Origin of the sequence: Escherichia sp. WS3227_2, assembly GCF_046486495.1 — a bacterium.
Taxonomy (GTDB): Bacteria; Pseudomonadota; Gammaproteobacteria; order Enterobacterales; family Enterobacteriaceae; genus Escherichia; species Escherichia coli.
Genome location: NZ_JBJQLG010000022.1, coordinates 1 through 52,346 on the forward strand (window position 1 = coordinate 1; position 52,346 = coordinate 52,346).

The following is a 52,346-nucleotide window of genomic DNA, read 5'->3' on the forward strand; positions in this document are numbered from 1 at the left end:
GCATGACCAGCCAGGTAATGATTTACAGCGGCAAGTTTTACTTCAAATGAATGTTTCATAAACTGCACCTTCAGATGTCAGATTATGTCCAACATTTGGGGTGCAGTTCAGTGAACGCCTTATCCGGCATTTTATAAATTACAGTAACGCAACCCGCAACGACATCTCTGAAGTTGTTGATTCCCCTGGTGCAAGCGCAATGAGATCCCCCCCTTCCGGGCGATGATGGTCATCCGGCGCATGGCTCATCGGTTCCAGACAGAAGAAATCAAACGCATATCCTTTATCAAACGCCGGGTCGGAAACAAAGATGAAATAACATGGTGCAGGTGGCGTCGTTTCCATGATGATGGCATAACCCTCCTGCGGCTGCTCGATGCGGGCCTGACCATTCCATCCGGCAAAGCCATTGTTCACCCACTGGTGCGGCAACGGCGCGAGCTGGTTGAAATCCAGCTCCTGCGGTAGCTGCTCGCAAAACTCACCCGCCAGCCACTGCTCCCGCTCCAGCCAATAACCGCTCGCCTGCGCCTGAATCCGCGTTTGTGGTGACAACGGAAAATAAGGATGCAAGCCGGTACCAAATGGCAGCGTCTCTGCCCCTTGATTGGTGACAGAGAGCGTCACCGTCAGCGTATCTGCCGTTAAATGAAACGCCTGACTTACCCGATAGTGATAAACACCGCTGCGATGTTCATACACCAGACACAAGCTATCTTCGCTGCGCGAGACACATTGCCACTGCCCCAGCCAGCCGTCGCCGTGCAGATAGTGCGCATCCCACTCAACATTCGGTTGCAGTTGATACTCACGCCCCTGCCAGACAAAACGATTGCCGCTCACCCGGTTTGCAAACGGCACCAGCGGAAAACAAGAGGCATCGGTTGCCACACCGCTTTTTTTACCGGGACGTAAGAGCGGCGTCGCGTCACGCCAGAAGCCCTCGATGACGCCGCCCCGGTCAGAAACGTCCAGCTTTAGCGGCCCGTGAGATAAGGTATAGATGGTCATCCGCTGACTCCTTAATCCGGGAAGTTAATCACAACTTTCCCGCATTTACCGCTCGCCATCAGCGCATAGGCATCTCCTGCCTGTTCCAGTGAGAAGCGATGGGTAATGGCATTACGCGGCCACAGTTTCCAGTCCGTTAAATCGTGGGCGCATTTTTCCATATGGAATAGACTGGTCACCCAGGAGCCAATAATCCGCCGTTGATGATGCATCAGATCAGCGCTAACCTCGAACTCCACTTTTCCGGTTTCCCCGATGTAAACCACCCGTCCCCAGTCATCAGTGGATTGCAACGCCAGTAAGCGACCTGCGGCATTACCGGAACAATCGAGCGCAACATCCGCGCCACCGTGGGTGAGTTCGGCGATAATCTGCGGCAGACCTTCGGTGGTTGCTAAATAGCCGTGATCCATCACCCCTAACTGTTTCGCCATCGCCAGACGTTCCGGCAGCATATCAACGCCGATGATCCTTTTTGCACCGCGACCTTTCGCCAGCATCATCGCCATCATGCCGACCGGCCCCAGACCGACCACCAGCACGTTATCACTGCCGGAAACTTCGCCGCGCAAAATCCCTTCATACGCTGTACCAACGCCGCAACTGATAAACGCACCATCTTCATAGCTCAGCGCGTCCGGGAGCAGGATCAGATCTTTTTCTTCCGCCAGCAGGTATTCAGCATGGCCGCCGTCACGCTGCCAGCCGTAAGCCGCTTTTCCTTCGCCAGTACAAGAGATAGGAAAACCACGACGGCAGTTCGGGCAAAAACCACAGCCAGAAATATGATACACCAGCACGCGGTCGCCCTCTTTAAAATGGCGGCAGCCTTGCCCCATCGCCACAATTTGCCCGCACGGTTCATGACCGTTGATAAATCCCTGGTATAACGGTTTATCGGGTGCCGCCGCCGTAGCGCGGTGCTGGTGGTAGATATAGTGGACATCGCTTCCGCAAATTCCGGAGGATTTCATTTTGATCAGTACCTGGTTAATACCCGGCGTCGGCACCGCAACTTCCCGCAGATCGACGGTCGAATTTCCTGGTAAATAAGCTGCCAGCATCGTTTTCATAAATCCCTCATTAACAATACGATTAATTTTCATCCCTGCCGCACCCGCGCCAGGGGCGTTAAGGTTTAGCGTTTCGCTTTACTGCTACGCTGGGTCAGCAAGATATTCGCCAGCACCGCCACCACGATGATGACGCCGCGCACCACCTGCTGGAAAAAGGAGTTAATCCCTAGCAGCACCAGACCGTTACCGATTAGCGTAATCACCAACACACCAAGCAATGTACCAAACAGGGAACCGCGACCGCCGGAAAGTGCCGTACCACCGACCACGACCGCGGCGATGACGTCAAACTCCAGACCGTTTGCGGCACCTGCGTTACCGGAACCGAGGCGCGCCGCCAACAAAATGCCGGTCACCGCCGCTAATAATCCCGAAAGGGTAAAGATAAGAATGCGCACCCGACGAACGTTAATACCGCACAACTGTGCTGCAGTGGCATTACCGCCAACAGCAAAAACCGAGCGCCCGAAGGCGGTTTTGCGGCTGATGAACACAAACAGCGCAAACAACACCATCATGATCAGCGCGGATACCGGCACACCGAGAAATTGTCCCCCCAGCCAGTCCAGCACTTCGTTTTCGTCAATCGGCACTGGCAAGGCGTTCGTCATAAACAGCCCCATTCCGCGCAGGGCGCTCCATAAACCCAGCGTGGCAACAAAACTTGGCACGTTAAACACGCCGCGCAGCACCCCGGCGAGCGTTCCCATCAGCGCGCCTAACAGCAACACCAGCAGACAAGCTATCGCCAGCGGAACTTCAAATTGCAGCAAAAATGCCAGGCACACCGAGACAAAAGCCACCATCGGCCCAACGCTGACATCAATTTCTCCGGAGATAATAATCAGCGTCATCGCCCAGGCGGCAATCCCAATGGTGGCGGCATCGCGCAGCACGTTCATCTGGTTATTCAATGAGATAAAACCCGGCGCGTTCAGAGAGAAGACCAGATAAAGAATGGCGATCACCACCAGCAAACCGATCTCATTAATATGGCGACTGACAAATTGTTTGAGCGAGACGCTCTTGCCCTGCGGCAATGGTAATGACGAAGCAGACATCTTCAGGTTCCTCGGTAAAATTCATCAGTGCACAGACAGAATGGCGGACATCAGCTCATCCACATTGACCGGCGAGTGAAACTCCTGCGAGAACGTACCGTGCTGTAATAACAGGATGCGGTCACACACCAGCGGCAACTCCTCCACTTCACTGGAGATAAACACCACGCTTTTTCCTTCGGCAGCCAGCTCGCGGACAATACGGTAAATCTGCTGTTTGGCTTCGATATCGACGCCACGCGTTGGCTCGTCGAGCAACAAAATCTGGCTGGCGGCATAGACCCAACGACCGATCACCACTTTTTGCTGATTGCCGCCAGAAAGCGTGCCGATGGGCGTTTCGCTACTGGCAGCCTTGACCGTCATCCGCTGCATCACCTCTTCGGTCAGGCGGCGGATGGTGGACCATTGCAGCACACCGTTGGCGCTGATTTTTTGCCGATTGGTCAGCACTGTATTTTCGTCAACGCCCAGCCAGGGAATGATCCCCGCTTCTTTGCGGTTTTCTGGCGTATAGCCAATGCCGCGTTTCAGCATGTCGCCGTAATCGGGGCGCGTGATTTTCTCGCCGTTGATAACAATTTCGCCCTGTTCATACGTCTCCAGCCCAACTATGGCTTTCAACAATTCACTGCGCCCTGCCCCCAGCAGGCCAGCAATGCCGAGTACTTCGCCACGACGGAGCGTAAAGCTGATATCCTCCAGCTTGGGCTTATGGCGTAACGCACGGACTTCCAGCACGGCCTGATCGACAATTTCCTGAGGGGAAACCGGCGCAATATCAACGTGATCGCGCCCGAGCATTAGCGACACAATATGATGCGTGGAGGTGTTTTCGAGCATCACATCGCCCGCCACCTGACCATCGCGCATAACGGTGGCACAGGAGGCAATGCGGCGAATTTCTTCCATCCGGTGGCTGACATAAATCACCGCCACGCCCAGTGCCGACATCTTTTTAACCGCGCTGATCACCAGTTCAACTTCCGCACTGGCAAGCGAACTGGTAGGTTCATCAAGAATGACCACGCGCGGCTCGCCTTTCATCACCCGCGCAATTTCCACCAGCTGCTTTTGCGCCGGGCTTAGTGTTGAAACAAGTTGTTCAGGACTAACGTCAACGCCCAGCGCCAGTAAGCAACGTTGGGCATCCTGCGCCATTTGCGGGTAATCAATCATGCCGTTGCGGCGGGGCCACTGACCGAGGCAGAGGTTTTCCGCCACAGTCAGTCCCTCCACCAGACTTAACTCCTGATAAACCGCACGAACCCCCAGTTCAGCGGCACGGCGAGTCAACGTAGCTTCGTCACCTTCCAGTCGCGTCTCGCCAATCCAGATATCACCGCTATCCGGACGTTCACTGCCGGTAAGCATTCGAATGAGGGTCGATTTGCCCGCGCCGTTTTTGCCTAACAGCGCACGAACTTCGCCTTTATTGAGCGTGAAGTTAACGTTATCCAACGCAACGACGCCGGGATAACGCTTATTTCCTGCCACCACTTTTGCTACCGGGACTGCCTCTGTTGCCGTGAACATAGGGACCTCTGCGAATCAGCGATTAGGGCAGACCATCAACGTGCGTTGCCAGCCACTGTTTACCGTCTTCCGTTTTGGTATAGAGATCGATAGGCACCTGAATCACTTTTTCACCGTCGGCTTGTTTATTGATAACCTTCAATGTTTGCGCGAAAACAGCATTGCCCATTTTCTTACCGGAAATATCCACTACCGCTTTCAGCACCTGGTTGTTTTCCAGCTCCTGAGCAATTTCAGTGGTCATATCCGAACCGAAAACGGCAATTTTTCCTGCCTGATTTTGATTACGTACCGCTTTTACCGCGCCGAGTGTCGCACCGCCCGATTCGCCCATAATGGCGTTGAGATCCGGCGTGGAGATAATTAGTTTTTCACCAACGGAAATCGCTTTATCTAAAACAGTCCCTTCCTGATTAGCGACAATTTGCGCGCCGGGAACGCGGGCTTTTAATACTTCTTCAAACCCTTTACGTCGTTGCACACAAACTTCAAAGGCTTCGCAATTGATGACGGCAATTTTCGGCTGGTCAATTTTGTTGGCAATAAAATAATCGGCGGCAGCGTTACCCAATTTTTTACCAAATTCTAGCGGATCGCCGACCAGATACGCCGAGACATATTTATCGACACCCTTTTGATTAATACAGGTGTTGTAGCAAATCACCGGAATACCCGCTTCACTGGCGCGACGAACAGTACGGCTACTGCCATTTTCAGACACTGCCGATAAAATAATGGCATCGACATTACGCGCCACGAGGGTATCAACAAAGGTACTTTCTTTCGAAATATCACCCTGGGCGTTAGTTTCAATTAACTGTACCTGTACTGAAGAATCTTTTGCCGCATCCTGAACGCCCTGACGCACGCCAGCGTAATATCCCTGAGTATCAAGGTATATTGCGCCAATGGTCATTTCTTTTTCCGCAGCCCTGGCAAATAAAGCGCTACCTAATAGCGTAGCCATTAATAATAGATTACGGGTTGTTCTCATTTTTTTAGGCATAGAGCCTCCTGTAGGGTTTTTATTAACAACGGCTTATTCTAATTATTTTGTGATGAGCGGCAGCGCGTGCCGCTCAAATATTACAGTTAATAGGGTTTAGTGAACGTAGTTAAAAATAAAAGGCATCACAGTGGTGAATAATGCCGCTTTCGGCCAGGCCGGATTAATCGCCGTCAATTCAGCGCGAGCAGACTCATATTGCGCAACCTCCCCGAGTCCCGCGGACGCCAGCATCGCCACCATCAGGCATTTTTCTTTATGCTGCTGTTGTAAATCGCCATACAGCGACAACAGGTCAGGTTGTGAAACAGCAAAGAAATCCGCCTCAATACTGGTTTTCGCCATCTCTTGCGCCCACTGTTTCATTTCACTAAACAGTTGCTGTGCAGTTTGCTGTTCACCCAGCAGTCGCAGCGCCATTCCTTGCCAGAAGAGATAATCAACCGGCTGATCATTGTAATAACTGTGAATGTTAATGGTGCGATCGCCAGTCGCCGCCAGACGTAAACAACGCATCGCTTCAGTTTGATCGCCCTGCGCGTTGGCGCATATCGCCTGCCAGAACCAGATGTCGTTATCAGTTTGCCCCGGTAAACGGCCTTCGCTTAAATTCTCCGGATAATGCAGCGCGGCATGAAGCAGTTCGCTGGCCTGCTGCGGCTCTCTGGCATCAAGATGCTGCCAGGCGCGTAATAACTGGTTGAGGATAAACTGACTGGTGATCTTCCCTTCCCCGCCTTCCCACGGGTGGAATTTGCGCGTGGCGAGAATGTCCGCCGCTTTGTCTGCGTGACCCGTGAGATGCCACAAATTGAGCAGTTCTGCGGTCATGTCGTCGCGTTTCAGCGCAATTTCCAGATTATTTTCCAGACGCGCCAGTCGTTTCTCCGGTGTGGCTCCACTTAACTTATCAAGCAAATCCCGTTCGAAAAGCAGACGTGCATCCTGCGGCGCAAGCTGATAAGCATTATCAAGATAACGCGCGGCCAGCTCATAATCGTGCTGCTTATTCCACGCATGGATCGCCAACCCGCGCCAGCCGTCGGCAAACTCCGGCGACATCTCTACGCAACGCTGCCATAAGGCAATGGCTTTGCCGTAGCTACGCTTGTTGTAGTAGAAGCAGGCCAGTAAATGCCGGGCAAACCAGCACTCTTCAATACTCTCCAGCGCCGCCACTTCTTCCAGCGTATTCGGGAAACGGACAAACTGTGGGAAGACATCAATGGCTTTTGTGACCAGTTCGCCGCGTTCGGCTTTCGGCATCAAGCTGGCTTGCAAGTAAAGCGGCAGCGTGCGCTGGCAGTCCAGTGCGTTCAGCATCTCTGACGCCAGGGTGGGCATTCCCCAGTTAATCAGTTGCCCGGCGGTCATCAGGGCGTTAACGTCGCGTCCCTGACACAGACCGCGCCACTGCGCGAGGGCTGATTCGCTACGACCATCGAACCAGTTCAGCCACCACAGAGTGGCGTTCAGCGGATAATCACGCAGCAGTTTCTCGCGCTGCAAACGCGCGTTGTCCTGACGACCACTTAACACCAGCAGCAGGTTATGCAGGCAAAGCACTTCCTGGTTGGTTGGGCAGGCGCGAAGACTTTGTTGGCAAAAATCCAGACCAGCATCGAAGTGACCATTACGCGCCGCCAGGCGTGCCAGACCATAATAGCCACCCGCTTTGCTGTTCCCGCTCCAGACCGCACGCCAGAAATCCTCTTCGGCTTGTTGATATTGTCCCTGACGTTCGTAAGCACTGGCGCGAATCAAACTGGCCTGTCCACACTGCGGGTTTTTGTTCAGCGCATGTGCGCGTTTCAGCGCCTGACTGGCATACACCACCGCTTGCGGGAAATCTGCGCGGTTATATTCCAGCATCGCCAGCGCCAGGTTACAGCGATAATCCAGCGGGTCCAGCGCCACACCGCGCAGGTAGTAATCGAACGGTGAACGACTGGCGTGATGATATTGCTCCAGATGCTGACCGATAAACCAGGCTTCATCTGTACTTGCAATGTCTTGTGCTGCCAGTGGCGCTTTGGCGACGTCCGGCAACGGCAACTCCTGCGGCTGATGTTCCTGATAACTCAGTACAATATTGCCGTCGGCATCGGAGAGTTCAATGGTCAGTCTGTCAGGATTGATACCGTGCAACACGCCCTGGATGGCGGTCGCTGGTGTCAGGGCCACGGCATCATCGAGTAACGCGTTGCATTTGCCGATTTCGCGGATCGCCAGACGGTATCCTTTCAACGGAGAGATGGCATACAGCCCCCACTCAATCCCCCGCTCACTACGCTGGAGTTTTATCACCGCATCGCGGGAGGCATTTTGCACCATGCCCAGAGAATGATAAGGCAGGAAATACTGCTCGAAACGCTTCTCTTCGTACGCATCAAGCCAGGTAAAATCAGGCTGGTTATCGGCAAAAATACCGGTCATCAGTTCGATATACGGGCCGTTATTGTCGGTCAGACTCTTATCCCACGCCTGGCCAAATTCACTGTGTCCCCAACTCCACTGTTTTTTACCTGGCGCAATATGGTGGTTGGCAACGTGCAGCAAACCGCCATCTTCATCGTGACACCACGCGCCAACAAAATCGTACTGTGATTTTTCAGCCATATATGAGGTTGGAACGGGCACATTTTTATAGCGAGAAATGTCCACTCCGGCGGAGTAGTCCACTTTGTAGTAAGTGCCGGTGGCGATGGGGAAAGCGGAGACGGCCCGTTTGCCGTGATCAAACACCGCCGTTACATCCGGCGGGAAGACGCTCTGATGCCCTTCACCCCCTTTCACTGCCGGGTTGGCCCACCACAAGAAATGACGCGGCGTGGCGTTGCCGTTATAGACGCGGCTGGCGATTTCCAGCGCCGCCCGGTCAGAACGCAAGGTGAAACCAGTCATCACCTGTAAACCGTGCATCGGCTCCGTTTCGCCGACCCACACGGTTTGTGCGCCGTCTTCATGGGCTTCGAGGGTGAAATCAACGGGCATAAAGGTGGTCGGGCGATGGTGTTGCGGCCAGTTAAACTCAATCCCGCCGGAGATCCACGGCCCCAGCAGCCCCACCAGCGCCGGTTTAATGACTTCATTATGATAGACAAAATCGCGCTGTTTCACTTTATCCCACGCGCGATGCACCCGACCACCCAGCTCCGGCAGGATCATCACTTTGATGTAGTCGTTTTCCAGCCACACCGCCTGCCAGGATTTCAGGGTTTTCTGCTCGCTCAGCGTATCGGTCACGCCGTAGGGATAAACCGCGCCGGACGATCCCTGATAAACGCGATTTTCCAGGAACATAGGATGTATATCCTGCGGCCCGGTTTCATAGGTCGGGATCTCAACGCGCTCTTGCCACACTTTTACTGGAGTCATGGTGCCCTCAATATTAACAAGACATACTGAATTAAAAGATTTGTGGCAGTGTATTGAACAATCTGGCAATGTTTTCGCGGAATAATCACGCAATTAACTAAACAAGGTTTAGTGAAGATGAGAGCCTGCATTAACAATCAACAGATTCGCCACCATAACAAATGCGTGATTCTGGAACTGCTGTACCGGCAAAAGCGCGCCAATAAATCAACCCTGGCCCGGCTGGCGCAAATTTCGATTCCGGCGGTCAGTAATATTTTGCAGGAACTGGAAAGCGAAAAACGGGTGGTGAATATCGACGATGAAAGCCATACGCGCGGGCATAGTAGCGGTACATGGCTGATTGCGCCGGAAGGTGACTGGACGCTGTGCCTGAACGTGACGCCCACCAGTATTGAGTGTCAGGTTGCTAATGCTTGTTTAAGTCCGAAAGGTGAATTTGAGTATTTACAGATTGATGCACCGACGCCGCAGGCGCTGCTGTCCGAAATCGAAAAATGCTGGCATCGCCACCGTAAATTGTGGCCGGACCGTACCATCAACCTGGCGCTGGCAATCCACGGTCAGGTTGATCCGGTGACTGGCGTGTCGCAAACCATGCCGCAAGCGCCGTGGACAACGCCGGTTGAGGTAAAGTATCTGCTGGAAGAGAAGCTCGGCATTCGGGTGATGGTCGATAATGACTGCGTGATGCTGGCGCTGGCGGAGAAATGGCAAAATAATTCGCAGGAACGGGATTTCTGCGTGATCAACGTTGATTACGGCATTGGCTCGTCGTTCGTGATTAACGAGCAAATTTATCGCGGCAGTTTGTATGGTAGCGGACAGATTGGTCACACCATCGTTAATCCGGATGGCGTCGTCTGCGACTGCGGGCGTTACGGCTGCCTGGAAACCGTCGCCTCGTTAAGCGCATTAAAAAAACAGGCGCGGGTATGGCTAAAATCACAACCGGTTAATACTCAGCTTGATCCTGAAAAACTGACTACCGCGCAGTTAATCGCTGCCTGGCAGAGTGGAGAACCGTGGATCACCAGTTGGGTTGATCGCTCTGCCAACGCCATTGGTTTGAGTCTGTATAACTTCCTCAACATCCTCAATATTAATCAGATTTGGTTGTACGGTCGCAGTTGTGCCTTTGGTGAGCACTGGCTTAATACCATTATTCGCCAGACGGGATTTAACCCGTTCGACCGCGACGAAGGACCGAGCGTGAAAGCGACAAAAATTGGCTTTGGGCAATTAAGCCGCGCACAACAGGTGCTGGGGATTGGCTATTTGTATGTTGAGGCGCAGTTACGGCAGATTTGATGGCGCAATAACGTAGAAAGGCTTCCCGAAGGAAGCCTTGATGATCACAAACCTAAGATTGCCTGATGCACTACGTTTATCAGGCCTACACGGATATTGCAATATATTGAATTTGCAAAGTTTTGTAGGCCGGATAAGGCGTTCACGCCGCTTCCGGCATGAACAACGAGCACATTGTCAGCAAATCACCGTTTCGCTTATGCGTAAACCGGGTAACGTGCGCAGATGTCGAGAACTTTACCTTTGATGCGCTCAATAACCGCTTCATCATTGATGCTGTCCAGCACGTCACACATCCAGCCAGCCAGTTCTTTCGCTTCGGCTTCTTTAAAGCCACGACGGGTAATCGCCGGAGTACCCACGCGAATACCGGAGGTCACAAACGGGCTCTTCGGATCGTTCGGTACGCTGTTTTTGTTAACGGTGATGTTAGCACGGCCCAGAGCGGCGTCTGCTTCTTTACCGGTCAGGTTTTTATCAACCAGATCAACCAGGAACAGGTGGTTATCAGTGCCGCCGGAAACCACTTTGTAGCCGCGTTCCAGGAACACTTCTACCATCGCTTTAGCGTTTTTCGCGACCTGCTGCTGGTAAGTTTTGAACTCAGGCTCCATCGCTTCTTTCAGAGCAACCGCTTTACCGGCGATTACGTGCATCAACGGACCGCCCTGACCACCAGGGAAAACGGCAGAGTTCAGTTTTTTGTACAGCTCTTCGCTACCACCTTTCGCCAGGATCAGGCCGCCGCGCGGACCCGCCAGGGTTTTGTGAGTGGTGGTAGTAACAACGTGAGCATGAGGAACCGGGTTCGGGTAGACGCCAGCTGCAACCAGGCCCGCAACGTGCGCCATATCAACGAACAGGTAAGCACCGATGCTGTCAGCGATTTCACGCATTTTCGCCCAGTCAACCACGCCGGAATATGCAGAGAAGCCACCGATAATCATTTTCGGTTTGTGTTCTTTGGCTTGTTTTTCCAGATCGGCGTAGTCGATATGACCGCTAGCATCGATACCGTAAGGAACGATGTTGTACAGTTTACCGGAGAAATTAACCGGAGAACCGTGAGTCAGGTGGCCGCCATGCGCCAGGTTCATACCCAGAACGGTATCACCTGGTTCCAGCAGCGCGGTGTATACCGCAAAGTTAGCCTGGGAGCCGGAGTGCGGCTGGACGTTAGCGTAGTCAGCACCGAACAGTTCTTTCGCACGATCGATCGCCAGTTGTTCAACGATATCAACATACTCGCAACCGCCGTAGTAGCGTTTGCCCGGATAACCTTCAGCATATTTGTTGGTCAGCTGAGAACCCTGCGCCTGCATTACGCGCGGGCTGGTGTAGTTTTCGGAGGCGATCAGTTCGATGTGCTCTTCCTGACGTACTTTTTCCTGCTCCATAGCCTGCCACAGTTCGGCATCATAATCGGCAATGTTCATTTCACGCTTTAACATCCGCATCTCCTGACTCAGCTAACAATAAAATTTTTGGCCTTTATAGGCGGTCCTGTTGGACAACGGCGAACAGTATAACCGAATCATTGTGCGATAACAGGTCTTGACAAAGGAATTTACGCAAACGATTACCTTCAGGCTGCGCAAGGCTTTGGAGAATAAAGAGCTTGCAACCGGAAACGGATTTCTTTTCAGGTTTGTGATGCAAATTTTTCACTTCATCACATTCTTTCTGAAAAACACCAAAGAACCATTTACATTGCAGGGCTATTTTTTATAAGATGCATTTGAGATACATCAATTAAGATGCAAAAAAAGGAAGACCATATGCTTGACGCTCAAACCATCGCTACAGTAAAAGCCACCATCCCTTTACTGGTGGAAACGGGGCCAAAGTTAACCGCCCATTTCTACGACCGTATGTTTACTCATAACCCAGAACTCAAAGAAATTTTTAACATGAGTAACCAGCGTAATGGCGATCAACGTGAAGCCCTGTTTAACGCCATTGCCGCCTACGCCAGTAATATTGAAAACCTGCCTGCGCTGCTGCCAGCGGTAGAAAAAATCGCGCAGAAGCACACCAGTTTCCAGATCAAACCGGAACAGTACAACATCGTCGGCGAACACCTGTTGGCGACGCTGGACGAAATGTTCAGCCCGGGCCAGGAAGTGCTGGACGCATGGGGTAAAGCCTATGGCGTACTGGCTAATGTATTTATCAATCGCGAGGCGGAAATCTATAACGAAAACGCCAGCAAAGCCGGTGGCTGGGAAGGTACTCGCGATTTCCGCATTGTGGCTAAAACACCGCGCAGCGCGCTTATCACCAGCTTCGAACTGGAGCCGGTCGACGGTGGCGCAGTGGCAGAATACCGTCCAGGGCAATATCTCGGCGTCTGGCTGAAGCCGGAAGGTTTCCCGCATCAGGAAATTCGTCAGTACTCTTTGACTCGCAAACCGGATGGCAAAGGCTATCGTATTGCGGTGAAACGCGAAGAGGGTGGGCAGGTATCCAACTGGCTGCACAATCACGCCAATGTTGGCGATATCGTGAAACTGGTTGCTCCAGCAGGTGATTTCTTTATGGCTGTCGCAGATGACACGCCGGTGACGTTAATCTCTGCTGGTGTCGGCCAAACGCCAATGCTGGCAATGCTCGACACACTGGCAAAAGCAGGCCACACAGCACAAGTGAACTGGTTCCATGCGGCAGAAAATGGCGATGTTCACGCCTTTGCCGATGAAGTTAAGGAACTGGGGCAAGCACTGCCGCGCTTTACCGCGCACACCTGGTATCGTCAGCCGAGCGAAGCCGATCGCGCTAAAGGTCAGTTTGATAGCGAAGGTCTGATGGATTTGAGCAAACTGGAAGGTGCGTTCAGCGATCCGACAATGCAGTTCTATCTCTGCGGCCCGGTTGGCTTCATGCAGTTTGCCGCGAAACAGTTAGTGGATCTGGGCGTGAAGCAGGAAAACATTCATTACGAATGCTTTGGCCCGCATAAGGTGCTGTGATTTGATGTTGCCGGATGGAAACATCCGGCAACCCTTGACGCGGTTTAAATTGCCGCGTCGTCTTCTTCACCGGTACGGATACGAATGACCCGTGCCACGTCAAAGACGAAGATTTTACCGTCACCGATTTTGCCGGTTTGCGCCGTGCGAATAATGGTATCAACACAGGTATCGACAATGTCGTCCGGTACGACAATCTCAATTTTCACTTTCGGCAGAAAATCCACCATATACTCCGCGCCGCGGTACAGCTCGGTATGGCCTTTCTGGCGGCCAAAACCTTTCACCTCAGTGACCGTCATGCCGGTAATGCCGACTTCAGCCAGTGCTTCGCGAACATCGTCCAGCTTGAAGGGTTTAATAATCGCATCAATCTTTTTCATGCTATTCCTTGAAAAGGTCGCCTGTCTTTTGATCTGCTAAACGTAACACATAACGCCAATTCATTCCTTGAAATCGTTTGCATCCAGCTCGTGTCGGGAAAGCAGTTTATAAAATTCTGTCCGGTTGCGCCCCGCCATTCTCGCCGCGTGGGTGACGTTGCCTTTGGTGATTTGCAGCAGCTTACGCAAATAGTTGAGTTCAAACTGATTACGTGCCTCAACAAAGGTTGGCAGCGCCGTATTTTCACCCTCCAGCGCCTGCTCCACCAGCGCATCACTAATCACCGGAGATGAGGTCAGCGCCACGCACTGTTCAATCACGTTGACCAACTGGCGTACATTACCCGGCCAGCTAGCGGTCATCAGGCGTTTCATCGCATCGGTGGAGAACGCGCGGACAAACGGTTTATGTCGCTCTGCCGCCTGGCGCAACAGGTGATTTGCCAGTAGCGGAATGTCTTCTGTGCGCTCTGCCAGAGCCGGAATTTTCAGGCTGACAACGTTGAGGCGGTAATAGAGATCTTCACGGAATTCCCCGCGCGCCATCGCTTTTGGCAGGTCGCGGTGAGTGGCGGAAATAATCCGCACGTCGATATCAATATCGCGGTTACTGCCCAGCGGGCGCACTTTACGCTCCTGCAACACGCGCAGCAGTTTAACCTGCAACGGTGCGGGCATATCGCCAATCTCATCGAGAAATAGCGTACCGCCTTCCGCCGCCTGGAATAAACCTTCGCGATTGCTGACAGCGCCAGTAAACGCGCCACGCGCATGACCAAACAGCTCCGACTCCAGCAATTGCTCGGGCAATGCACCACAGTTAATAGCAATAAATGGTTTGCTATTGCGCGGGCTGGCGTTGTGGATAGCCTGGGCGAAAATCTCTTTCCCGGTGCCGCTCTGGCCATTAATCAAAACGCTGACGTCTGATTGCGCCACCAGCCGCGCCTGTTCCAGCAAACGCAGCATCAGCGGGCTGCGGGTGACAATCGCCTCGCGCCAGCGTTCGTCGGTGGCTGGCGCGGATTGTTCCAGCGCATCATCAATTGCCTGATATAGCGCGTCTTTATCGACAGGCTTGGTGAGGAAACTGAACACTCCCTGCTGTGTTGCAGCAACGGCATCGGGAATAGAACCATGTGCGGTAAGAATAATTACCGGCATTCCCGGCTGCACTTTCTGGATTTCAGCAAACAGCTGCATACCATCCATTTCATCCATCCGCAGGTCGCTGATAACTAAATCTACTTTTTCGCGATTCAGTACCCGTAATCCTTCAGCACCACTTTCCGCCGTGACCACGCTGTAGCCTTCGCTGGTCAGGCGCAGGCCAAGCAGTTTCAGCAATCCCGGATCGTCATCGACCAATAATAAATGCGCAGGTTTATGGCTCATCAGGAGTGACCTCATGGGTGGATGGCGCGGGCTTTTCACTCTCGTGCGGCGTATCCGGCGAGAAATTTCCAGCCGGTTTGCGGGTCGAGAGCTGGCGTTCAATATCAGTCAGGTTTTCCAGCTTGCGGGTGGTGAGTTCCAGTTGCTGCTGTAGAACGTGATGTTGCTGGCGCAATGTATCCAGCTCGCTGTCGCTGGATTGCTGGAGTTTGCCGTAGCGTTGGCGCTCTTCCGCCAGTTGCAGTTGCAGCGCCTGACCGTCGCGCCAGAGTTGATACAGAGGGCGAACCTGTGCCGGGATCTCGGTACTTAGCGCATCAATGCGCGCGACCAGCTGGCGGCGCTCATACGGCGTAATTTTGGCGTCGGCGAGCAAAATCCCTTGTTTAAAGGTCTTTTGCCAGCTGCCGTCGTCATATTGGCGGGCTTGCTGACGCGACTGCGCAGGCATTAAACGATCAGCACAATCCATCACCCGCAGCCAGTAAAGCGGATTGGTTTCGGTTGATTTACCTTGCAGCGCCCAGATGTCGCTACATTCGGTAGAAAGATAGTCAGCCAGTTGATAAACCGGAATTTTTTCTTCTGCTGGCGTATCAATAGCTGGCTTATTGTGACTCTGCACGCAACCCAGCAATGCCAGACATGGCAGCCCTGCCAGCCATAGCCGTCGGGGCAATAATCGTTGAAAAATGTGTCGCATATTCACCAGACTTAAAGCCTATCCCAGCGGACGTAATTGTTGCAGACAGTCTGGACATGGACAGCACGGAGAAACCGGAGCGTACATGTCGTACGTGAGGATTTCGAGCACTGCCCGGGGCCGAACTGACAAATAAAATAGCCTGATAGGATAGGCTGTTAGCATTATTTCGTGTTTTTCGACGACGGCAATTCAATGCGGAAACAAACGTCTTGCCCGCTCTCGTCGACCAGATACAGTTCCCCTTGCATACGGCGAATACAATCCCTGGCAATGCTTAATCCCAGACCGCTGCCCTTCACCGCCCCTTTTCGCTGGTGGCTTCCCTGAAAAAAGGGTTCAAAGATCATGGCGCGTTCCTCTTGCGGAATGGGCGTGCCTGTATTGATGACATCAATATAAACCCGCGCACCATGTAAGCTGCTGCGAAGGCAAATGTTACCGGATTCAGCCCCGTAGTGCACCGCATTGGAGTAAAGATTATCCAGTACGCTCATCAGCAGCATTGGCTCCGCCAGGCAAGCTGTTGCTTTGAGATCGACGTCGGTATGCATCATTTTAGCCCGTGCGGGCAGGCTATGAGCAGAAACCACCATTTCCACCAGTGGCGCTAACTCAACATTCTCCAGTTCCACCGCACCGTCCGCCTGTTTACGGTTGTAATCAAGCAGTTGTTCGATCAACTTTTGCAAATTGCGGCTGCTGCTATCAAGAATGCTCACCACCTCTTTTTGCTCTGGCGTAAGCGGCCCGACAACCTGGTCAGCCAGTAATTCAGTGCCCTCGCGCATACTCGCCAGCGGCGTTTTTAATTCATGAGATAAATGTCTTAAGAATTGATGACGTTGGGATTCCAGCCATGACAGGCGCTCACTTAACCAAAGAATACGTTGCCCAACCGAGCGTAACTCACTCGGTCCACTGAACGAAACGCTATTGCCCAGAGAACGCCCTTCCCCCAACCGGTTGATCATCCTCTCGATATTTTTTACCGGACCGATAATCATCCGCGTGAAAAGCAGTACCATCACCAGACTCACCAGAAATAGCACCAGCGATTGCCAACCAAAATATTGCCCACGTTCGGCGATTTCACGCTGAAGCTGCTGCCCACGAGAGAACACCACTGTGCGCGTGGCCTGTACCATTTCGGTATTGGCACTGGCAAAGGCTTCAAGACGTGCGGCGGCGGCAGCATCGGGACCGCTGTTGTTACACTGAAGTTGAGCCAGATTGTTCAAATCCTGACGTAATGCCTGGTAGAGTTTATCGTCCGGCAGCACGCCTGCGTGGGCATCGAGCATTTCGCTGTAACGCTTGCGCTGGCTTTGATAAACCTTCGCCAGGGTTGGGTCGTCCAGCACGCAATACTGACGGTAGCTACGCTCCATCTCCAGTGCCGCGTTGGTCATCGCTTCACTGCGCCGGGCATCAATAAGCGTAGTGCGGTTAACCAGCGCCGCCTGATCGCTAAGCGCATTCAGGCTTTGCCAGGCTTGCCATGCCAGCACCAACAGGGGCAGCAGAATCAGCAAAAATGCCAGCATTACCAGTTGTCGTAATGAGCGGGGAAAAACGGGCCAGCGTTTCAAGGTGTTACTCTCGTCAGACGCGAATAGCCTGATGCTAACCGAGGGGAAGTTCAGATACAACAAAGCCGGGAATTACCCGGCTTTGTTATGGAATAAGGCGGTGCCTAACTCGACGTTTCGCCCGATGGTTGATATAGCTACGCTGATATCAGAAGTTGGACGGCAGGCACCTTGTTGTGCGTCATTCGTATTTTATGTAGCACGTCCCGAAGGGGCTGACATAAGTCGGTGAATGAGCCACTGGTTACTATTATGCAGTAACTGTGCCAATAAAGAAAATAGTTTGGTAACGTACTGATTATACGCTGCTTTGAGGGATTTATGGCTTCTTCGCTATTTGAATGTAAATCAGCCACTGTGTCGCTAAAAAGAGACAACTTAAGATAAATTTATTAGATAATATTAAAATCAATGAGTTAAATGTCGCCAGAAAGCGACACGGCAAACCACCCATTGTCGTGATTTACAGACACAAAAAAGCTCCCGAAGTTGGGAGCTTATAATAGTAGTTGGTGCTTAATGCCTCATCCGGCTGCAAAACCAATGGGTTGACGGCTTACCCCAACTGCTTACGTGCATTGCGGAAAATACGCATCCACGGCCCATCCTCGCCCCAGTTTTCCGGATGCCAGGAGTTGCTGACAGTACGGAAAACACGTTCCGGGTGCGGCATCATAATGGTGACTCGACCACTTTCAGTCGTGACTGCCGTAATACCATTCGGAGAACCGTTCGGGTTAGCCGGGTAGGTTTCAGTGACTTTGCCGAAGTTATCGACATAGCGCAGTGCCACCAGCCCTTTGCTTTCCAGTGCCGCCAGATGCGCCGCATCACGCACTTCCACGCGCCCTTCACCATGAGAGACAGCAATCGGCATTTGCGAGCCCACCATCCCCTGCAACAGCAGAGACGGGCTTTGGGTTACTTCAACCAGGCTGAAACGCGCTTCAAAGCGATCGGAGGTATTGCGCACAAAACGTGGCCACAACTCACTACCTGGGATCAGTTCGCGCAGATTAGACATCATCTGGCAACCGTTACATACCCCCAGCGCCAGCGTTTGCGGACGATGGAAGAAGGTTGCAAACTCATCGCGTACACGGTCATTGAACAGGATAGACTTCGCCCAACCTTCACCGGCACCCAGCACATCACCGTAGGAGAAACCACCGCACGCGACCAGGGCGTGGAAATCCTCCAGGCCCGTGCGTCCAGCCAGCAGGTCGCTCATATGCACGTCGATAGCATCGAAGCCTGCACGGTGGAAAGCTGCCGCCATTTCAACATGCGAGTTCACGCCCTGCTCACGCAGCACAGCAACTTTCGGACGTGCGCCAGTGGCAATATACGGTGCTGCCACATCTTCGTTGATATCGAACGACAGTTTTACATTCAGGCCCGGATCGGCGTCGTTTGATTTCGCCTGGTGCTCCTGGTCGGCACACTCCGGGTTGTCACGCAGGCGCTGCATCTGCCAGGTAGTTTCTGCCCACCAGACACGCAACGTGGTGCGGCTTTCGCTGAATACAGTCTGTCCGTTGGCGGTAATCACAAAACGGTCACCGGAAACCGCCTGCCCAACATAATGGACGCAATCAGCAAGCCCATGCTGTGCCAGTACCGCTTCAACTGCTTCACGGTCAGCGGCACGAACCTGAATCACCGCACCCAGTTCTTCGTTAAACAACGCCGCCAGGCGATCGTCACCCAGAGTGGCGATATCCGCGTCAATGCCGCAATGACCAGCAAAGGCCATTTCCGCCAGCGTTACCAGCAGGCCGCCATCAGAGCGGTCGTGGTACGCGAGCAGCTTACGCTGTGCTACCAGCGCCTGAACCGCGTCATAGAAGCCTTTCAGTTGCGCGACATCGCGTACATCTGCCGGTTTGTCGCCAAGCTGACGATAAACCTGCGCCAGCGCCGTTGCGCCCAGCGCGTTATTGCCTTTGCCCAAATCAATCAGCAGCAGTGCGTTATCTTCGGTAGAAAGCTGTGGCGTGATGGTGTGACGCACATCTTCCACGCGGGCAAATGCAGAAATCACCAGCGACAGCGGCGACGTCATTTCGCGCTCTTCGTTACCTTCCTGCCAGCGGGTTTTCATCGACATAGAGTCTTTACCCACCGGGATCGTCAGGCCCAGCGCCGGACAAAGTTCTTCGCCCACAGCTTTAACGGCTTCATACAGGCCCGCATCTTCACCAGGGTGGCCTGCCGCCGCCATCCAGTTGGCGGAAAGTTTAATGCGTTTGATATCGCCAATCTGTGTTGCGGCAATATTGGTTAACGCTTCACCGACCGCCAGACGGGCAGAGGCAGCGAAATCCAGCAGCGCAACCGGCGCACGCTCGCCAATCGCCATCGCTTCGCCGTAGTAGCTATCGAGGCTGGCGGTAGTGACCGCGCAGTTAGCGACCGGCACCTGCCACGGACCCACCATCTGATCGCGCGCTACCATGCCGGTTACGCTGCGGTCACCAATGGTCACCAGGAAAGTTTTCTCCGCCACGGTCGGCAGGTGCAGCACGCGTTTCACCGCGTCAGCAATGGTAATCCCTTCACGAACCAGCGCATCACCCTTCGCTTTCAGCGTTTGTACTTCGCGGGTCATCTTCGGCGTTTTACCAAGCAGTACGTCCAGCGGCAGATCGATCGGCTGATTATCAAAATGACGATCGTGCAAAGAAAGATGCAGTTCTTCGGTCGCTTCACCAATCACCGCGTATGGCGCGCGCTCACGCTTACACAGTTCGTCAAACAGCGGTAACTGATCGGCAGCAACCGCCAGCACGTAGCGTTCCTGGGATTCGTTACACCAGATTTCCAGCGGGCTCATGCCCGGTTCGTCGCTCAGGATATCGCGCAGTTCGAATTTACCGCCGCGCCCGCCGTCGCTCACCAGTTCCGGCATGGCGTTAGAAAGACCGCCTGCGCCAACGTCGTGGATAAACAGGATTGGGTTGGCATCACCAAGCTGCCAGCAACGGTCGATCACTTCCTGGCAGCGACGCTCCATCTCCGGGTTGTCGCGCTGTACGGAAGCAAAGTCGAGGTCGGCATCAGACTGACCAGACGCCATGGAAGACGCCGCGCCGCCGCCAAGACCGATGTTCATTGCCGGGCCGCCGAGAACGACCAGCTTCGCACCAACGTTGATCTCGCCTTTTTGTACGTGATCGGCGCGAATATTGCCGATCCCGCCCGCCAGCATGATCGGTTTGTGATAACCGCGCAGCTCTTCGCCGTTGTGGCTGTTCACTTTTTCTTCATAAGTACGGAAGTAGCCGTTCAGTGCCGGACGACCAAATTCGTTGTTAAACGCCGCGCCGCCCAGCGGGCCTTCGGTCATGATGTCCAACGCGGTGACAATGCGCTCAGGCTTACCGAAATCTTCTTCCCACGGCTGTTCGAAGCCAGGAATTCGCAGGTTGGAAACGGAGAAACCAACCAAACCAGCTTTCGGCTTCGCGCCGCGTCCGGTGGCACCTTCATCGCGGATTTCACCGCCGGAACCGGTCGCCGCGCCCGGCCACGGAGAAATCGCCGTCGGGTGGTTGTGAGTTTCGACTTTCATCAGAATATGCGCCGGTTCCTGATGGAAATCGTAGCGGCCCGTTTCGTGGTCAGCAAAGTAGCGGCCCACTTCAGAACCTTCCATTACGGCGGCGTTATCTTTATAAGCAGAGAGAACGTGATCCGGCGTGGTTTCGAAGGTGTTTTTGATCATCTTAAACAGCGATTTCGGCTGCTGTTCACCATCGATAACCCAGTCGGCGTTAAAAATTTTGTGGCGGCAGTGCTCGGAGTTCGCCTGGGCAAACATATACAGTTCGATGTCGTTCGGGTTACGACCAAGCTTTGTGAAAGCATCCTGCAAATAGTCAATTTCATCTTCCGCCAGTGCCAGGCCAAGACGCAGGTTAGCGTCGATTAGCGCCTGACGGCCCTGCCCCAGCAAATCAACGCTGGTGACCGGAGTCGGTTGATGGTGTGCAAACAGCTGCTCTGCATCATCTAAAGCAAAAAAGACCGTTTCCATCATGCGGTCGTGCAGTTCAGCGGTAACCTGCTGCCATTGTTCATTGGTCAGCGTACCGGCTTCTATATAGTAAGCCACGCCGCGCTCAAGACGGTTTACCTGTTGCAGCCCGCAGTTATGGGCAATATCGGTCGCTTTCGAAGACCAGGGAGAGATGGTGCCAGGACGCGGGGTCACCAGCAAGAGTTTGCCTTGCGGGGCGTGGCTGGCGAGTGCCGGGCCATATTTCAGCAGGCGTTCAAGTTGTGCGTGCTCATCATCGTTTAACGGCGCATTGAGGTCAGCAAAATGGACATACTCGGCGTAAATAGTGTGAACCGGGAGCCTGGCAGCCTGAAAACGTGCCAGCAGTTTGTTGATTCGGAATGCCGACAATGCAGGCGAACCACGCAGAATTTCCATCATAAGTCTCTCGTCTTCTAAGCTTTCGGTGTACCCAAGGGGGGGAAACGGGCGTCATTATAAAGAATCTGATGCGCTGACGAAACCGTTTGCGTGGAAATAAAATCACCATCGTGAATTAGCAACGCGTGCCGCCAATGGCTGTAATAAGTTGCCAACTGGCGCAGGTTTACGCAAAATGCCGCTCATTTATGAGTAAACCTTTCACTATTATTACGTTTTTTCAAGCTGGGACGCGCACGACACAGAGAATTAACTAATTGAAAAAATTAAAGATTAATTATCTGTTCATCGGCATTCTGGCACTGCTACTCGCGGTCGCTCTCTGGCCATCCATTCCCTGGTTTGGTAAAGCCGACAACCGTATCGCCGCCATTCAAGCGCGGGGAGAGTTGCGTGTGAGCACCATTCATACTCCCCTGACGTATAACGAAATCAACGGGAAACCTTTTGGCCTGGATTACGAACTGGCGAAACAGTTTGCCGATTACCTCGGCGTAAAACTGAAAGTGACCGTGCGGCAGAATATCAGCCAGCTGTTTGACGACCTCGATAATGGTAACGCCGACCTGCTGGCGGCAGGCCTGGTCTATAACAGTGAGCGGGTAAAAAATTATCAGCCTGGCCCTACCTATTATTCCGTGTCACAACAACTGGTTTATAAAGTGGGTCAGTATCGCCCACGTACACTGGGCAACCTGACGGCGGAGCAACTCACCGTTGCACCGGGTCATGTGGTGGTTAACGATCTCCAGACCCTGAAAGAAACAAAATTCCCGGAGTTAAGCTGGAAGGTTGACGACAAAAAAGGCTCTGCGGAATTAATGGAAGATGTCATCGAAGGAAAACTCGATTACACCATTGCTGATTCTGTTGCCATTAGCCTGTTTCAGCGCGTTCATCCGGAACTCGCCGTAGCGCTCGACATTACCGATGAACAACCGGTGACCTGGTTTAGCCCATTAGATGGCGATAATACCCTTTCCGCCGCTCTGCTCGATTTCTTCAACGAAATGAATGAAGACGGTACTCTGGCACGCATTGAAGAGAAATACCTGGGGCATGGCGATGATTTTGATTACGTCGATACGCGCACATTTTTACGCGCCGTCGATGCGGTACTGCCGCAGTTAAAGCCCCTGTTTGAGAAATACGCCGAAGAAATTGACTGGCGTTTGCTGGCCGCTATTGCTTATCAGGAATCGCACTGGGATGCGCAGGCCACTTCACCGACGGGTGTGCGCGGCATGATGATGTTAACCAAAAACACCGCGCAAAGCCTCGGCATTACGGATCGTACCGATGCCGAACAGAGCATCAGCGGCGGCGTGCGTTATTTGCAGGATATGATGAGTAAAGTGCCGGAAAGTGTGCCGGAGAACGAACGGATTTGGTTTGCCCTCGCCGCGTACAATATGGGCTATGCGCATATGCTGGATGCCCGCGCTCTGACGGCAAAAACCAAAGGGAATCCTGACAGTTGGGCTGACGTAAAACAGCGTCTGCCTTTACTTAGCCAGAAACCCTATTACAGCAAGCTGACTTACGGCTACGCGCGTGGGCATGAAGCCTACGCTTATGTCGAAAATATTCGTAAGTATCAGATTAGCCTGGTGGGTTATCTGCAAGAGAAAGAGAAGCAGGCTACAGAAGCGGCGATGCAACTGGCGCAGGATTATCCGGCGGTATCGCCTACGGAGTTGGGCAAAGAGAAATTTCCTTTTCTCTCGTTTCTTTCCCAGTCGTCATCAAACTATTTGACCCACTCTCCCTCTCTGCTGTTTTCCAGGAAAGGGAGTGAAGAGAAACAAAATTAATCCGTCGAGGATTGCGCTTTTTTCTGCGCTTTAATTTCCTGGCGGCGCATGCGAAAGAAGTCACTGAGCAACGCCGCGCACTCATCCGCCAGTATTCCTTCGGTAATTTCCACTCGGTGATTCATACCCGGATGATGCAGCACATCCATTAAAGATCCCGCAGCGCCAGTTTTCGCGTCACGCGCACCAAAGACCACGCGACCAATGCGACTGTGGATCATCGCTCCGGCACACATTACACAGGGTTCAAGCGTGACATACAACGTGGCGTCGATCAGACGATAATTTTGCATCACCAGACCGCCCTGCCGCAGAGCCATGATTTCTGCATGTGCGGTGGGATCATGTCGACCAATCGGACGGTTCCAACCTTCGCCGATTACCCGATTGTTATGCACTAATACCGCGCCGACCGGCACTTCCCGCTCATCCCAGGCACGCTTCGCCAGCGTCAATGCATGACGCATCCAGTATTCGTGGCTAAATTCGACTTCAGACAAAAAGAAAACTCCGGTTATAAAAGCGCGGCGCATTATACACGGACGCTATGCTTTACTCTATTCCAGTTGCTGGAGTTCACCGCGCGGGGTTACTCGCCAACGATGCTGACAGAAATAAAGCAGCGGGTTGTCCTGATTACTGTCGCTATAGCCACTGTACAACCGCAGTGGCGTGCCGATTTTACGCTCCAGTTGCGCGACCTTCTCATGCCCGAGGCAACGCATCGTCAATACCCAACCACCATAGCCACGCTGAATCTGACTGGCGATAAGATTAACCCGCGGCAGCCAGGGCGTATCGAAATAAACCGCTTCAACCAGCGGCTGCGGAGAGCCGGTAATCAACCAGATATCAGCATCGGAACTTAACAGGTAGGTGGTTAATCGCTCCTGAACCAGCGGAAAGGCGGTAACATTGCCACGAAACCAGCGTACGAAATCGGCCTGCAACGCCTGCAAACGCGCTTCATTGTGACCAAAAGTGCATCCCCACAGAAGCAGACTCATCGGCCAGCGTGCCGCACGACCTTTTATCAATAACGCAATGGCTATGATCGGCAACAACGGCAGGACAAGTAACGCATTCAGCGGTTGGCGACGCAGTAAATAACGCAAAAAACTGCCGAACATATCCTGCTGATGCAATGTTCCATCTAAGTCAAAAAACACCACACGACGCTCGTGAGTTGCCAAACCATACTCCTCTGGACTGAAACATCCTGATTAATTTTCGCTACTACATAGCCTAACAGATAGATCATCACTTTTCCGGCAACAATCGACCGCATCATGGCTAACTGGAATTTTTAATTCATGGTAATTAGCGGCAATGGAATATAAAATTCACTCGCGTTTGTCTCATATTGCCTGTTGTCGCCACTATTTCATCGCGAGGAAAGATATGAACGGCTTACTTCGTATCCGTCAGCGTTACCAGGGGCTTGCCCAGAGTGATAAAAAACTGGCGGATTATCTGCTGCTACAACCTGATACGGCGCGCCATTTAAGCTCTCAGCAACTGGCCAACGAAGCCGGAGTCAGTCAGTCCAGCGTCGTGAAGTTCGCGCAAAAACTCGGCTATAAAGGTTTTCCGGCACTTAAGTTGGCGTTGAGTGAAGCGCTGGCAAGCCAGCCGGAATCTCCCTCCGTGCCCATTCATAACCAAATCCGCGGTGATGATCCGTTACGGCTGGCCGGCGAAAAACTGATTAAAGAAAATACTGCCGCCATGTACGCAACGCTAAACGTTAATAGTGAAGAGAAGCTGCATGAGTGCGTGGCAATGTTGCGCTCTGCGCGGCGGATAATTCTGACCGGTATTGGCGCTTCGGGTCTGGTGGCTCAAAACTTTGCCTGGAAGCTGATGAAGATTGGCTTCAATGCTGCCGCAGTGCGCGATATGCATGCGCTACTCGCTACAGTACAGGCGTCGTCCCCTGACGATCTGTTATTAGCCATTTCTTACACCGGTGTACGACGCGAGTTAAACCTGGCGGCAGATGAGATGCTGCGAGTGGGCGGAAAAGTGCTGGCGATTACCGGCTTTACTCCCAATGCCCTGCAACAGCGTGCTTCTCATTGCCTGTATACCATTGCCGAAGAACAAGCGACAAACAGTGCTTCAATCTCTGCTTGTCACGCGCAGGGAATGTTAACGGATTTGCTGTTCATTGCGCTGATTCAGCAGGATCTGGAACTGGCACCAGAACGTATTCGTCATAGTGAAGCGCTGGTGAAAAAACTGGTCTGAGTAAAGAATGCGCGTATAATGCCCGCCCGGTTTGTGTTGTTTTGAGAGTTTCCTTATGGCGCTGTTAATCACTAAAAAATGCATCAATTGTGATATGTGTGAACCCGAATGCCCGAATGAGGCGATTTCAATGGGAGATCATATCTACGAGATTAACAGCGATAAGTGTACCGAATGCGTAGGGCACTACGAGACACCTACCTGCCAGAAGGTGTGCCCGATCCCCAATACTATTGTGAAAGATCCGGCGCATGTCGAGACAGAAGAACAGTTGTGGGATAAATTTGTGCTGATGCACCACGCGGATAAAATTTAATATTCTGCTCCTGGAGTAGACTATTGTTGACTTTATAGTGTGAGCCTTCAGGTTCTTATATTTATTTTCGTGATGTTATCATAAATATCAATTATTTCATGAATGATAACACTATCTGTATAAGCACTTATTTATAATTATTAAAGGCGCGCCTGGCTGGTTAACCTGACGCGCCTTAAGTACGTTTCCTTATGTTATAAGAACAGAAGGATCAGCTGTAAAACAGCAATGATGATTTTGATGACCCGTTTAATCAGGTATCGGTAATCAGTCATTCGTTTTTCCTTAAACAAGGAATGCAGCCGTTCAGATTAGCCCTTACATCTCCCCAAAACTGAACGTGCGAGTTATTGGAATCGAGTGCTGCACTCCACACCAGAGCTTTGACGACACCACTCGTTTCAATGGGGGAATTCAGTGGCATGGTGTAAAGCACAGCAAAATTGCCAATAACGAAACCGATTTTAATGTACTTATCAAAAAGCGGTCACGTTAATCTTTTTATCAATGTCGATTTCTTCGTAAAGGCTCGCGTTTTTTATGTCAGAGATTGCAAGTTGCTTGTACAGGATAACGAAATTGATCCATAATCATTTCTGTTGGAATCGTGTGCTGCACAAAATTAAAGTTGTAAAGTGAAAACCCCCGTTCCTTACCAGTTCGGGGGTTTTACTTTATAAAGAGAACGGTATTTTTTTAACTTTCAATAATTACCGTGGCACAAGCATAGTGGCGTTCATCTGCCAGCGTTACATGCATATTTACAACGCCGAGCTTTTCCGCCAGTTTTAATGCCTCACCCCATAGCCGTAGCCGTGGTTTGCCGAGCTCATCATTGAATACTTCAAATTGATTAAACGCCAGACCATTGCGGATCCCGGTGCCAAACGCTTTTGCCGCCGCTTCTTTCACAGCAAAACGCTTCGCCAGAAAACGCACCGGCTGGTGGTGCGTTTTCCAGATTGCCCATTCGTTATCGCTTAATACGCGGCGTGCCAGGCGCTCACCGGATCGGGCGATCACCGCTTCTATGCGAGCGATCTCCACAATATCCGTACCTAAACCTAATATTGCCATTAGCCACGCGCTTCCAGCATCAGACGCTTCATTTCTGCCACCGCATCTTTCAGTCCGGTCATCACTGCACGACCAATAATGGCATGACCGATATTCAGTTCATGCATCTCAGGGATGGCGGCAATAGCTTTCACGTTGTGATAGGTCAGACCGTGACCAGCGTTAACTTTCAGACCGAGACTAGCGGCAAAGGTCGCGGCTTTGGCGATACGCGCCAGCTCTTGCGCCTGTTCGGCGTCAGTTTTAGCATCAGCATAGCAACCTGTGTGGATCTCGATAAACGGTGCGCCAACCTCTGCCGCAGCTTTGATCTGCTCTTCATCGGCGTCGATAAAGAGAGAAACCTGGATCCCGGCATCTGCCAGACGTTTGCAGGCATCGCGCATTTTTTCACGCTGCCCTGCGACGTCCAGGCCGCCTTCGGTTGTTACTTCCTGACGCTTTTCAGGTACCAGGCAGCAAAAATGCGGCTTTGTTTCAACGGCGATCGCCAGCATCTCTTCGGTCACCGCCATCTCCAGATTCATGCGGGTATCCAGCGTCTGACGCAGGATGCGCACATCACGGTCAGTAATGTGGCGGCGATCTTCACGTAAATGCACGGTAATGCCGTCCGCTCCCGCCTGCTCAGCAATAAACGCCGCCTGCACCGGATCCGGGTAAGCAGTACCGCGTGCGTTACGCAGCGTTGCAATATGGTCAATGTTGACGCCTAACAGTAATTCAGCCATGACAATCCTCATCATTCATAATGTGTTTTCACCGTTCGCTTAGGCATAAACTGCCGGAACAGTTCCCTGCTCTTTAATGGTTTACCGCCAAGATACGGCTTAAGCGCCATGCGGGTAAAGCGTTTCGCGGCGCGCAGTGTGTCTGCGTCAGGAAATTCCCGCGCGTTTAACGCTTTTAACTGCCTTCCGGTGAATGTTTTATTGTCGATAACGACGCTTGCGATAAACCCTTTTTCTTCGCGATAACGATACGTCATGGTGTCATCTACCGGCTCGCCGCTACCCGCACAATGGGTAAAATTGACGCCATAGCCCAGATGCCCGAGCAGTGCCAGTTCAAAGCGGCGCAGCGCGGGTTCTGGCGTACCAGTGACCCCGGCAAGAGACTGAATGCAGTGCAAGTAATCGAAAAAGAGTTCAGAGAAGCGCGTCTCGTATTCCAGTACGCGGGAGAGAAGTTCGTTGATGTACAGACCGCTGTAAAGCGTGATACCGCTTAATGGCAGCGCCAGCGAGACGGCTTCAGCACTGCGCAGCGTTTTGACTTCGCCACGCCCGCCGAAACGTAGCAAGAGAGGGGTGAAAGGCTGTAATGCACCTTTCAGAGTAGAGCGTTTAGAGCGTGCGCCTTTGGCAACCAGACGCACGCGACCCGATTCCTCCGTGAAGACGTCCAGCATCAGGCTGGTTTCGCTCCACGGGCGACTATGCAGGACAAATGCGCGCTGCCAGCCTTCCATCGGAGTTACTCTTAAAGATCGTCAACGTAACCGAGACTGCGCAGTGCGCGTTCGTCGTCGGCCCAACCGGATTTCACTTTTACCCACAGCTCAAGGTGAACAGGCGCTTCGAACATTTCCTGCATGTCTTTACGCGCTTCAATCCCGATGGTTTTGATCTTGGCCCCTTTGTTGCCAATAACCATCTTCTTCTGCCCTTCACGCTCAACGAGAATCAAACCGTTGATGTCATAACCGCCGCGTTCGTTAGAGACGAAACGTTCGATCTCCACGGTCACGGAGTACGGCAGTTCAGCGCCGAGGAAACGCATCAGTTTTTCGCGGATGATTTCAGACGCCATAAAACGCTGTGAGCGATCGGTGATGTAATCTTCCGGGAAGTGATGAGTCGCTTCAGGCAGATGCTTACGCACGATTGCCGCAATAGTATCAACATTCAACCCGGTTTCGGCAGAGATCGGCACGATATCGAGGAAGTTCATCTGGCTTGCCAGGAACTGTAAGTGTGGCAGCAGATCGGCTTTTTCCTGCACGTTATCCACTTTGTTCACCGCGAGGATTACCGGCGCTTTGCCATCGCGCAGTTTGTTGAGCACCATTTCATCGTCCGGCGTCCAGCGGGTGCCTTCTACGACAAAAATCACCAGCTCAACGTCGCCGATAGAGCTGCTCGCCGCTTTGTTCATCAGGCGGTTAATGGCGCGTTTTTCTTCCATATGCAGGCCAGGGGTATCAACGTAGATCGCCTGATACGCGCCTTCAGTATGGATCCCCACAATGCGGTGACGAGTTGTTTGCGCCTTGCGGGAGGTGATGGAGATCTTCTGCCCCAGCAGTTTGTTCAATAATGTGGATTTGCCAACGTTCGGACGTCCGACGATAGCAATAAATCCGCAGTAACTTTTATTGATGCTCATTCCAGCTCCAGTTTTTTCAACGCCTGTTCGGCGGCAGCCTGCTCAGCCTTACGACGGCTTGAACCTGTGCCAACCACCGGTTCACTCAGGCCGCTGACCTGGCAGTGGATAGTAAATTCCTGATCGTGCGCTTCGCCACGTACCTGGACGACCAGATAAGTCGGCAGCGGCAGATGGCGACCCTGCAAATATTCTTGCAAGCGCGTTTTCGGATCTTTTTGTTTATCGCCTGGGCTAATTTCGTCCAAACGAGTTTGATACCAGTTGAGGATTAATTTCTCGACGGTTTGAATATCACTGTCGAGGAATACGCCACCAATTAATGCTTCGACGGTGTCGGCGAGAATTGACTCACGACGAAATCCACCGCTTTTAAGTTCACCTGGCCCTAAACGTAAGCACTCGCCTAACTCAAATTCGCGCGCCAGTTCCGCCAGCGTATTGCCACGGACCAGCGTGGCGCGCATCCGGCTCATATCGCCTTCATCCACACGAGGGAAACGGTGATAAAGCGCATTGGCGATAACGTAGCTCAGAATAGAGTCGCCTAAAAATTCTAAACGCTCGTTATGTTTGCTGCTGGCACTACGATGGGTTAATGCCTGCTGCAACAGTTCCTGATGATTAAAAGTGTAGCCCAGCTTCCGTTGAAGCCGATTAATTACGATGGGGTTCATGCGATACCAATAAATAAATGCGTCAACAATTCAGCACACGAAACAGACCTGATATACATGGCTCTGCTAACTGCTTCGCTGCAGTTTCAGTTTACCGGTATATGGGGACCAACGCTGTTTCGTGTGCCGTGGCAACCTGGAGGTGCCAACCTTAAACTTCGGGGGAATATTCTATACACAACGACGGGGGATGTCGTTAGCCACGGGAGATTTATCTCATAAATAATTCACGTTGTCGCCATAACGGCGACAACGTGAACGAAGATGGGCTATTAATGGATGCCGCCAATGCGACTTAAGCGCACACCTGTCGGCCATTCGCCTTCTTGCTTATCGAAGCTCATCCAGATAGCCGTTGCCCGACCGACCAGATTCGCTTCCGGCACAAAGCCCCAGTAACGGCTGTCCGCGCTGTTGTCGCGGTTGTCACCCATCATGAAGTATTGTCCCGGAGGAACAATCCAGGTTGCCAGTTGTTGCCCTGGCTGCTGGTAATACATCCCCACCTGATCCTGCGCAATCGGCACTGTCAGAATGCGGTGCGTCACATCACCCAGTGTCTCTTTACGCTCGGAAAGACGAATTCCATTTTCTTTGGTTTCGTTTTTCGGCACTTCAAAGAATCCGCTGGTCGCTTCCCCACCATTACGGCGTGAGAAGGTCTGAACGAAATCGCTCGGTTCCACGTTTGAGTAGGTGACCGGCAGCGCGTTTTCACACGCCTGGCCGGAACTGCATCCCGGTTGAATCGTCAGCTCTTTTGAGACCGGATCGTAAGTGACTTTATCGCCCGGTAAACCCACCGCGCGCTTGATGTAATCAAGCTTTGGATCTTCCGGATATTTAAAGACCACGATATCGCCGCGTTTCGGATGACCGGTTTCGATCAGCGTTTTCTGGTAGATAGGATCTTTAATGCCATAAGCAAACTTCTCTACCAGAATAAAATCACCGATTAACAGAGTCGGCATCATCGAACCTGACGGGATCTGGAACGGTTCATAAATAAACGAACGCACAATCAATACGATAGCCAGCACCGGAAAAACAGAAGCACCGGTTTCCAGCCAGCCAGGCTTCGGCGCAACTTTCTTCAGCGTTGCTTTATCCAGTGAGTCACCGGCAGCCGCCTGCGCCGCTGCCTGACGTTCCCGCCGTTTAGGTGCGAAAAAGAATTTATCCACGCACCATAAAATGCCCGTCACCAGTGTGGCAATCACCAGAATCAGGGCAAACATATTCGCCATGCCAACTCCTAAGGGTTATTTGTTGTCTTTGCCGACGTGCAGAATGGCGAGGAACGCTTCCTGCGGCAGCTCGACGTTACCGATCTGCTTCATGCGTTTCTTACCTTCTTTCTGCTTCTGCAGCAGCTTTTTCTTACGGCTGATATCGCCGCCATAACATTTAGCCAGTACGTTTTTACGCAGCTGTTTCACGGTGGAGCGCGCAATGATGTGCGTACCAATCGCTGCCTGAATAGCGATATCAAACTGCTGGCGTGGGATTAGATCTTTCATCTTCTCCACCAGCTCGCGACCGCGGTTTTGCGAATTATCACGGTGGGTGATCAACGCCAGCGCATCAACACGTTCACCGTTGATTAATACGTCTACACGTACCATGTCGGACGCCTGGAAGCGTTTGAAGTTGTAATCCAGAGACGCATAACCACGCGAGGTAGATTTCAGGCGATCGAAGAAATCGAGCACCACTTCCGCCATCGGGATCTCGTACGTCAGCGCCACCTGATTACCGTGGTAAACCATATTGGTCTGCACGCCGCGTTTTTCTACGCACAGCGTAATAACGTTGCCGAGATATGCCTGCGGCAGCAGCATGTGACATTCTGCAATCGGCTCGCGCAGTTCGTAGATGTTATTTACCGCTGGCAGCTTGGATGGGCTGTCGACGTAGATAACTTCTCTTGACGTGGTTTCAACTTCATACACTACGGTCGGCGCAGTGGTAATCAGATCCAGATCGTATTCACGTTCCAGGCGTTCCTGGATGATCTCCATGTGCAGCAGACCGAGGAAGCCGCAGCGGAAACCAAAGCCCAGCGCGCTTGAGCTTTCCGGCTCATAGAACAGTGAGGCATCGTTCAGGCTGAGTTTACCCAGCGCGTCACGGAAGGCTTCATAGTCGTCGGAACTTACCGGGAACAGACCGGCGTATACCTGCGGTTTGACTTTCTTAAAGCCAGGCAGCGCCTTTTCTGCCGGATTACGCGCCAGCGTTAAGGTATCGCCTACTGGAGCGCCGTGGATATCTTTAATCGCACATACCAGCCAGCCTACTTCGCCGCATTTCAGTTCAGTACGGTCAACCTGTTTCGGCGTGAAGATGCCCAGACGGTCGGCGTTATAGGTCTGCCCGGTACTCATGACTTTCACTTTATCGCCCTTACGCAGGGTGCCGTTTTTAATACGGATAAGTGAAACAACGCCCAGGTAGTTGTCGAACCAGGAGTCGATAATGAGTGCCTGCAACGGGCCTTCCGGATCGCCTTCCGGCGGCGGAATGTCGCGCACCAGACGTTCGAGAACGTCCTGTACGCCAACGCCGGTTTTCGCTGAACAGCGCACCGCGTCGGTGGCGTCAATGCCGACGATATCTTCAATTTCTTCCGCCACGCGTTCAGGATCGGCTGCCGGCAGGTCAATCTTGTTCAGTACCGGCACCACTTCGAGATCCATTTCCATGGCGGTGTAGCAGTTTGCCAGGGTTTGCGCTTCTACGCCCTGCCCGGCGTCGACCACCAGCAATGCACCTTCACAGGCAGCCAGCGAACGGGAAACTTCATAGGAGAAGTCTACGTGGCCCGGGGTGTCGATAAAGTTAAGCTGATAGGTTTCGCCGTCAGACGCTTTGTAGTCCAGCGTCACGCTTTGCGCTTTGATGGTAATGCCACGCTCACGCTCAAGCTCCATGGAATCGAGAACCTGCGCCTCCATTTCACGGTCAGACAGGCCACCGCAGATCTGGATAATACGGTCAGACAGCGTCGATTTACCGTGGTCAATGTGAGCTATGATCGAAAAGTTACGTATATTCTTCATAAAGTATGATTATTGTGCCTTAATGCCCGGTTAACCAGGCTTTTAGAAGTCGCTGTTCTGAGCTTAACGTCTGTATTAATAGAAACGCCGCATTCTACACTACAACATTGAGGCGAGGAAATGTTCATACCGTATGGATTGTGGTATCTGGAAACGTCCTCGCATTTGTTATGCAAAATGCAACAAAGCCAGTGAAATCACTGGCTCGCGTCTTCCGAAGATGTTTCAAATCGCACAAGGCCAGGCGGCAATGCCACGCTTAAGATGATCGGTTGCCATTCTGCCCGGGCAGCAAACTTACGCGAATAGCCGCGCGCAATCAGGAACCCGCCAATACCGCCGAGGATCGCACCACATAATGCTGCGACGTCAGAAGCAAAGAGTAGCTGAAATAGCGAAGCGATGAGGAATAATCCCACCAGCGGCGACATATAAACCAGTAATGCGGAGCTAAGCAGGCTGCCTTCGGCGATCCCCAATTCCACTTTTTGCCCCGGCACTAACGGTTCATCACAGGGTACGACAATGGTATGCGTGGTTTGCGGGCCAAGTTTATTCAACACGCGGCTACCGCAACCGGCACGTGAAGCGCAGCTGCTGCATGAGGCTTTAACATCACAACTAACCAGCGCCTGCCCGTTTTCCCAGGAGACGACGGTAGCCCACTCTTTGATCATTGCGCTGCCCCGAACTTAATATTCTCGGCAATGCGTTTCGCCGTTTGCGGCGGCAGTTCACCGACAATGGTGATTTCGGCGTTATCACGTACGCTTGTACTGACGGTTCTGCGCCCGGTGCGCAACATCTGATCGGTGCTCGATGGCGTAGCGCGGTTAACGTTTACCGAGAAGCTGAATAATCCGTCGGAATAGAGACGTGATTCGATAGGCATGTTGTCCATCGTCGGTAGCGGACGTCGACTACTGGAAACTTCGCTAAAACCCTGTGGCAACCAGGTTGGCGTCCAGCTGAATTTAGCTTTTTCACCTACAGGAACAGAAAGCAACGGCGGCAAATTTGCCTTCGCCAGCGTCTGCATACTGCTGCCGATATCCTGATTGACATTAAAAGCAATCACGCGAAATTGTTCCAGCGTTTCACCATCGCGATCAAGGAGATCAACCCGCATCGGTAATTTCGATTCGGTGTCCATCCACACGATGTAGCTGTAGCGTGTACCATCTCGGGCAACCACACGAATGACTTCGCAAAGACGATCAGCAATACGCGTGCGCCCGACGGAGATAAAGTCGTAGTAAGGAGAAAGGCGTTTGAAATCGGTATAGATGAGCGATGGTAGAGAATCAACAATGTAATCGCCATTAAGCGTGAACGGTTCAAGTCCCGGTTCAAAATAGCTGATTTCATTGCCGCGCTGTACCACTTCCCGGCGCGGGCCATCCATTTGCAACAATTGTGCAAGAGGACGGTTATCGAGGCGTGCATGTCGATAACGCAGAGACTCAACACCCTGTTTATTGATGCTGATGAATGACAGCTCGTAATTCAGTGACTGACTGGCCAGGTTCATCTGCTGTAATAACGCCCCGGACGCGGGAGTGGCCGAGGCGTTAGCAGAGAATAACAGGCTACCTGTCACTAATGACATGGCAAACCAAAGTTGCTTCATTACTGCGATTGCGTTCCTAAAGTTTGAATTCCTGGCACCTGTACAGCGGCTTGCTGGGTTTGCGCCTGCTCAAACTGAAGCTGTTCAGAGTGGAGTCGGCGTTGCAGTTCGTAATCCTGCAACATTGCATTAATGCGACGACGTTGCTCCTGTACCTGCTGCTGTTGACCATTGTTTGCGGTCGCTTCAGAAGGTACTCCCAGGCTTACCGGGCTGGCTTTACCCATCATCGGCAGTGTATTAAATACCGGCGTTTCGGGCTGCTGGGACGTTTCAGATTGTCCATTATAGTGCTGGACGCCAACGATAACTGCAAGCGATACGCATGCGGCTACGCCCATTTGGGTAAGCTGTGCCGCCCACGGACGTACTTTCTGCCAGAATGGCATTTTCTGCCATTGATGCGGCGCAGGCTGGGCTTCCGGGATCAATGTCGCCGGTTGACGTACTGGCTCTTCTTCAATGGCGGCCATCACGCGTGAAGAGATATCGAAATGGAGCACCTCGGGAGTATCACCCCGCATTGAGTCACGGATTAAGTGATAGCTTTCCCAGGTTTTCTGCATTTCTGGGTTATGAGCCAGTTCGTTAAGCAGCTCACTATCCAGCGTTTCGCCATCCATTAAAGCGGAAAGTTGTTCTTTCTGCATGCCTAATACCCTTATCCAGTATCCCGCTATCGTCAACGCCTGATAAGCGGTTGAACTTTGTTATCAATAGCTTCCCTCGCTCGGAAGATACGTGAACGCACCGTACCTACCGGACAATCCATGATAGCGGCTATCTCTTCATAGCTCAGGCCATCCAGCTCCCGCAAGGTTATTGCCATGCGTAAATCTTCCGGGAGGGACTCAATAGTTCGGAAAACTATCTGTCTCAGTTCTTCTGACAACATTAAGTTCTCAGGGTTCGAAATTTCTTTCAACGCGCCGCCACTTTCGAAGTTTTCAGCTTCAATGGCATCCACATCACTGGAAGGTGGACGACGCCCCTGAGCAACCAGGTAATTTTTCGCTGTATTTACAGCAATCCGATACAGCCATGTATAAAAAGCGCTATCTCCCCGGAACGAATCCAGCGCACGATAGGCTTTAATAAAAGCTTCTTGTACCACATCGGGAACATCACCCGACGGCACATAGCGGGAAACCAGACTCGCCACTTTATGCTGATAGCGCACTACCAGTAAGTTAAAGGCTTTCTGATCTCCCTTCTGGACCCGTTCAACCAGGACCTGGTCCGTTAACTGCTCGCTCATCCGAGGTAAAGTCTCCCCAAACCAAATTTCCACGCGCTATCGAAACGCCACTCCATTAGCTGCAATTTGAGCAAGCAAAGGGTTAGAGTGTCTCGTTTTTGTAAAGTTCCGTAACGCATCTGTTTTTGTTTGTCATGCTGTAGACGGATCATTATCTATCATTATAAGTCTACAGAATCTGAACATCGCATTATCTGTGTAGAAATGCCCATTTAACTGCCTGAAGAGTAACCCAACGGCCTTTTTATTTCACCACCTAATCCTCCACCAGCCAGTAACTTCTCTTTTTCTCGCCGCCCTGAGTCAGCGTGTTTAGCCACTGTAACAAATATTAAAATAGCAGGTGTTTATTCGCACAACATGATGCTATGCTGACCAAATCGTGTTTAGTAAATTAAACAAAGAAAATGAATACTCTCCCTGAACATTCATGTGACGTGTTGATTATCGGTAGCGGCGCAGCCGGACTTTCACTGGCGCTGCGCCTGGCTGATCAGCATCAGGTCATCGTTCTAAGTAAAGGCCCGGTAACGGAAGGTTCAACATTTTATGCCCAGGGCGGAATTGCCGCCGTGTTTGATGAAACTGACAGCATTGACTCGCATGTGGAAGACACATTGATTGCCGGGGCTGGTATTTGCGATCGCCATGCAGTTGAATTTGTCGCCAGCAATGCACGTTCCTGTGTGCAATGGTTAATCGACCAGGGGGTGTTGTTTGATACCCACGTTCAACCGAATGGCGCAGAAAGCTACCATCTGACCCGTGAAGGTGGACATAGTCACCGTCGTATTCTTCATGCCGCCGACGCCACCGGTAAAGAAGTAGAAACCACGCTAGTGAGCAAGGCGCAGAACCATCCGAATATTTGCGTGCTGGAGCGCAGCAACGCGGTTGATCTGATTGTCTCTGACAAAATTGGCCTGCCGGGCACGCGACGAGTTGTAGGCGCGTGGGTATGGAACCGAAATAAAGAAACGGTTGAAACCTGCCACGCAAAAGCGGTGGTACTGGCAACCGGCGGTGCGTCGAAGGTTTATCAGTACACCACCAATCCGGATATTTCTTCTGGCGATGGCATTGCTATGGCGTGGCGCGCGGGCTGTCGGGTTGCCAATCTCGAATTTAATCAGTTTCACCCTACCGCGCTGTATCACCCACAGGCACGAAATTTCCTGTTAACGGAAGCACTGCGCGGCGAAGGTGCTTATCTCAAGCGCCCGGATGGCACGCGTTTTATGCCCGATTTCGATGAGCGCGGCGAACTGGCCCCGCGCGATATTGTCGCCCGCGCTATTGATCATGAAATGAAACGCCTCGGTGCGGATTGTATGTATCTCGACATCAGCCATAAGCCTGCCGATTTTATTCGCCAGCATTTCCCGATGATCTATGAAAAACTGCTCGGGCTGGGCATTGATCTCACGAAAGAACCGGTGCCGATTGTGCCTGCTGCACATTATACCTGCGGTGGTGTAATGGTTGATGATCATGGGCGTACGGACGTCGAGGGTCTGTACGCCATCGGCGAAGTGAGTTACACGGGATTACACGGCGCGAACCGCATGGCCTCGAATTCATTGCTGGAGTGTCTGGTCTATGGCTGGTCGGCGGCGGAAGATATTACCAGGCGTATGCCTTATGCCCACGGCGTCAGTACGTTACCGCCATGGGATGAAAGCCGCGTTGAGAACCCTGACGAACGGGTAGTAATTCAACATAACTGGCACGAGTTACGTCTGTTTATGTGGGATTACGTTGGCATTGTGCGCACAACGAAGCGCCTGGAACGCGCCCTGCGGCGGATAACCATGCTCCAACAAGAAATAGACGAATATTACGCCCATTTCCGCGTCTCAAATAATTTGCTGGAGCTGCGTAATCTGGTACAGGTTGCCGAGTTGATTGTTCGCTGTGCGATGATGCGCAAGGAGAGCCGTGGACTGCATTTTACGCTGGATTACCCGGAACTGCTCACGCATTCCGGTCCATCGATCCTTTCTCCCGGCAATCATTACATAAACAGATAAAAAGCTTGGGTCAGCGCCGTATACGCTTCGGAATAGTTCTGGTCTGGCCCACGAATGACTAAGCGATCGCTAAAGCATTCTCCTGCCTGCGGGGAGAATGCCAGCAGCACCCGATGCGGCAGTCGCGCTTCGTTTTCCGCCACATCCGTCCGCAAACGTAAATGCCAGCCCATACTTAATGCCAGTTCAGTAAAACCATTACCAATCTGCTCTGGCAGCACCACGCAGAAAAATCCCTCTTCGGTAATGCACTCCGCCGCACAGGTCAGCAACGATGGGTGATCAAGCGTAGTGGTATAGCGAGCCTGTTCCCGTTGAGGTGTCGAGCACTCTACTCCCTGCTGATAGTAAGGTGGGTTACTGATGATTAAATCGAAGCGTACTGTCTGCTGTGTGATCCACTGCTGAATATCCGCCGTATGGACGTTAATCCGCTTTGCCCACGGGGACTGGTTGATATTTTCCTGCGCCTGCGCGGCAGCTTCACTTTCCAGTTCAACTGCATCAATCATTACGCTGTCATCGGTTCGCTGCGCCAGCATTAATGCCAGCAACCCGCTACCCGCGCCGATATCAAGGCAACGTTTTACCCCAGCCACCGGTGCCCATGCGCCCAGCAAAATGCCATCCGTTCCCACTTTCATCGCACAACGATCGTGAGCAACAAAAAACTGTTTAAAAGTAAATCCATTACGACGAAGCACGGATGTAGACTGTGACATGAAAATAAAACCTTGCAGGAAAAACGGCGATAGCACCGGGTGAGAACAATACCCGAGAAGCGATATCCATACAAACAGATGAAGATTGCAGCCGTAACGTCTATAATCAGCGCCCCACACAGAGGTAGAACATGACTGTAACGACTTTTTCCGAACTTGAACTCGACGAAAGCCTGCTGGAAGCCCTCCAGGATAAAGGTTTCACTCGCCCGACCGCCATTCAGGCTGCCGCCATTCCGCCTGCGCTCGATGGCCGTGATGTACTCGGTTCTGCGCCGACAGGCACCGGTAAAACGGCGGCGTATCTGCTGCCAGCGTTGCAGCACCTGCTCGATTTCCCACGTAAGAAATCCGGTCCGCCGCGTATTTTGATCCTCACCCCAACTCGCGAGCTGGCGATGCAGGTGGCCGATCATGCCCGCGAACTGGCGAAACATACGCATCTGGATATTGCCACCATCACCGGCGGCGTAGCCTATATGAACCACGCGGAAGTGTTCAGCGAAAATCAGGACATCGTGGTCGCCACGACCGGACGTCTGCTGCAATACATAAAAGAAGAGAACTTCGATTGCCGCGCGGTTGAAACGCTGATCCTCGACGAAGCAGACCGTATGCTGGATATGGGCTTCGCTCAGGATATCGAACATATTGCTGGCGAAACGCGCTGGCGTAAACAGACCCTGCTCTTTTCGGCAACTCTGGAAGGCGATGCGATTCAGGACTTTGCCGAGCGTCTGCTCGAAGATCCGGTGGAGGTTTCTGCCAATCCGTCCACCCGTGAGCGCAAAAAAATTCATCAGTGGTATTACCGCGCCGATGACCTGGAACATAAAACCGCATTGCTGGTGCATCTGTTAAAACAGCCGGAAGCGACCCGCTCAATTGTGTTTGTGCGTAAGCGTGAGCGTGTGCATGAGCTGGCAAACTGGCTGCGCGAAGCGGGCATCAACAACTGCTATCTCGAAGGTGAGATGGTACAGGGCAAGCGTAACGAAGCGATCAAGCGTTTGACCGAAGGCCGCGTAAACGTACTGGTTGCAACCGATGTTGCCGCGCGCGGTATCGACATTCCTGACGTCAGCCACGTCTTTAACTTCGATATGCCGCGCAGTGGCGATACTTATTTGCACCGTATCGGACGTACCGCGCGCGCCGGTCGTAAAGGCACCGCAATTTCGCTGGTAGAAGCCCATGACCATCTGCTGCTGGGCAAAGTTGGTCGCTATATTGAAGAGCCAATTAAAGCTCGTGTAATTGATGAGTTACGCCCGAAAACGCGTGCGCCAAGCGAGAAGCAGACTGGCAAGCCATCGAAGAAAGTACTGGCTAAACGTGCCGAGAAGAAAAAAGCTAAAGAGAAAGAGAAGCCGCGGGTGAAAAAACGCCATCGCGACACCAAAAATATTGGTAAGCGCCGTAAACCAAGCGGAACGGGCGTGCCACCGCAAACGACAGAAGAGTAATTTCAATGCCGGGTTTAAGCCCGGCATTATTTTTATCCCGGCAAAAAACACTCTTCAACACACTGAATAAAAGTGTGCATCGCCGGGCTAACCGCTTTTCCAGCATGGTGTGCGCACATGGCCGTAATGGTCTGCGACTGTTCGCCAAAAGGCAATTCGATTAATTCGCCACTCGCAAGTTCATTTGCCACTGTAAAGCGCGGCAGGTAACTGACCCCGATATTTGCCGCGACACAACGCTTGATACTTTCAATGCTTAACAGCTCAATGGTGTTTTCCACCGTGATCCGCCGCTGACGCAGCGTGCTCTCAAATATCTGCCGGAAGACACATTGCGGTTCGTTGATAATAAAGCTACAGGCGTTATGTCTTCCCGGCTCAGTAAAATCGACATCTGCAATTTGTGGTGAAGCCACCAGCACCAGCGATTGTTCACCCAACTCTCGTCGGTTCAAAGCATCATCATTTCCTACGCGATAAAAGACGCCAACATCGGCCTCATCATTCAGTAGTGCATCACGGATCACGTAACAGTTCAGCGACTGCAACGATAAACGTACTTTTGGGGCGCGTTGCCGAAAACGCTGCAACACCTGCGGCATTCGGTAAGAGAGCAACGTTTCGCCCGAAACAACGCGTAGTTCCCCGTCCGGATCCGACTCTTTTTTGGCAGCCTCACGAAGCGTATCCATCACTCGGGTAAGTTCATAGATGTGCGGCAGCAGCTTTTTTCCTTCGCGAGTGAGGCACATCCGTCGACCAATTTTCTCAAACAACTGTACCGAGAACTCCTGTTCAAGCTGCTGAATATGAAAAGTCACCGTCGATTGTGTGCAGCACAATTTTTGCGAAGCTCGCAAAAAGGAACCCTCTTCCACCACGGTTTTAAGCGTAATAAAACGGCGCAGATCCATAACCCCAAACCTATCGAAAATATCGAATTTAGAATGTAAAAACATTCATTTTTTTAAATGTTCCGTGTCGGGTACTGTCTACCAAAACAGAGGAGATAACAAGTGACACCGACCCTTTTAAGTGCTTTTTGGACTTACACCCTGATTACCGCCATGACGCCAGGACCGAACAATATTCTCGCCCTTAGCTCAGCTACAACGCACGGATTTCGTCAGAGTACTCGCGTGCTGGCAGGGATGAGTCTGGGATTTTTAATCGTCATGTTGCTATGCGCGGGAATTTCGTTTTCACTGGCTGTTATCGACCCGGCAGCAGTGCATCTGTTGAGTTGGGCGGGAGCGGCATATATTGTCTGGCTGGCGTGGAAAATCGCTACCAGTCCAACAAAGGAAGACGGACTTCAGGCAAAACCAATCAGCTTTTGGGCCAGCTTTGCTTTGCAGTTTGTGAACGTCAAAATCATTTTGTATGGCGTTACGGCACTGTCGACGTTTGTCCTGCCGCAAACGCAGGCGCTAAGCTGGGTAGTTGGCGTCAGCGTTTTGCTGGCGATGATTGGGACGTTTGGCAATGTGTGCTGGGCGCTGGCGGGGCATCTGTTTCAGCGATTGTTTCGCCAGTATGGTCGCCAGTTAAATATCGTGCTGGCGCTGTTGCTGGTCTATTGTGCGGTACGCATTTTCTATTGAAAGACAAAAAGAAAAGCGGAAGAGGTCACCCTCTTCCGCTTAATAACTTGCTACTTAAGCCTTACAGGCTTTCAGTAAAGGTACGAGCGATAACGTCGCGCTGCTGTTCCGGAGTCAGAGAGTTAAAGCGAACTGCATAACCGGATACACGGATGGTCAGCTGCGGATATTTTTCCGGATGCTTAACTGCATCTTCCAGAGTTTCACGACGCAGAACGTTAACGTTCAGGTGTTGACCACCTTCAACGCGAACTTCTGGTTTAACTTCTACTGGAACTTCACGGTATTCAATATCACCCAGTTTGCTTACTGCAACCACTTCGTCTTCTGCAAAACCTGCTTTCGCAACGATGCAACGCGCTTCGCCTTTTTCGCTGTCCAGCAGCCAGAAAGAGTTCAGCAGATCGTCGTTAGCGGCTTTAGTAATCTGGATACCTGTAATCATGTGATGCCTCCCCGGCAAAATTATTTGATTTGTTCAGCCTGTCGCGGCCAATTGGTAAAACCATTGTTGCTTGAGTGTATATATACTCCTCAAACACCCTTGAATCTTTGATTTAAATCAATAAAAACCACACATCAAGTATGGTCGTAAATGGATTTTATTGTTTTACATCAACTTATGCAGGTGTGAAATTTTACCAATTTACATTTTTTTGCACTCGTTTAAGTCTAAAAAATGAGCATGATTTTGTTCTGTAGAAAGAAGCAGTTAAGCTAGGCGGATTGAAGATTCGCGGGAGAGCGAGATGGCAAACGAATTAACCTGGCATGACGTGCTGGCTGAAGAGAAGCAACAACCCTATTTTCTTAATACCCTACAGACCGTCGCCAGCGAGCGGCAGTCCGGCATCACTATCTATCCGCCACAAAAGGATGTCTTTAACGCGTTCCGCTTTACAGAGTTGGGTGACGTTAAAGTGGTGATTCTCGGCCAGGATCCTTATCACGGACCGGGACAGGCGCATGGTCTGGCATTTTCCGTTCGCCCCGGCATTGCGACACCGCCGTCACTGCTGAATATGTATAAAGAGCTGGAAAATACTATTCCCGGTTTCACCCGCCCTAATCATGGTTATCTTGAAAGCTGGGCGCGTCAGGGCGTTCTGCTACTCAATACTGTGTTGACGGTTCGCGCAGGTCAGGCGCATTCTCACGCCAGCCTCGGCTGGGAGACCTTCACCGATAAAGTCATCAGCCTGATTAACCAGCACCGCGAAGGCGTGGTGTTTTTGTTGTGGGGATCACATGCACAGAAGAAAGGGGCGATTATTGATAAACAACGCCATCACGTACTGAAAGCGCCGCATCCATCACCGCTTTCGGCGCATCGTGGGTTCTTTGGCTGCAACCATTTTGTGCTGGCAAATCAGTGGCTGGAACAACGTGGCGAGAAACCGATTGACTGGATGCCAGTATTACCGGCAGAAAGTGAGTAAATTTGCAGGAAAACGCCGGATGGCAGCGTTGCCACCCGGCCGATTTATCAGGCTTTATTCTGACGCCACCATTCACCAAGCAAAACGCCGGTTGCAACAGAGATATTTAGCCCGGCAACGTTGCCAGTACCATCAATCTTCACGCGCAAATCGTTCGGATCGCGTGCGGCATCCGGTAACCCTTCATATTCCTGACCCAGCACCAGTACCATTTTCGCTGGCAGACTGGTTTTGAACAGCGGTTTCCCCTGCTCGCTGGAAGTGGTCACTACGGTGTAACCTGCCTGACGGAAATCATCCAGCACGTTAACAATGTTGTCGCCAGTAATCGGCTGAACGTGCTCTGCGCCGCCTTCTGCGGTACGGATAGCCGCACCCGACTCCAGCAGTGCCGCATCCTGCACCACAACGCCTTTCACGCCGAAGTGCGCGCAGCTGCGCATCATGCCACCCAGGTTATGCGGGTTAGATTCGTTTTCCAGCGCCAGTACACAATCCTGCGCGCCTGCCTGGCTTACCCACTGCTGCACGGTTGTACCGTTACGCTTTTTGATCAGGAAGCAAACGCCGCCGTGATGTTCCGTGCCTGACGCTTTTGTCAGTTCCGCTTCATCTACCACATGGTACGCTTTGCGGTTTGCTGCCATCCAGCGCAAGGCTTCTTTAAAACGTGGCGTTACGCTCTGGATAAACCAGGCGCGAACAATTGCTTCCGGACGGCTCTGGAACAGTGCCTGACAGGCGTTTTCGCCGTAGACGCGGGTTTCTTCCGCACGCTGACGACGCAACACTTCCGGAACAATAAAACTTTTACCACTGATGCCACCGTGATCGGCCTTTTCCGGCGTCTCATCACCCGGCGCGCGGGAAACTGTGCGCCACGGCGACTCTTCCCACTTGCGGTCACGGGGCTGACTCTGTTTGTCATCGCGGGCGGGGCGACGGCCACCGTCAGCACGAGATTTTCCTGGACGCCCGCCCCCTTTCCCGGTACGCGGGTTGTGGGTACGTTTATCAGAATCATCATCACTGCGGACATACATCACTTTGACCTTGCCGCTTTTACCTTTCATTTCATCGTTCATGCTTTTCTCCACCAGCGCTGCGCGAAGCGCGCAGATTACCCGAAGTCCGCGCGGTTCGCCATGATTTCGTACCAAAGCCTACGACTATCATACCTATTGAATAAAACAGATTGTTGTCTGGAACAATGTCCCCGATAATATGTAACATATTAGAAACATACCGGCGTCGTTGCCGATAAGTCTCCTTACTCATCCCGAGGTTAGTTATGAATACCGTTTGTACCCATTGTCAGGCCATCAATCGCATTCCCGACGATCGGATCGAAGATGCGGCAAAATGCGGACGCTGCGGTCACGACTTGTTTGACGGAGAGGTGATTAATGCGACCGGTGAAACGCTCGACAAATTGCTGAAAGATGATCTACCTGTGGTGATCGACTTCTGGGCACCGTGGTGCGGCCCCTGCCGTAATTTCGCACCAATTTTTGAAGATGTCGCGCAAGAGCGTAGCGGTAAAGTGCGCTTTGTGAAAGTGAATACCGAAGCTGAACGTGAATTGAGCAGTCGCTTTGGAATTCGTAGTATACCGACGATCATGATTTTCAAAAACGGTCAGGTTGTCGACATGCTTAATGGCGCAGTACCGAAAGCGCCGTTCGACAGCTGGCTGAACGAATCTCTTTAATCTTACCGGGGCGCATCTTGTGCCCCGTTTTCTCCTCTGCGACAATGGCGTTTTTTCGACACTCTCTTATGACCGAAAACGCTGTTCTCCAGTTACGCGCCGAGCGTATTGCGCGCGCAACACGTCCTTTTCTTGCCCGCGGAAATCGCGTTCGTCGCTGCCAACGCTGTCTTTTGCCAGAGAAATTATGTCTCTGTTCGACAATTACCCCAGCACAAGCAAAAAGTCGCTTTTGTTTGCTGATGTTCGACACCGAGCCAATGAAGCCCAGTAATACCGGGCGTCTGATTGCTGATATTTTGCCTGATACCGTTGCGTTTCAATGGTCGCGAACCGAACCCTCGCAGGACTTGCTGGAGCTGGTGCAAAACCCGGACTATCAACCAATGGTGGTCTTTCCCGCCTCGTATGCTGACGAGCAACGGGAAGTGATCTTCACACCACCTGCCGGTAAGCCACCGCTGTTTATCATGCTCGATGGTACCTGGCCGGAAGCTCGCAAGATGTTTCGTAAAAGTCCGTATCTGGATAATCTTCCCGTCATTTCCGTCGATCTTTCCCGGCTTTCTGCCTATCGCCTGCGTGAAGCCCAGGCTGAAGGCCAATATTGTACTGCCGAAGTAGCCATCGCACTGTTAGATATGGCCGGCGATACCGGGGCGGCGGCAGGGTTAGGCGAGCATTTTACCCGCTTTAAAACACGCTATCTGGCAGGAAAAACGCAACATCTGGGTAGCATCACAGCAGAACAGTTAGAAAGCGTTTAAAATCATTCGGTCACTTCTGCGGGAGACCGGTATGAGTCAGCGAGGACTGGAAGCACTACTGCGACCAAAATCGATTGCGGTAATTGGCGCATCGATGAAACCCAATCGCGCAGGTTACCTGATGATGCGTAACCTGCTGGCGGGAGGCTTTAACGGACCGGTACTCCCGGTGACGCCAGCCTGGAAAGCGGTGTTGGGTGTGTTGGCCTGGCCGGATATTGCCAGCTTGCCCTTTACACCCGACCTTGCGGTTTTATGTACCAATGCCAGCCGTAATCTTGCTCTTCTGGAAGAGCTCGGCGAGAAAGGCTGTAAAACCTGCATTATTCTTTCCGCCCCGGCATCGCAACACGAAGATCTTCGCGCCTGCGCCCTTCGCCATAACATGCGCCTGCTAGGACCAAACAGTCTGGGCTTACTGGCTCCCTGGCAGGGTCTGAATGCCAGCTTTTCGCCTGTGCCGATTAAACGCGGCAAGCTGGCGTTTATTTCGCAATCGGCTGCCGTCTCCAACACCATCCTCGACTGGGCGCAACAGCGTGAGATGGGCTTTTCCTACTTTATTGCGCTTGGCGACAGCCTGGATATCGACGTTGATGAATTGCTCGACTATCTGGCGCGCGACAGTAAAACCAGCGCCATCCTGCTCTATCTCGAACAGTTAAGCGACGCGAGGCGCTTTGTTTCGGCAGCCCGTAGTGCCTCGCGCAATAAACCGATTCTGGTGATTAAAAGCGGACGTAGCCCGGCGGCTCAACGTCTGTTGAACACCACGGCAGGAATGGATCCGGCGTGGGATGCAGCTATTCAGCGTGCCGGTTTGTTGCGGGTACAGGACACCCACGAACTGTTTTCGGCGGTGGAAACCCTTAGCCATATGCGCCCGCTGCGTGGCGACCGATTGATGATTATCAGCAACGGTGCTGCGCCTGCCGCGCTGGCGCTGGATGCCTTATGGTCACGTAATGGCAAGCTGGCAACGCTAAGCGAAGAAACCTGCCAGAAACTGCGCGATGCACTGCCAGGGCATGTGGCAATCTCTAACCCGCTCGATCTGCGCGATGACGCCAGCAGCGAGCATTATGTCAAAACGCTGGACATTCTGCTCCACAGCCAGGATTTTGATGCGCTGATGGTTATTCATTCGCCCAGCGCCGCTGCTCCCGCAACAGAAAGCGCGCAAGTATTAATTGAAGCGGTAAAGCATCATCCCCGCAGCAAATATGTCTCTTTGCTGACGAACTGGTGCGGCGAGCACTCCTCGCAAGAGGCACGACGTTTATTCAGCGAAGCCGGGCTGCCGACTTACCGTACTCCGGAAGGAACCATCACTGCTTTTATGCATATGGTCGAGTACCGGCGTAATCAGAAGCAACTACGCGAAACGCCGGCGTTGCCCAGCAATCTGACTTCCAATACCGCAGAAGCGCATCTTCTGTTGCAACAGGCGATTGCCGAAGGGGCTACGTCGCTCGATACCCATGAAGTTCAGCCCATCCTGCAAGCGTATGGTATGAATACTCTCCCTACCTGGATTGCCAGTGATAGCACCGAAGCGGTACATATTGCCGAACAGATTGGCTATCCGGTGGCACTGAAATTGCGCTCGCCGGATATTCCACATAAATCGGAAGTTCAGGGCGTAATGCTCTACCTGCGTACAGCTAATGAAGTCCAGCAAGCGGCAAACGCTATTTTCGATCGCGTAAAAATGGCCTGGCCGCAGGCGCGGGTCCACGGCCTGTTGGTGCAAAGTATGGCTAACCGTGCTGGCGCTCAGGAGTTGCGGGTTGTGGTTGAGCACGATCCGGTTTTCGGGCCGTTAATCATGCTGGGTGAAGGCGGTGTGGAGTGGCGTCCTGAAGATCAAGCCGTCGTCGCACTGCCGCCGCTGAACATGAACCTGGCCCGCTATCTGGTTATTCAGGGGATCAAAAGTAAAAAGATTCGTGCGCGCAGTGCGCTACGCCCATTGGATGTTGCAGGCTTGAGCCAGCTTCTGGTACAGGTTTCCAACTTGATTGTCGATTGTCCGGAAATTCAACGTCTGGATATTCATCCTTTGCTGGCTTCTGGCAGTGAATTTACCGCGCTGGATGTCACGCTGGATATCGCGCCGTTTGAAGGCGATAACGAGAGCCGGCTGGCAGTGCGCCCTTATCCACATCAGCTGGAAGAGTGGGTAGAATTGAAAAACGGTGAACGCTGCTTGTTCCGCCCGATTTTGCCAGAAGATGAGCCACAACTTCAGCAGTTCATTTCGCGAGTCACCAAAGAAGATCTTTATTACCGCTACTTTAGCGAGATCAACGAATTTACCCATGAAGATTTAGCCAACATGACGCAGATCGACTACGATCGGGAAATGGCATTTGTAGCGGTACGACGTATTGATCAAACGGAAGAGATCCTCGGCGTCACGCGTGCGATCTCCGACCCTGATAACATCGATGCCGAATTTGCCGTGCTGGTTCGCTCGGATCTCAAAGGGTTAGGCTTAGGTCGACGCTTAATGGAAAAGTTGATTACCTATACGCGAGATCACGGACTACAACGTCTGAATGGTATTACGATGCCAAACAATCGTGGCATGGTGGCGCTGGCCCGCAAGCTCGGGTTTAACGTTGATATCCAGCTCGAAGAGGGGATCGTTGGGCTTACGCTAAATCTTGCCCAGCGCGAGGAATCATGAGTAAGGTACTGGAAATGTTGACCACTTAATCGGGACTGGTGTTATTATTGCCCGCTTATGTCGTCTGCATTGCACAGAGGACCCTTCAATGAACAGAGAAGAAATGCACTGTGATGTTGTCAAAATTTAAGCGTAATAAACATCAACAACACCTTGCCCAACTACCCAAGATTTCTCAATCAGTTGATGATGTCGATTTCTTTTACGCTCCCGCCGACTTCCGGGAGACGCTGCTGGAAAAAATAGCCAGCGCGAAGCAGCGCATTTGCATTGTCGCCCTGTATCTCGAACAGGATGACGGTGGCAAAGGCATTCTGAACGCGTTGTATGAGGCTAAAAGGCAGCGTCCGGAACTGGATGTGCGGGTGCTGGTCGACTGGCATCGTGCACAACGTGGACGCATTGGCGCTGCGGCATCTAACACTAACGCTGACTGGTACTGCCGCATGGCGCAGGAAAATCCGGGCGTAGATGTTCCGGTTTATGGCGTTCCAATCAATACCCGTGAAGCCCTTGGTGTTCTGCACTTTAAAGGCTTTATCATCGACGATAGCGTACTTTATAGCGGTGCCAGCCTGAACGATGTTTACCTGCATCAGCACGATAAATATCGCTACGACCGTTATCATCTTATCCGTAACCGTAAGATGTCAGACATTATGTTTGAATGGGTTACACAGAATATTATGAATGGCCGCGGCGTTAATCGTCTGGATGATGTTAATCGGCCAAAAAGCCCGGAAATCAAGAACGACATTCGCCTGTTCCGCCAGGAGCTGCGTGATGCCGCTTATCATTTCCAGGGCGATGCCGACAACGATCAGCTTTCCGTAACGCCGCTAGTGGGACTGGGGAAATCGAGTCTGTTAAACAAGACCATTTTCCACCTTATGCCTTGTGCCGAGCAGAAACTAACCATCTGTACGCCATACTTCAACCTGCCAGCAATCCTTGTGCGCAATATCATCCAGTTGCTGCGCGAAGGGAAAAAGGTCGAAATTATTGTTGGTGATAAAACCGCGAATGACTTCTACATTCCGGAAGATGAACCTTTCAAGATAATTGGCGCATTGCCTTATCTCTATGAGATCAATCTGCGTCGTTTCCTGAGCCGTTTACAGTATTACGTCAACACTGACCAGTTAGTGGTTCGGTTATGGAAAGATGACGACAACACCTATCACCTGAAAGGGATGTGGGTTGATGATAAGTGGATGTTGATCACTGGTAATAACCTGAACCCGCGCGCCTGGCGTCTGGATCTGGAAAACGCCATTTTGATCCACGATCCGCAACTGGAGCTTGCGCCACAGCGAGAGAAAGAACTGGAGCTGATCCGCGAGCATACCACCATCGTTAAGCACTATCGCGATCTGCAAAGTATTGCCGATTATCCGGTGAAGGTTCGTAAACTCATCCGCCGTTTGCGCCGTATCCGCATCGACCGATTAATTAGCCGCATCCTGTAATCACAACCCCGTCCTGTACGGGGTTTGTTTTTTGGAGGCCACGTTTTGCGTATTCTTTTTGTCTGCTCGCTATTGTTACTTTCTGGATGCAGCCATATGGCTAACGATAGCTGGAGCGGGCAGGATAAAGCTCAACACTTTATCGCCTCGGCGATGCTTTCCGCCGCCGGAAATGAATATGCACAGCATCAGGGGATGAGTCGCGATCGCAGTGCCACTTTTGGGCTGATGTTCTCTGTTGGGCTGGGCGCGTCAAAAGAACTTTGGGATAGCCGCCCCGAGGGGAGCGGCTGGAGCTGGAAAGATTTTACCTGGGATGTCGCCGGTGCAACTACCGGCTATACCATCTGGCAGTTGGCGCATAATTAAAGGCGCATCCCCTTCCCTTTGCGATGTAGCATCAAAGAAACCAGAAACGCCACCACGGCCATCAAGGTCACATACCAGAAGAAGGCTGTTTCCATTCCTATTGATTTCAGTGACAACGCTACGTACTCTGCTGAGCCACCAAATATCGCATTAGCGACGGCATACGACAGACCAACACCTAATGCGCGAACCTGGGCCGGGAACATTTCAGCCTTCAGTATTCCACTGATTGAAGTATAAAAACTCACTATCAGCAGGGCGCACATCACCAGACCAAAAGCGGCATAAGGCGAAGAAACGTTCTGCAATGCTGAGAGAATAGGAACGGTAAAAATGGTTGCCAGAGAACCGAAACATAACATTGAGGTACGACGACCAATCTTATCCGACAGCGCGCCAATAAGTGGTTGAATAAGCATGAATACAAACAATGCGGCAGTCATAATGCCACTCGCCACGTTGGCATGCATTCCCGCAGTATTTACCAGATACTTCTGCATATAAGTGGTGAAGGTATAGAAACAAAGGGAGCCCGCAGCGGTAAAACCGAGAACCATGATGAATGCACGGCGATTGCGCCATAATCCTTTCAGAGATCCAGCTTCTTTTAAAGCGCGTGTTTCTTGTTGTGAAGTTTCATCTAACTGACGACGTAACCACAACGCCACTACAGCTAACACAGCTCCTAACGCGAAAGGAATACGCCATCCCCACTCTCTGAGTGCAGCGTCTTCCATGGTGTGTTGTAAAACCACGACAACCAGTAGAGCTAGCAGTTGCCCGCCGATCAACGTCACATACTGAAATGATGCGTAAAAACCTTTGCGCCCTTCAACGGCAACTTCACTCATATAGGTGGCGCTGGTGCCATATTCTCCGCCAACGGATAATCCCTGGAATAAACGAGCAAGAAGCAATAATGCCGGAGCCCAGGTACCGATTGTTTCGTAGCCTGGCAAACAGGCGATAACCAGTGAGCCGAAACACATCATACACACCGATAATAGCATCGATTTTTTGCGACCATGTTTATCGGCTATGCGGCCAAATAGCCAACCGCCTATCGGGCGCATCAGAAATCCCGCAGCAAAAACACCTGCTGTTTGCAGTAGTTGAGTCGTCGTGTTCCCGGAAGGGAAGAAGATGTGGGCGAAGTAGAGTGAACAGAACGAGTAGACATAGAAATCGAACCACTCGACCAGATTACCTGAAGAGGCCCCCACAATTGCCCAAATGCGGCGACGAGTATCACTACTTGTCAGTTTGCTGTCTGCCGTTACAGTACTTTCAGCCATGCCATTATGTCTCCTGCCGTAATCCGATGCTTTTGTCGGTCGCTGTTGTTTATTTTATTTGGTAAAGAAAATGTTATACATTTGTTGCGTATCATTATGCAACCTTAACCATGAATTTAGTTAGCAGGAAAATGGTTATTAAGGAGTTTAAGGATAGATTTCTGGTAAGGAGGAAGTATGGAAGTGGGCAATTTGGGGAAGCCGTATTCGCCTGGCGTATATGGAGGAATAAGCTGCCCCTACCGTGCCTGCCCAGGCTGGAGAAGACGTGCCAGCGTCGCACCCGGCATTTTTTGCACCAGCGCAAAAAGGCCCAGTCTTCCGACTGGGCCTTCTGCTTAATTTGATGCCTGGCAGTTCCCTACTCTCGCATGGGGAGACCCCACACTACCATCGGCGCTACGGCGTTTCACTTCTGAGTTCGGCATGGGGTCAGGTGGGACCA

General features: G+C 52.0%; 46 protein-coding genes and 1 rRNA gene. 14 read left to right on the forward strand and 33 right to left on the reverse strand.

Annotated elements, in window-relative coordinates:
- Positions 1-138 precede the first annotated feature (138 nt).
- From ACJHXB_RS22375 to ACJHXB_RS22400, 6 genes are all read right to left on the reverse strand, one after another.
- Entirely contained in the window at positions 139-1,011 is an 873-nt protein-coding gene (locus ACJHXB_RS22375) for an aldose 1-epimerase (RefSeq protein WP_000158526.1), read from the reverse strand.
- Positions 1,012-1,022: 11 nt separating this feature from the next.
- Entirely contained in the window at positions 1,023-2,117 is a 1,095-nt protein-coding gene (locus ACJHXB_RS22380) for a zinc-dependent alcohol dehydrogenase family protein (protein WP_019843104.1), read from the reverse strand.
- 32 nt (positions 2,118-2,149) lie between these two features.
- Positions 2,150-3,148 carry an ABC transporter permease gene (locus tag ACJHXB_RS22385; RefSeq protein ID WP_001276664.1) on the reverse strand — a complete coding sequence of 333 codons (999 nt, stop codon included), beginning with the start codon at positions 3,146-3,148 and terminating at the stop codon, positions 2,150-2,152.
- Positions 3,149-3,172: 24 nt separating this feature from the next.
- The gene (locus ACJHXB_RS22390) at positions 3,173-4,684 is read right to left on the reverse strand and encodes a sugar ABC transporter ATP-binding protein (RefSeq protein WP_000493495.1); all 1,512 of its coding nucleotides are present in this window, start codon (positions 4,682-4,684) and stop codon (positions 3,173-3,175) included.
- A gap of 22 nt (positions 4,685-4,706) precedes the next feature.
- The gene (locus tag ACJHXB_RS22395) at positions 4,707-5,690 is read right to left on the reverse strand and encodes a substrate-binding domain-containing protein (RefSeq protein WP_001124907.1); all 984 of its coding nucleotides are present in this window, start codon (positions 5,688-5,690) and stop codon (positions 4,707-4,709) included.
- A gap of 96 nt (positions 5,691-5,786) precedes the next feature.
- Positions 5,787-9,068: a DUF5107 domain-containing protein gene (locus ACJHXB_RS22400; RefSeq protein ID WP_001469529.1), complete on the reverse strand. Its 3,282-nt coding sequence runs from the start codon at positions 9,066-9,068 to the stop codon at positions 5,787-5,789.
- 117 nt (positions 9,069-9,185) lie between these two features.
- On the opposite strand from ACJHXB_RS22400, the gene ACJHXB_RS22405 reads away from it, so the two are divergent.
- Positions 9,186-10,379: an ROK family protein gene (locus ACJHXB_RS22405; RefSeq protein WP_001200767.1), complete on the forward strand. Its 1,194-nt coding sequence runs from the start codon at positions 9,186-9,188 to the stop codon at positions 10,377-10,379.
- 197 nt (positions 10,380-10,576) lie between these two features.
- Here the strand turns inward: ACJHXB_RS22405 and glyA are convergent, their stop codons facing one another.
- The gene (gene glyA / locus ACJHXB_RS22410; RefSeq protein ID WP_000919149.1) at positions 10,577-11,830 is read right to left on the reverse strand and encodes a serine hydroxymethyltransferase; all 1,254 of its coding nucleotides are present in this window, start codon (positions 11,828-11,830) and stop codon (positions 10,577-10,579) included.
- A gap of 327 nt (positions 11,831-12,157) precedes the next feature.
- Here glyA and hmpA point away from each other — a divergent pair, with 327 nt between their 5' ends.
- A complete protein-coding gene (gene hmpA / locus ACJHXB_RS22415; RefSeq protein WP_000883108.1) occupies positions 12,158-13,348 on the forward strand; it encodes an NO-inducible flavohemoprotein in 1,191 nt (396 codons plus the stop codon).
- A 44-nt stretch (positions 13,349-13,392) separates the two neighbouring features.
- Here the strand turns inward: hmpA and glnB are convergent, their stop codons facing one another.
- From glnB to purL, 5 genes are all read right to left on the reverse strand, one after another.
- Positions 13,393-13,731, reverse strand: coding sequence for a nitrogen regulatory protein P-II (glnB, locus tag ACJHXB_RS22420; RefSeq protein ID WP_000717694.1), 339 nt, complete (start codon positions 13,729-13,731; stop codon positions 13,393-13,395).
- Between the two features lie 60 nt (positions 13,732-13,791).
- Positions 13,792-15,126, reverse strand: a complete 1,335-nt coding sequence (gene glrR, locus ACJHXB_RS22425) for a two-component system response regulator GlrR (RefSeq protein WP_001298983.1) — start codon at positions 15,124-15,126, stop codon at positions 13,792-13,794.
- Positions 15,116-15,829, reverse strand: coding sequence for a two-component system QseEF-associated lipoprotein QseG (gene qseG, locus ACJHXB_RS22430; RefSeq protein ID WP_001215895.1), 714 nt, complete (start codon positions 15,827-15,829; stop codon positions 15,116-15,118). Before qseG ends, glrR begins: the two co-directional genes overlap by 11 nt.
- Before the next feature lie 164 nt (positions 15,830-15,993).
- Positions 15,994-17,421: a two component system sensor histidine kinase QseE/GlrK gene (gene qseE / locus ACJHXB_RS22435; protein WP_019843105.1), complete on the reverse strand. Its 1,428-nt coding sequence runs from the start codon at positions 17,419-17,421 to the stop codon at positions 15,994-15,996.
- Between the two features lie 556 nt (positions 17,422-17,977).
- Positions 17,978-21,865, reverse strand: coding sequence for a phosphoribosylformylglycinamidine synthase (gene purL / locus ACJHXB_RS22440; RefSeq protein ID WP_000970168.1), 3,888 nt, complete (start codon positions 21,863-21,865; stop codon positions 17,978-17,980).
- A 257-nt stretch (positions 21,866-22,122) separates the two neighbouring features.
- On the opposite strand from purL, the gene mltF reads away from it, so the two are divergent.
- The gene (gene mltF, locus ACJHXB_RS22445) at positions 22,123-23,679 is read left to right on the forward strand and encodes a membrane-bound lytic murein transglycosylase MltF (RefSeq protein WP_000734212.1); all 1,557 of its coding nucleotides are present in this window, start codon (positions 22,123-22,125) and stop codon (positions 23,677-23,679) included.
- Here mltF and tadA read toward each other — a convergent pair.
- Positions 23,676-24,179, reverse strand: a complete 504-nt coding sequence (gene tadA, locus ACJHXB_RS22450) for a tRNA adenosine(34) deaminase TadA (protein ID WP_001297409.1) — start codon at positions 24,177-24,179, stop codon at positions 23,676-23,678. The two genes, mltF and tadA, sit on opposite strands and share 4 nt — an antisense overlap.
- Positions 24,180-24,236: 57 nt before the next feature.
- Positions 24,237-24,872: a phosphatidylglycerophosphatase C gene (gene yfhb / locus ACJHXB_RS22455; protein WP_000190647.1), complete on the reverse strand. Its 636-nt coding sequence runs from the start codon at positions 24,870-24,872 to the stop codon at positions 24,237-24,239.
- 208 nt (positions 24,873-25,080) lie between these two features.
- On the opposite strand from yfhb, the gene ACJHXB_RS22460 reads away from it, so the two are divergent.
- On the forward strand, positions 25,081-25,929 hold the full coding sequence (locus tag ACJHXB_RS22460; protein ID WP_001469532.1) for a MurR/RpiR family transcriptional regulator: 849 nt from the start codon (positions 25,081-25,083) through the stop codon (positions 25,927-25,929).
- Between the two features lie 55 nt (positions 25,930-25,984).
- Positions 25,985-26,245, forward strand: a complete 261-nt coding sequence (yfhL, locus tag ACJHXB_RS22465) for a 4Fe-4S dicluster ferredoxin YfhL (RefSeq protein WP_001196283.1) — start codon at positions 25,985-25,987, stop codon at positions 26,243-26,245.
- Positions 26,246-26,439: 194 nt separating this feature from the next.
- Here the strand turns inward: yfhL and shoB are convergent, their stop codons facing one another.
- From shoB to rseD, 13 genes are all read right to left on the reverse strand, one after another.
- On the reverse strand, positions 26,440-26,520 hold the full coding sequence (shoB, locus tag ACJHXB_RS22470; RefSeq protein ID WP_000133227.1) for a type I toxin-antitoxin system toxin ShoB: 81 nt from the start codon (positions 26,518-26,520) through the stop codon (positions 26,440-26,442).
- Between the two features lie 421 nt (positions 26,521-26,941).
- Positions 26,942-27,322, reverse strand: coding sequence for a holo-ACP synthase (gene acpS, locus ACJHXB_RS22475; protein ID WP_000986029.1), 381 nt, complete (start codon positions 27,320-27,322; stop codon positions 26,942-26,944).
- The gene (gene pdxJ / locus ACJHXB_RS22480; RefSeq protein WP_001295365.1) at positions 27,322-28,053 is read right to left on the reverse strand and encodes a pyridoxine 5'-phosphate synthase; all 732 of its coding nucleotides are present in this window, start codon (positions 28,051-28,053) and stop codon (positions 27,322-27,324) included. Before pdxJ ends, acpS begins: the two co-directional genes overlap by 1 nt.
- A gap of 11 nt (positions 28,054-28,064) precedes the next feature.
- Entirely contained in the window at positions 28,065-28,793 is a 729-nt protein-coding gene (gene recO, locus ACJHXB_RS22485; RefSeq protein ID WP_000399404.1) for a DNA repair protein RecO, read from the reverse strand.
- A gap of 11 nt (positions 28,794-28,804) precedes the next feature.
- Positions 28,805-29,710: a GTPase Era gene (gene era / locus ACJHXB_RS22490; protein ID WP_000026348.1), complete on the reverse strand. Its 906-nt coding sequence runs from the start codon at positions 29,708-29,710 to the stop codon at positions 28,805-28,807.
- The gene (rnc, locus tag ACJHXB_RS22495) at positions 29,707-30,387 is read right to left on the reverse strand and encodes a ribonuclease III (RefSeq protein ID WP_001068343.1); all 681 of its coding nucleotides are present in this window, start codon (positions 30,385-30,387) and stop codon (positions 29,707-29,709) included. The genes era and rnc overlap by 4 nt, the downstream gene beginning before the upstream one ends.
- A 272-nt stretch (positions 30,388-30,659) precedes the next feature.
- The gene (gene lepB / locus ACJHXB_RS22500; protein ID WP_000002542.1) at positions 30,660-31,634 is read right to left on the reverse strand and encodes a signal peptidase I; all 975 of its coding nucleotides are present in this window, start codon (positions 31,632-31,634) and stop codon (positions 30,660-30,662) included.
- 15 nt (positions 31,635-31,649) lie between these two features.
- Positions 31,650-33,449, reverse strand: a complete 1,800-nt coding sequence (lepA, locus tag ACJHXB_RS22505) for a translation elongation factor 4 (RefSeq protein ID WP_000790181.1) — start codon at positions 33,447-33,449, stop codon at positions 31,650-31,652.
- A 197-nt stretch (positions 33,450-33,646) separates the two neighbouring features.
- Positions 33,647-34,126: a SoxR-reducing system protein RseC gene (gene rseC / locus ACJHXB_RS22510; RefSeq protein ID WP_000589057.1), complete on the reverse strand. Its 480-nt coding sequence runs from the start codon at positions 34,124-34,126 to the stop codon at positions 33,647-33,649.
- Complete coding sequence (gene rseB, locus ACJHXB_RS22515) at positions 34,123-35,079, reverse strand: sigma-E factor regulatory protein RseB (RefSeq protein ID WP_000812040.1); 957 nt, start codon at positions 35,077-35,079, stop codon at positions 34,123-34,125. The genes rseC and rseB overlap by 4 nt, the downstream gene beginning before the upstream one ends.
- Positions 35,079-35,729, reverse strand: a complete 651-nt coding sequence (rseA, locus tag ACJHXB_RS22520; RefSeq protein ID WP_001168459.1) for an anti-sigma-E factor RseA — start codon at positions 35,727-35,729, stop codon at positions 35,079-35,081. Before rseA ends, rseB begins: the two co-directional genes overlap by 1 nt.
- A gap of 32 nt (positions 35,730-35,761) precedes the next feature.
- On the reverse strand, positions 35,762-36,337 hold the full coding sequence (rpoE, locus tag ACJHXB_RS22525) for an RNA polymerase sigma factor RpoE (protein WP_001295364.1): 576 nt from the start codon (positions 36,335-36,337) through the stop codon (positions 35,762-35,764).
- A complete protein-coding gene (rseD, locus tag ACJHXB_RS22530) occupies positions 36,334-36,489 on the reverse strand; it encodes a rpoE leader peptide RseD (protein ID WP_001303621.1) in 156 nt (51 codons plus the stop codon). The genes rpoE and rseD overlap by 4 nt, the downstream gene beginning before the upstream one ends.
- Before the next feature lie 255 nt (positions 36,490-36,744).
- Here rseD and nadB point away from each other — a divergent pair, with 255 nt between their 5' ends.
- Complete coding sequence (gene nadB / locus ACJHXB_RS22535) at positions 36,745-38,367, forward strand: L-aspartate oxidase (RefSeq protein WP_001094493.1); 1,623 nt, start codon at positions 36,745-36,747, stop codon at positions 38,365-38,367.
- Here nadB and trmN read toward each other — a convergent pair.
- A complete protein-coding gene (gene trmN / locus ACJHXB_RS22540; protein ID WP_001469536.1) occupies positions 38,352-39,089 on the reverse strand; it encodes a tRNA(1)(Val) (adenine(37)-N(6))-methyltransferase TrmN in 738 nt (245 codons plus the stop codon). The genes nadB and trmN overlap by 16 nt on opposite strands.
- Positions 39,090-39,220: 131 nt before the next feature.
- On the opposite strand from trmN, the gene srmB reads away from it, so the two are divergent.
- Positions 39,221-40,555, forward strand: coding sequence for an ATP-dependent RNA helicase SrmB (gene srmB / locus ACJHXB_RS22545; protein ID WP_000219193.1), 1,335 nt, complete (start codon positions 39,221-39,223; stop codon positions 40,553-40,555).
- A 32-nt stretch (positions 40,556-40,587) separates the two neighbouring features.
- Here srmB and ACJHXB_RS22550 read toward each other — a convergent pair whose 3' ends face one another.
- Positions 40,588-41,469 (reverse strand): LysR family transcriptional regulator, encoded by an 882-nt coding sequence (locus ACJHXB_RS22550; protein WP_001604717.1) that lies wholly within the window; start codon positions 41,467-41,469, stop codon positions 40,588-40,590.
- Positions 41,470-41,571: 102 nt separating this feature from the next.
- On the opposite strand from ACJHXB_RS22550, the gene eamB reads away from it, so the two are divergent.
- Complete coding sequence (gene eamB / locus ACJHXB_RS22555; RefSeq protein WP_000189221.1) at positions 41,572-42,159, forward strand: cysteine/O-acetylserine transporter; 588 nt, start codon at positions 41,572-41,574, stop codon at positions 42,157-42,159.
- A 61-nt stretch (positions 42,160-42,220) separates the two neighbouring features.
- Here the strand turns inward: eamB and grcA are convergent, their stop codons facing one another.
- Entirely contained in the window at positions 42,221-42,604 is a 384-nt protein-coding gene (gene grcA / locus ACJHXB_RS22560) for an autonomous glycyl radical cofactor GrcA (protein ID WP_000627804.1), read from the reverse strand.
- 304 nt (positions 42,605-42,908) lie between these two features.
- Here grcA and ung point away from each other — a divergent pair, with 304 nt between their 5' ends.
- A complete protein-coding gene (gene ung / locus ACJHXB_RS22565; protein WP_001262702.1) occupies positions 42,909-43,598 on the forward strand; it encodes a uracil-DNA glycosylase in 690 nt (229 codons plus the stop codon).
- Between the two features lie 47 nt (positions 43,599-43,645).
- Here ung and ACJHXB_RS22570 read toward each other — a convergent pair whose 3' ends face one another.
- Positions 43,646-44,683 (reverse strand): tRNA/rRNA methyltransferase, encoded by a 1,038-nt coding sequence (locus ACJHXB_RS22570; RefSeq protein WP_410233536.1) that lies wholly within the window; start codon positions 44,681-44,683, stop codon positions 43,646-43,648.
- Between the two features lie 206 nt (positions 44,684-44,889).
- Here ACJHXB_RS22570 and trxC point away from each other — a divergent pair, with 206 nt between their 5' ends.
- The 5 genes from trxC (at position 44,890) to ACJHXB_RS22595 (ending at position 50,606) form a co-directional block, all read left to right on the forward strand.
- Entirely contained in the window at positions 44,890-45,309 is a 420-nt protein-coding gene (gene trxC / locus ACJHXB_RS22575) for a thioredoxin TrxC (RefSeq protein WP_001098726.1), read from the forward strand.
- Positions 45,310-45,377: 68 nt separating this feature from the next.
- The gene (tapT, locus tag ACJHXB_RS22580) at positions 45,378-46,076 is read left to right on the forward strand and encodes a tRNA-uridine aminocarboxypropyltransferase (protein WP_001300438.1); all 699 of its coding nucleotides are present in this window, start codon (positions 45,378-45,380) and stop codon (positions 46,074-46,076) included.
- Positions 46,077-46,107: 31 nt separating this feature from the next.
- Complete coding sequence (gene patZ, locus ACJHXB_RS22585) at positions 46,108-48,768, forward strand: peptidyl-lysine N-acetyltransferase PatZ (protein WP_000082985.1); 2,661 nt, start codon at positions 46,108-46,110, stop codon at positions 48,766-48,768.
- Positions 48,769-48,881: 113 nt separating this feature from the next.
- Entirely contained in the window at positions 48,882-50,237 is a 1,356-nt protein-coding gene (gene pssA, locus ACJHXB_RS22590; protein ID WP_000949265.1) for a CDP-diacylglycerol--serine O-phosphatidyltransferase, read from the forward strand.
- 45 nt (positions 50,238-50,282) lie between these two features.
- A complete protein-coding gene (locus ACJHXB_RS22595; RefSeq protein ID WP_001221085.1) occupies positions 50,283-50,606 on the forward strand; it encodes a YfiM family lipoprotein in 324 nt (107 codons plus the stop codon).
- Here the strand turns inward: ACJHXB_RS22595 and kgtP are convergent.
- Both kgtP and rrf read right to left on the reverse strand, forming a co-directional pair.
- Positions 50,603-51,901, reverse strand: coding sequence for an alpha-ketoglutarate permease (kgtP, locus tag ACJHXB_RS22600; protein ID WP_000841106.1), 1,299 nt, complete (start codon positions 51,899-51,901; stop codon positions 50,603-50,605). The two genes, ACJHXB_RS22595 and kgtP, sit on opposite strands and share 4 nt — an antisense overlap.
- 348 nt (positions 51,902-52,249) lie before the next feature.
- Positions 52,250-52,346: ribosomal RNA gene (gene rrf, locus ACJHXB_RS22605) — 5S ribosomal RNA — on the reverse strand; the annotation flags it as partial.

Coding starts and splice junctions, on each gene's coding strand:
- ACJHXB_RS22375 (WP_000158526.1), bottom strand. CDS start 1,011: ATGACCATCTATACCTTATCTCACGGGCCGCTAAAGCTGGACGTTTCT.
- ACJHXB_RS22380 (WP_019843104.1), bottom strand. CDS start 2,117: ATGAAAATTAATCGTATTGTTAATGAGGGATTTATGAAAACGATGCTG.
- ACJHXB_RS22385 (WP_001276664.1), bottom strand. CDS start 3,148: ATGTCTGCTTCGTCATTACCATTGCCGCAGGGCAAGAGCGTCTCGCTC.
- ACJHXB_RS22390 (WP_000493495.1), bottom strand. CDS start 4,684: ATGTTCACGGCAACAGAGGCAGTCCCGGTAGCAAAAGTGGTGGCAGGA.
- ACJHXB_RS22395 (WP_001124907.1), bottom strand. CDS start 5,690: ATGCCTAAAAAAATGAGAACAACCCGTAATCTATTATTAATGGCTACG.
- ACJHXB_RS22400 (WP_001469529.1), bottom strand. CDS start 9,068: ATGACTCCAGTAAAAGTGTGGCAAGAGCGCGTTGAGATCCCGACCTAT.
- ACJHXB_RS22405 (WP_001200767.1), top strand. CDS start 9,186: ATGAGAGCCTGCATTAACAATCAACAGATTCGCCACCATAACAAATGC.
- glyA (WP_000919149.1), bottom strand. CDS start 11,830: ATGTTAAAGCGTGAAATGAACATTGCCGATTATGATGCCGAACTGTGG.
- hmpA (WP_000883108.1), top strand. CDS start 12,158: ATGCTTGACGCTCAAACCATCGCTACAGTAAAAGCCACCATCCCTTTA.
- glnB (WP_000717694.1), bottom strand. CDS start 13,731: ATGAAAAAGATTGATGCGATTATTAAACCCTTCAAGCTGGACGATGTT.
- glrR (WP_001298983.1), bottom strand. CDS start 15,126: ATGAGCCATAAACCTGCGCATTTATTATTGGTCGATGACGATCCGGGA.
- qseG (WP_001215895.1), bottom strand. CDS start 15,829: ATGCGACACATTTTTCAACGATTATTGCCCCGACGGCTATGGCTGGCA.
- purL (WP_000970168.1), bottom strand. CDS start 21,865: ATGATGGAAATTCTGCGTGGTTCGCCTGCATTGTCGGCATTCCGAATC.
- ACJHXB_RS22460 (WP_001469532.1), top strand. CDS start 25,081: ATGAACGGCTTACTTCGTATCCGTCAGCGTTACCAGGGGCTTGCCCAG.
- yfhL (WP_001196283.1), top strand. CDS start 25,985: ATGGCGCTGTTAATCACTAAAAAATGCATCAATTGTGATATGTGTGAA.
- shoB (WP_000133227.1), bottom strand. CDS start 26,520: ATGACTGATTACCGATACCTGATTAAACGGGTCATCAAAATCATCATT.
- acpS (WP_000986029.1), bottom strand. CDS start 27,322: ATGGCAATATTAGGTTTAGGTACGGATATTGTGGAGATCGCTCGCATA.
- pdxJ (WP_001295365.1), bottom strand. CDS start 28,053: ATGGCTGAATTACTGTTAGGCGTCAACATTGACCATATTGCAACGCTG.
- recO (WP_000399404.1), bottom strand. CDS start 28,793: ATGGAAGGCTGGCAGCGCGCATTTGTCCTGCATAGTCGCCCGTGGAGC.
- era (WP_000026348.1), bottom strand. CDS start 29,710: ATGAGCATCAATAAAAGTTACTGCGGATTTATTGCTATCGTCGGACGT.
- rnc (WP_001068343.1), bottom strand. CDS start 30,387: ATGAACCCCATCGTAATTAATCGGCTTCAACGGAAGCTGGGCTACACT.
- lepB (WP_000002542.1), bottom strand. CDS start 31,634: ATGGCGAATATGTTTGCCCTGATTCTGGTGATTGCCACACTGGTGACG.
- lepA (WP_000790181.1), bottom strand. CDS start 33,449: ATGAAGAATATACGTAACTTTTCGATCATAGCTCACATTGACCACGGT.
- rseC (WP_000589057.1), bottom strand. CDS start 34,126: ATGATCAAAGAGTGGGCTACCGTCGTCTCCTGGGAAAACGGGCAGGCG.
- rseB (WP_000812040.1), bottom strand. CDS start 35,079: ATGAAGCAACTTTGGTTTGCCATGTCATTAGTGACAGGTAGCCTGTTA.
- rseA (WP_001168459.1), bottom strand. CDS start 35,729: ATGCAGAAAGAACAACTTTCCGCTTTAATGGATGGCGAAACGCTGGAT.
- rpoE (WP_001295364.1), bottom strand. CDS start 36,337: ATGAGCGAGCAGTTAACGGACCAGGTCCTGGTTGAACGGGTCCAGAAG.
- rseD (WP_001303621.1), bottom strand. CDS start 36,489: ATGATCCGTCTACAGCATGACAAACAAAAACAGATGCGTTACGGAACT.
- nadB (WP_001094493.1), top strand. CDS start 36,745: ATGAATACTCTCCCTGAACATTCATGTGACGTGTTGATTATCGGTAGC.
- trmN (WP_001469536.1), bottom strand. CDS start 39,089: ATGTCACAGTCTACATCCGTGCTTCGTCGTAATGGATTTACTTTTAAA.
- srmB (WP_000219193.1), top strand. CDS start 39,221: ATGACTGTAACGACTTTTTCCGAACTTGAACTCGACGAAAGCCTGCTG.
- ACJHXB_RS22550 (WP_001604717.1), bottom strand. CDS start 41,469: ATGGATCTGCGCCGTTTTATTACGCTTAAAACCGTGGTGGAAGAGGGT.
- grcA (WP_000627804.1), bottom strand. CDS start 42,604: ATGATTACAGGTATCCAGATTACTAAAGCCGCTAACGACGATCTGCTG.
- ung (WP_001262702.1), top strand. CDS start 42,909: ATGGCAAACGAATTAACCTGGCATGACGTGCTGGCTGAAGAGAAGCAA.
- ACJHXB_RS22570 (WP_410233536.1), bottom strand. CDS start 44,683: ATGAACGATGAAATGAAAGGTAAAAGCGGCAAGGTCAAAGTGATGTAT.
- trxC (WP_001098726.1), top strand. CDS start 44,890: ATGAATACCGTTTGTACCCATTGTCAGGCCATCAATCGCATTCCCGAC.
- tapT (WP_001300438.1), top strand. CDS start 45,378: ATGACCGAAAACGCTGTTCTCCAGTTACGCGCCGAGCGTATTGCGCGC.
- patZ (WP_000082985.1), top strand. CDS start 46,108: ATGAGTCAGCGAGGACTGGAAGCACTACTGCGACCAAAATCGATTGCG.
- pssA (WP_000949265.1), top strand. CDS start 48,882: ATGTTGTCAAAATTTAAGCGTAATAAACATCAACAACACCTTGCCCAA.
- kgtP (WP_000841106.1), bottom strand. CDS start 51,901: ATGGCTGAAAGTACTGTAACGGCAGACAGCAAACTGACAAGTAGTGAT.